Annotated in this window: 47 protein-coding genes (1 of these 47 running past the window's edge); 23 read left to right on the top strand and 24 right to left on the bottom strand. The window is 67.8% G+C overall.

The genetic code is table 11. The features are described from left to right. Positions 1-209 precede the first annotated feature (209 nt). The 9 genes from ACYJSS_RS25310 to ACYJSS_RS25350 all read right to left on the bottom strand — a co-directional run bounded on the left by ACYJSS_RS25310 (position 210) and on the right by ACYJSS_RS25350 (position 13,801). Entirely contained in the window at positions 210-1,334 is a 1,125-nt protein-coding gene (locus tag ACYJSS_RS25310) for a sigma-54 interaction domain-containing protein (protein WP_236205842.1), read from the bottom strand. Next, positions 1,331-2,515 carry an acyl-CoA dehydrogenase family protein gene (locus ACYJSS_RS25315; RefSeq protein ID WP_236205843.1) on the bottom strand — a complete coding sequence of 395 codons (1,185 nt, stop codon included), beginning with the start codon at positions 2,513-2,515 and terminating at the stop codon, positions 1,331-1,333. Before ACYJSS_RS25315 ends, ACYJSS_RS25310 begins: the two co-directional genes overlap by 4 nt. Positions 2,516-2,580: 65 nt before the next feature. Next, entirely contained in the window at positions 2,581-3,729 is a 1,149-nt protein-coding gene (gene ssuD / locus ACYJSS_RS25320; RefSeq protein ID WP_236205844.1) for an FMNH2-dependent alkanesulfonate monooxygenase, read from the bottom strand. A gap of 11 nt (positions 3,730-3,740) precedes the next feature. Next, positions 3,741-4,304: an FMN reductase gene (gene msuE, locus ACYJSS_RS25325; RefSeq protein WP_236205845.1), complete on the bottom strand. Its 564-nt coding sequence runs from the start codon at positions 4,302-4,304 to the stop codon at positions 3,741-3,743. Positions 4,305-5,008: 704 nt separating this feature from the next. Continuing rightward, entirely contained in the window at positions 5,009-7,477 is a 2,469-nt protein-coding gene (locus tag ACYJSS_RS25330; protein ID WP_111264877.1) for a TonB-dependent receptor plug domain-containing protein, read from the bottom strand. 425 nt (positions 7,478-7,902) lie between these two features. Further along, positions 7,903-10,161, bottom strand: a complete 2,259-nt coding sequence (locus ACYJSS_RS25335) for a TonB-dependent receptor (protein WP_236205846.1) — start codon at positions 10,159-10,161, stop codon at positions 7,903-7,905. A gap of 327 nt (positions 10,162-10,488) precedes the next feature. Then, positions 10,489-11,547: an aliphatic sulfonate ABC transporter substrate-binding protein gene (locus ACYJSS_RS25340; RefSeq protein WP_236205847.1), complete on the bottom strand. Its 1,059-nt coding sequence runs from the start codon at positions 11,545-11,547 to the stop codon at positions 10,489-10,491. A gap of 35 nt (positions 11,548-11,582) precedes the next feature. After that, positions 11,583-12,629 (bottom strand): ABC transporter substrate-binding protein, encoded by a 1,047-nt coding sequence (locus ACYJSS_RS25345; protein ID WP_236205848.1) that lies wholly within the window; start codon positions 12,627-12,629, stop codon positions 11,583-11,585. Between the two features lie 11 nt (positions 12,630-12,640). Beyond that, a complete protein-coding gene (locus ACYJSS_RS25350; RefSeq protein ID WP_236205849.1) occupies positions 12,641-13,801 on the bottom strand; it encodes an LLM class flavin-dependent oxidoreductase in 1,161 nt (386 codons plus the stop codon). A 367-nt stretch (positions 13,802-14,168) separates the two neighbouring features. Between ACYJSS_RS25350 and ACYJSS_RS25355 the strand changes: the two genes are divergently transcribed. After that, a complete protein-coding gene (locus tag ACYJSS_RS25355; RefSeq protein ID WP_111264345.1) occupies positions 14,169-14,912 on the top strand; it encodes a class II aldolase/adducin family protein in 744 nt (247 codons plus the stop codon). 11 nt (positions 14,913-14,923) lie between these two features. On the opposite strand, the gene ACYJSS_RS25360 is transcribed toward ACYJSS_RS25355, so the two are convergent. The 5 genes from ACYJSS_RS25360 to ACYJSS_RS25380 all read right to left on the bottom strand — a co-directional run bounded on the left by ACYJSS_RS25360 (position 14,924) and on the right by ACYJSS_RS25380 (position 21,923). Continuing rightward, complete coding sequence (locus ACYJSS_RS25360; RefSeq protein ID WP_111264344.1) at positions 14,924-15,304, bottom strand: FxLYD domain-containing protein; 381 nt, start codon at positions 15,302-15,304, stop codon at positions 14,924-14,926. A gap of 281 nt (positions 15,305-15,585) precedes the next feature. After that, on the bottom strand, positions 15,586-17,460 hold the full coding sequence (locus tag ACYJSS_RS25365; protein ID WP_236205850.1) for an ABC transporter ATP-binding protein: 1,875 nt from the start codon (positions 17,458-17,460) through the stop codon (positions 15,586-15,588). Then, positions 17,453-19,219, bottom strand: coding sequence for an ABC transporter ATP-binding protein (locus tag ACYJSS_RS25370; RefSeq protein WP_236205851.1), 1,767 nt, complete (start codon positions 19,217-19,219; stop codon positions 17,453-17,455). The genes ACYJSS_RS25365 and ACYJSS_RS25370 overlap by 8 nt, the downstream gene beginning before the upstream one ends. 49 nt (positions 19,220-19,268) lie before the next feature. Beyond that, the gene (locus ACYJSS_RS25375) at positions 19,269-20,588 is read right to left on the bottom strand and encodes a metal-dependent hydrolase family protein (RefSeq protein ID WP_236205852.1); all 1,320 of its coding nucleotides are present in this window, start codon (positions 20,586-20,588) and stop codon (positions 19,269-19,271) included. Positions 20,589-20,663: 75 nt separating this feature from the next. Then, entirely contained in the window at positions 20,664-21,923 is a 1,260-nt protein-coding gene (locus ACYJSS_RS25380; RefSeq protein ID WP_236205853.1) for an acyl-CoA dehydrogenase family protein, read from the bottom strand. Between the two features lie 371 nt (positions 21,924-22,294). Here ACYJSS_RS25380 and ACYJSS_RS25385 point away from each other — a divergent pair, with 371 nt between their 5' ends. From ACYJSS_RS25385 to ACYJSS_RS25415, 7 genes are all read left to right on the top strand, one after another. Continuing rightward, positions 22,295-23,356 (top strand): ABC transporter substrate-binding protein, encoded by a 1,062-nt coding sequence (locus ACYJSS_RS25385; protein ID WP_236205854.1) that lies wholly within the window; start codon positions 22,295-22,297, stop codon positions 23,354-23,356. A 14-nt stretch (positions 23,357-23,370) separates the two neighbouring features. After that, complete coding sequence (locus ACYJSS_RS25390; RefSeq protein ID WP_236205855.1) at positions 23,371-24,099, top strand: class II aldolase/adducin family protein; 729 nt, start codon at positions 23,371-23,373, stop codon at positions 24,097-24,099. Between the two features lie 82 nt (positions 24,100-24,181). Further along, positions 24,182-25,369 (top strand): LLM class flavin-dependent oxidoreductase, encoded by a 1,188-nt coding sequence (locus tag ACYJSS_RS25395; RefSeq protein WP_173180009.1) that lies wholly within the window; start codon positions 24,182-24,184, stop codon positions 25,367-25,369. Between the two features lie 80 nt (positions 25,370-25,449). Continuing rightward, entirely contained in the window at positions 25,450-27,036 is a 1,587-nt protein-coding gene (locus ACYJSS_RS25400) for an ABC transporter substrate-binding protein (protein ID WP_236205856.1), read from the top strand. Beyond that, the gene (locus tag ACYJSS_RS25405; protein ID WP_236205857.1) at positions 27,029-28,108 is read left to right on the top strand and encodes an ABC transporter permease; all 1,080 of its coding nucleotides are present in this window, start codon (positions 27,029-27,031) and stop codon (positions 28,106-28,108) included. The genes ACYJSS_RS25400 and ACYJSS_RS25405 overlap by 8 nt, the downstream gene beginning before the upstream one ends. 10 nt (positions 28,109-28,118) lie before the next feature. Next, on the top strand, positions 28,119-28,961 hold the full coding sequence (locus ACYJSS_RS25410; RefSeq protein ID WP_236205858.1) for an ABC transporter permease: 843 nt from the start codon (positions 28,119-28,121) through the stop codon (positions 28,959-28,961). Then, on the top strand, positions 28,958-30,775 hold the full coding sequence (locus ACYJSS_RS25415; RefSeq protein ID WP_236205859.1) for a dipeptide ABC transporter ATP-binding protein: 1,818 nt from the start codon (positions 28,958-28,960) through the stop codon (positions 30,773-30,775). The genes ACYJSS_RS25410 and ACYJSS_RS25415 overlap by 4 nt, the downstream gene beginning before the upstream one ends. A gap of 294 nt (positions 30,776-31,069) precedes the next feature. Here ACYJSS_RS25415 and ACYJSS_RS25420 read toward each other — a convergent pair whose 3' ends face one another. The 5 genes from ACYJSS_RS25420 to ACYJSS_RS25440 form a co-directional block, all read right to left on the bottom strand. After that, positions 31,070-32,167 (bottom strand): LLM class flavin-dependent oxidoreductase, encoded by a 1,098-nt coding sequence (locus tag ACYJSS_RS25420; protein WP_236205860.1) that lies wholly within the window; start codon positions 32,165-32,167, stop codon positions 31,070-31,072. A 58-nt stretch (positions 32,168-32,225) separates the two neighbouring features. Beyond that, positions 32,226-34,877 carry a TonB-dependent receptor gene (locus ACYJSS_RS25425; RefSeq protein ID WP_236205861.1) on the bottom strand — a complete coding sequence of 884 codons (2,652 nt, stop codon included), beginning with the start codon at positions 34,875-34,877 and terminating at the stop codon, positions 32,226-32,228. A 407-nt stretch (positions 34,878-35,284) separates the two neighbouring features. Then, positions 35,285-36,856 carry an ABC transporter substrate-binding protein gene (locus tag ACYJSS_RS25430; RefSeq protein WP_236205862.1) on the bottom strand — a complete coding sequence of 524 codons (1,572 nt, stop codon included), beginning with the start codon at positions 36,854-36,856 and terminating at the stop codon, positions 35,285-35,287. Between the two features lie 116 nt (positions 36,857-36,972). Continuing rightward, entirely contained in the window at positions 36,973-38,184 is a 1,212-nt protein-coding gene (locus ACYJSS_RS25435) for an LLM class flavin-dependent oxidoreductase (RefSeq protein WP_236205863.1), read from the bottom strand. A gap of 309 nt (positions 38,185-38,493) precedes the next feature. Next, positions 38,494-39,564 (bottom strand): ABC transporter substrate-binding protein, encoded by a 1,071-nt coding sequence (locus ACYJSS_RS25440; protein ID WP_111260935.1) that lies wholly within the window; start codon positions 39,562-39,564, stop codon positions 38,494-38,496. A gap of 305 nt (positions 39,565-39,869) precedes the next feature. On the opposite strand from ACYJSS_RS25440, the gene ACYJSS_RS25445 reads away from it, so the two are divergent. The 4 genes from ACYJSS_RS25445 (at position 39,870) to ACYJSS_RS25460 (ending at position 44,647) form a co-directional block, all read left to right on the top strand. Further along, positions 39,870-40,949: a sigma-54 interaction domain-containing protein gene (locus tag ACYJSS_RS25445; protein WP_111260934.1), complete on the top strand. Its 1,080-nt coding sequence runs from the start codon at positions 39,870-39,872 to the stop codon at positions 40,947-40,949. Positions 40,950-41,312: 363 nt separating this feature from the next. After that, positions 41,313-42,554 (top strand): glutamine synthetase family protein, encoded by a 1,242-nt coding sequence (locus ACYJSS_RS25450; RefSeq protein WP_236205892.1) that lies wholly within the window; start codon positions 41,313-41,315, stop codon positions 42,552-42,554. A 61-nt stretch (positions 42,555-42,615) separates the two neighbouring features. Further along, positions 42,616-43,914: an MFS transporter gene (locus ACYJSS_RS25455; protein WP_111260932.1), complete on the top strand. Its 1,299-nt coding sequence runs from the start codon at positions 42,616-42,618 to the stop codon at positions 43,912-43,914. 112 nt (positions 43,915-44,026) lie between these two features. Continuing rightward, on the top strand, positions 44,027-44,647 hold the full coding sequence (locus ACYJSS_RS25460; protein WP_236205864.1) for a TIGR04282 family arsenosugar biosynthesis glycosyltransferase: 621 nt from the start codon (positions 44,027-44,029) through the stop codon (positions 44,645-44,647). A 37-nt stretch (positions 44,648-44,684) separates the two neighbouring features. Here the strand turns inward: ACYJSS_RS25460 and ACYJSS_RS25465 are convergent, their stop codons facing one another. The 4 genes from ACYJSS_RS25465 to flgA all read right to left on the bottom strand — a co-directional run bounded on the left by ACYJSS_RS25465 (position 44,685) and on the right by flgA (position 47,293). Beyond that, positions 44,685-45,434: a flagellar brake protein gene (locus tag ACYJSS_RS25465; RefSeq protein WP_111260930.1), complete on the bottom strand. Its 750-nt coding sequence runs from the start codon at positions 45,432-45,434 to the stop codon at positions 44,685-44,687. 84 nt (positions 45,435-45,518) lie between these two features. Next, the gene (locus ACYJSS_RS25470; RefSeq protein ID WP_111260929.1) at positions 45,519-45,986 is read right to left on the bottom strand and encodes a flagella synthesis protein FlgN; all 468 of its coding nucleotides are present in this window, start codon (positions 45,984-45,986) and stop codon (positions 45,519-45,521) included. Between the two features lie 49 nt (positions 45,987-46,035). Beyond that, on the bottom strand, positions 46,036-46,377 hold the full coding sequence (flgM, locus tag ACYJSS_RS25475; RefSeq protein ID WP_111260928.1) for a flagellar biosynthesis anti-sigma factor FlgM: 342 nt from the start codon (positions 46,375-46,377) through the stop codon (positions 46,036-46,038). Between the two features lie 154 nt (positions 46,378-46,531). After that, on the bottom strand, positions 46,532-47,293 hold the full coding sequence (gene flgA, locus ACYJSS_RS25480; protein WP_111260927.1) for a flagellar basal body P-ring formation chaperone FlgA: 762 nt from the start codon (positions 47,291-47,293) through the stop codon (positions 46,532-46,534). A gap of 80 nt (positions 47,294-47,373) precedes the next feature. On the opposite strand from flgA, the gene ACYJSS_RS25485 reads away from it, so the two are divergent. Further along, complete coding sequence (locus ACYJSS_RS25485) at positions 47,374-48,306, top strand: chemotaxis protein CheV (RefSeq protein WP_111260926.1); 933 nt, start codon at positions 47,374-47,376, stop codon at positions 48,304-48,306. A gap of 43 nt (positions 48,307-48,349) precedes the next feature. Then, positions 48,350-49,177, top strand: a complete 828-nt coding sequence (gene cheR, locus ACYJSS_RS25490) for a protein-glutamate O-methyltransferase CheR (RefSeq protein WP_111260939.1) — start codon at positions 48,350-48,352, stop codon at positions 49,175-49,177. Positions 49,178-49,248: 71 nt separating this feature from the next. Here the strand turns inward: cheR and ACYJSS_RS25495 are convergent, their stop codons facing one another. Further along, positions 49,249-49,674, bottom strand: coding sequence for an organic hydroperoxide resistance protein (locus ACYJSS_RS25495; protein ID WP_236205865.1), 426 nt, complete (start codon positions 49,672-49,674; stop codon positions 49,249-49,251). 327 nt (positions 49,675-50,001) lie between these two features. On the opposite strand from ACYJSS_RS25495, the gene flgB reads away from it, so the two are divergent. From flgB to flgJ, 9 genes are all read left to right on the top strand, one after another. Next, positions 50,002-50,406, top strand: coding sequence for a flagellar basal body rod protein FlgB (gene flgB, locus ACYJSS_RS25500; protein WP_111260924.1), 405 nt, complete (start codon positions 50,002-50,004; stop codon positions 50,404-50,406). A 15-nt stretch (positions 50,407-50,421) separates the two neighbouring features. Next, positions 50,422-50,874 carry a flagellar basal body rod protein FlgC gene (flgC, locus tag ACYJSS_RS25505; protein ID WP_111260923.1) on the top strand — a complete coding sequence of 151 codons (453 nt, stop codon included), beginning with the start codon at positions 50,422-50,424 and terminating at the stop codon, positions 50,872-50,874. 20 nt (positions 50,875-50,894) lie between these two features. Further along, on the top strand, positions 50,895-51,581 hold the full coding sequence (gene flgD, locus ACYJSS_RS25510) for a flagellar hook assembly protein FlgD (RefSeq protein WP_111260922.1): 687 nt from the start codon (positions 50,895-50,897) through the stop codon (positions 51,579-51,581). Positions 51,582-51,614: 33 nt separating this feature from the next. Then, complete coding sequence (gene flgE / locus ACYJSS_RS25515; RefSeq protein ID WP_111260921.1) at positions 51,615-52,928, top strand: flagellar hook protein FlgE; 1,314 nt, start codon at positions 51,615-51,617, stop codon at positions 52,926-52,928. A 218-nt stretch (positions 52,929-53,146) separates the two neighbouring features. Further along, positions 53,147-53,887, top strand: coding sequence for a flagellar basal body rod protein FlgF (locus ACYJSS_RS25520; RefSeq protein WP_111260920.1), 741 nt, complete (start codon positions 53,147-53,149; stop codon positions 53,885-53,887). A gap of 46 nt (positions 53,888-53,933) precedes the next feature. Further along, a complete protein-coding gene (flgG, locus tag ACYJSS_RS25525; RefSeq protein WP_111260919.1) occupies positions 53,934-54,719 on the top strand; it encodes a flagellar basal-body rod protein FlgG in 786 nt (261 codons plus the stop codon). Between the two features lie 20 nt (positions 54,720-54,739). After that, positions 54,740-55,453 (top strand): flagellar basal body L-ring protein FlgH, encoded by a 714-nt coding sequence (flgH, locus tag ACYJSS_RS25530; RefSeq protein WP_184488951.1) that lies wholly within the window; start codon positions 54,740-54,742, stop codon positions 55,451-55,453. A 7-nt stretch (positions 55,454-55,460) separates the two neighbouring features. Beyond that, complete coding sequence (locus tag ACYJSS_RS25535) at positions 55,461-56,570, top strand: flagellar basal body P-ring protein FlgI (RefSeq protein ID WP_371921686.1); 1,110 nt, start codon at positions 55,461-55,463, stop codon at positions 56,568-56,570. Positions 56,571-56,580: 10 nt separating this feature from the next. Beyond that, positions 56,581-56,717: the 5' end (the start) of a flagellar assembly peptidoglycan hydrolase FlgJ gene (gene flgJ, locus ACYJSS_RS25540; protein WP_236205866.1), read on the top strand. Its footprint extends 1,072 nt past the window's final position; the window shows 137 of its 1,209 coding nt (coding positions 1-137); its start codon is at positions 56,581-56,583; its stop codon lies off the right edge, out of view.

The raw sequence follows: 56,717 nt of genomic DNA on the forward strand, positions 1-56,717 counted from the left end.
CGTCCATACGCTGGCACATGTGATCTGAGGGCGGGTGGATGACGCTCTTTCCATCCATCAGACGGGCTCACCGGCGGGCATGGGATTTCCATCGCGGGTTTCACCCGCCCTACGTCGAGAGCAGGCTGGCGATCACTGTGTGGAAACGGGCTCCGTAATGGTGGATGGGTGAAGCGTCATCCACCCGCAGCGGTCATGCCCACTTGCCGTCAAACCGTCAACTGCACCACCCGCTCGCCATCGATGCGGGCGTCGGCGGCGCGGCGGTTGACCACCAGTTCGCCGATGGCGATCAGGCGGCTGCGGGTGACGTTGCGGCTGAGGCCGAGCAGGTTGGCGGTGTGCACCTGGTTGCAGTGGCAATGACGGTAGGCGGCGCGCAGCAGGGCGTCCTCGACCTTCTGGTGCAGGTCGCCGCCCTGTTCCTCGAACAGGCGCTGGAAGGCGTGGAGCATCTGCGCCTCGGCCGAGCCGTCGTGGCCGCGGGGTTCTTCCGGGCGGTCGATGCGCAGGTTGGAGAGGTGCAGGTCGTCGGCCTGGATCACGCCGTCGCGGCAGATCAGCAGGGTGTGGTGGATGACGTTCTCCAGCTCGCGGATGTTGCCGGGCCAGGAGTAGGTGCGCAGCTTCTGTGCGGCCTCGGGGCTGAGCTCGCTCTGGCCGTAGCCCAGGCGGCGGCTGTATTCGCCGATGAAGTGCCGGGTCAGCGGCAGGATGTCGCCGGGGCGCTCGCGCAGCGGCGAGAGCTCCAGGCTGACGACGTTGAGGCGGTAGTAGAGGTCTTCGCGGAAGTGCCCGGCGTTGATCGCCTTCTCCAGTTGCACGTTGGTGGCGGCGAGCACGCGCACATCGATGGGGATGCTGCTGCGCGAGCCCAGGCGCACCACCTCGCGCTCCTGCAGCACCCGCAGCAGTTTCACCTGGATGGGCATGGGCAGGTCGCCGATCTCGTCGAGGAACAATGTTCCGCCGTTGGCCGCTTCGAACCAGCCGGCCTTGGCCGCCAGGGCGCCGGTGAAGGCACCTTTCTCGTGGCCGAACAGCTCGGCCTCCACCAGCGACTCGGAAAAGGCGCCGCAGTTGACCGCCACGAAGGGGCCGTCGCGGCGCGCGCTGAGGTTGTGGATGTGGCGGGCCACCAGTTCCTTGCCGGTGCCGGTCTCGCCGATCACCAGCACGCTGGCCTCGCTCGGCGCCACCTGCAGCAGGTGTTCGAGCAGGGCCTGGGATTTCGGGTCCTCGAACACCTGGGCGGTGGCACGCACCGAGGTGGCCAGGGCCGGGGAAGGGGGCAGGGTGAGCAGGCCGGAGCCGCTGGGACGGGGTGCTTTCATGAGTAGAAGGTCGGCTGTGGCAGGTTCTGGTTCAGGGCCCAGTCGCCCAGCTCGCGGACCTTGTAGTCCACCGGGTCGTGCAGGGTCTGGGTGCGCAGGTTGCGCCAGTAGCGGTCCAGGCGCAGGGCGGCGTGGGTGGAACGGGCGCCGGTGACCTCGAACATGCGGTTGCACAGGTCCAGGCCGTTGCGCGTGGTGGCGACCTTGGCCGTGGCGATGGCCAGGGCCAGTTCGCCGCGCTGCGCCTCGCCCAGGGCGGTGCCCTGGTTCCAGGCGGCGTCCAGCAGCTGGTTGGCGCGCTGGATCAGCGCGCGGGCGCTTTCCAGGCCGACCCAGAAGTCGCCGTAGCGGGCCAGCACGTAGGGGTCCTCGCCTGCGCTCTCGACACCGGAACGGAACCAGGGGCGGGCTTCGCGCAGGGTGTAGGCGCGGGCTTCCTCGAAGGCGCCTTCGGCGATGCCGAGGAAGATGTTGCTGAAGATCAGCTGGGCGATCAGCGGGCGCAGGCAGGCGAAGGGCGTGCTCAGCGGGCCGGGTTCCAGCAGCAGTTCGTTCTCCTCCACCCGCACCCGTTCGAAGGTGGCGCTGCCGCTGTCGGTCTGGCGCTGGCCCATGTTGTCCCAGTCCTCGGCGAGGCTGATGCCGCTGCGGGCGGTGGGGATGGCGGCGATCAGCAGCTTGCCGCTCTCTTCGTCGAGGCCGGAGGCGATCAGCATCTGCGAATCCAGGGCACCGGAGCAGAAGCTCTTCTTGCCGGAGAATTCGCGGTAGCCGTTGAAGCGGCGCACCGTGGTGCGGGTGTCCAGCGGGTTGAGGGCGTTGCCCCAGAACCAGCGGTTGCGCGCGGTGAGCTCGAACCACGGTTGCCACTGCTCGGGGCGGGAGAACAGGCGCACGGTGGCCAGCATCAGGTGCTGGAAGGCGAACACGTGGGCGAGGGAGCTGTCGACGCGGGCGAACTCGCGGACCACGGCGAGGGTGGTCTGCCAGTCGGCGCCGAGGCCGCCGTACTCGCCGGGGATCACCAGCGACAGCAGGCCGCTCTGGCGGATGGCGTCGCGCTCGGCCTTGGGGGTGCCGCCCTGGGTGTCGCGTTCGGCGGCGCTGAGAGCGAAGCCTGTGGCCAGCTCGCGGGCGATCTGCAGCGGCGTGGGGGTGGCGAGATGCTGAGGGGCATTCACGCTCGGGTCCTCTTTGGGTGGGGGCTTGTCGGGTGCGCCCCTCCGTGCGGGGAGGGGCGGGCGGGTCAGTGGGCGGCGACCTGGGTGGGCAGCACGTCGTTGGCGATCATTTCGCCGAAGGGCCCGGTGAGGTTGGTGACGCCGCGACCGGCGAGGCTGGCATAGGGCTCGGGCAGCAGCGGGAACACCAGCTCGGCGAAGCGGTAGGCCTCTTCCAGGTGCGGGTAGCCGGAGAAGATGAAGCTCTCGATGCCGAGGTCCGCGTACTCCTTGATGCGCTCGGCCACCTGCTGCGGGTCGCCCACCAGCGCGGTGCCGGCACCGCCGCGCACCAGGCCGACGCCGGCCCAGAGGTTGGGGGCGATCTCCAGGTTGTCGCGGCGGCCGTTGTGCAGCGCGGCCATGCGCCGCTGGCCTTCGGAGTCGAAGCGCGAGAAGGACTTCTGCGCCGCCTCGATGGTTTCGTCGCTGATGTGCTCGATCAGCTTGCTGGCGGCCTGCCAGGCTTGCTCAGCGGTCTCGCGGACGATCACGTGCAGGCGGATGCCGAACTTCACGCTGCGGCCATGGCGGGCGGCGCGCTCGCGCACGTCGGCGATCTTCTCGGCCACGGCGGCCGGCGGTTCGCCCCAGGTCAGGTAGACGTCCACCTGCTCGCCGGCCAGGTCGTGGGCGGCGTCGGAGGAGCCACCGAAGTACAGCGGCGGGTAGGGTTTCTGGATCGGCGGGTAGAGCGCCTTGGCGTTCTGCACCTGCAGGTGCTTGCCCTCGAAGTCCACCGACTCGCCCTGCAGCACGCGGCGCCAGATGCGCAGGAATTCGTCGGTCACTTCATAGCGTTCGGCGTGGCTGAGGTGGATGCCGTCGCCACGGTTTTCGTCCGGGTCGCCGCCGGTCACCACGTTGATCAGCAGGCGGCCGCCGGAGAGGCGGTCGAGGGTGGCGGCCATGCGCGCGGAGACGGTGGGCGAGATGATCCCGGGGCGGATCGCCACCAGGTAGCGCAGGCGCTCGGTCAGCGGCGCCAGGGCCGAGGCGACCACCCAGGAGTCCTCGCAGGAACGGCCGGTGGGGATCAGCACGCCGTAGTAGCCGAGGCTGTCGGCGGCCTGGGCCACCTGCCTGAGGTAGGGCAGCGACACCGGGCGGGCGCCCTGGCTGGTGCCGAGGAAGTGGCCGTCGCCGTGGGTGGGGAGGAACCAGAACACGTTCATGGGGCTGTCCTTCAGGCGATCTTCTTGAGGGCGTCGGCGCGGTTGCCGAAGAGGCTGGCGGCGCGGTCGGCGGCCAGCGCGATGCGGGCTTTCAGCGGCTCGCTGGTGACCTGGTAATCGACGAAGTCGGCCTCGGAGGCGTAGACGCCGATGGGCAGGGTGAGGGCCTGGAAGAAGCTGAACAGCGGGCGCAGCTGGTGGTCGATGACCAGCGCGTGGCGCTCGCTGCCACCGGTGGCGGCGAGCAGCACCGGGGTGTCGATCAGGGCGTTCATGTCGATCAGGTCGAACAGGTGCTTGAACTGGCCCGGGTAGGAGCCGCGGTAGACCGGCGCCGCCACCACCAGCAGGTCGGCGGTCTCGATGGCGCGCAGCTCGTGCTCGACGGTTTCCGGCAGCTCCTTGCGCGACAGCGCACCGCCCACGGGGCGGGCGATATCGCCGAGTTCGATGATGCGCACGTTGACCGGCAGGTGCTTGCCCAGCTCGGCCACCAGGGCCTGGGTCAGCACCAGGGTGCGCGAGGGGCGGAAGGTGCCGCCGGAGACGGCGACCACATTGATGGCGTTGCTCATGGGGTTGTCCCTTGTGATGTTGCGCTAGGTACAGAGGGACAGAGCAAGGGCCGTACCAAGAGCCGAAGTGTGCGGAAACAGGGCAGTTGGGCGGGGTCGCGGCAGGAAAACCTGCCAGGTGGGCAACACTTCTGCTGATCGGGTGTTGCTGGGGAAACAGTTTGCTGGGTTGCGGCCATCGCCGATGAATGGGTGCGAACGGGGGCTGCGGGGTTTGTGGCGGCCTCGGCAGCATGGGTTTCGCTGCGCTCTACCCATCCTACGGGTGCGTCTTGTGGGGTTGGGTGTTTGGGTTTGGGCGAATGAATTGGCTCTGTCTGCGTTAAGGGGTTGAGATGGGCCTCGGCAGCATGGGTTTCGCTGCGCTCTACCCATCCTACGGGTGCGTCTTGTGGGGTTGGGTGTTTGGGGTTTGGGCGAATGAATTGGCTCTGTCTGCGTTAAGGGGTTGAGGTGGGCCTCGGCAGCATGGGTTTCGCTGCGCTCTACCCATCCGACGGGTGCTTCTTGTGGGGTTGGGTGTTTGGGGTTTGGGCGAATGAATTCGCCCCTACGGGGCTGCGGGGTTGGGGGCTGTGTAGGGTGGAGGTCGCTTTTCACCTCCACCGTGCGGGGTTGAGATGGGCGGCGGCAGCATGGGTTGCGCTGCGCTCTCCCATCCTCCGGGGGCAGGTGTGGGCCCCGCCTGGGGCCCTGGCGTTGGGTCAGAAGTCGTAGCTGACGCTGGTGTAATAGAACGCCCCCTGCGCGCCTTCCGGCGAGGTGATGCTGTACTTGGGCACGCCATACAACTGCGCGCCTTCGAGCTTGTCGGGGTGGCTGTCGAAAAGGTTGATCGCCCCCACCGAGACCTTGAGCCCCTGCTGGAAGCTGTAGCTGAGGTCCAGGTCGGTCACCCACTGGGCGCTGAAGGTCTGGTCCAGGGCCGGGTTGCTGGCGTTGAGCGACTTCCATTCGCCGTAGCGGCGCTGCGCCAGGGTCAGGCCCCAGCCCTCGTAGAGCCAGTTGGCGCTGAGGGTGAGCTTGTCGTCCGGGGTGCCTTCCTCGATCAGGCCCTGGGTGTTGCGCCCGACGATCTGCGAGCCACGGATGCTGCCGACATCGCGCAGCTTGGTGATCTCGGTGCGGTTGCGGCTGTAGCCGGCACTGAGGTTGAGGCGGCCGGCGCGTTCCAGGTTCCACTGGTAGTTGCCGGTGAACTCGATGCCCCGGGTGCGGGTGTCGGCGACGTTGGTGTAGAAGGCCGCGCTCTGGATGTTGGCGTAGGGCGTGCCGGCGAAGATCGGCCCGACCACGGTGGCGGGCAGCTGGTCGGACAGGGTGATGCGGTTCTCGATGTCGATGCGGTAGGCGTCGACGGTGAAGGAGGCGTTGTCCAGCGGGCGCCAGACCAGGCCCAGGGAGTAGTGGGTGGACTCCTCCGGCTTCAGTGCCTTGCCGCCCAGCAACGCGGCCTCGGGGCTGTCGGCGCGCAGGGTGCGTTGCTGCACTTCCACCCAGTTGCCGCTGCCCGTGGGCTGCTCGACCACCTGCACGCTGAAGGACGACAGACCGCTCTGCACCAGTGAGGGGGCACGGTAGCCGGTGCTGGCGGTGGCACGGGCGGCGATCTCGGGGGTGAAGTCATAGCGCAGCGAGAGCTTGCCGTTGGTGGTGTCGCCGAAGTCCGAGTAGTGCTCGGTGCGCGCGGCGACGCCGGCCTGGAATTTCTCCGTGACCTGGCCTTCGACATCGACATAGGCACCCCAGACCTTGCGGTCCAGCGACACGGCGTCGACGTTGGTGATGCCCGAGTAGTAGCCGGGGAGGCGCCGCCCGGTGACCGGGTCGAGGGTGTTGAACAGCGGCCCGTTCTGCCAGCCGGCCGCCTCGCCCGCGCTCAGTTCGTAGTTCTCCTTGCGCCAGGCGAGGCCGGCGGAGAGGGTCAGCGGCTTGTACAGCAGGTCGGTGGGGAAGTCGCGGGTCCAGTCCAGGGTCAGGTTGGTCTGGTCGGCCTCGCGTTCGCCGGTGTAGATCTTCTCCGGGCTGCTGGCGCCCCAGCTGGGGTTGATGGCGTTGCGGTCGGTGGACTTCACCGAGTTGTCGCCGTGGTTGAGGGCCAGGTCGAACCTGCCCAGGGCTTCGTCCTCGTAGCGCAGGCCGCCGGTCGCCGCATAGTCCTCCAGGGTGTAGCGGGTGATCGGGATGCGGCCGTCGGGGAAGCGCGCCAGGGCCACGCTGCCGTAGTTGTTGCGCAGGGCGGTGGGTGGGTCGAAGAAGCTTTCGGCGTCGCTGTTCTTGTGGGCGTAGGTGGCGAAGGCGTAGGCGGTCAGGCCGTCGGCCAGGCCGACCTCGCCGTTGGCGGTGAAGTTGTACTGGTCGGAGACATTGCCCGAGCCCCAGCGCCAGGTGCGGTTGGGGTTGTTCTGTTCCCGTGGCGTGTTGGTGCTGGTGGAGCCGGGGTAGAAAATGCGGTTGTCCGGGTTGGTGTCGCTGGCCGGGTCCTGGCTGCCGGCATCGAAGGCGAGGGTGACGAAGCCGTCGTTGGGCAGGGCGAAGCCCTTCCAGCCGCTGAGCTTGCGTTGCAGGCCGTCGCCCTTGTCGTAGCCGCCGAAGCGGTAGCCGAGGTTGCCGCCGTCGTCGCGCTCCTTGAGCACGATGTTGATCACCCCGGCGATGGCGTCCGAGCCGTACTGGGCGGCGGCGCCGTCGCGGAGGATTTCCACGCGCTGGATCGCCGCCAGGGGGATCAGGCTGAGGTCCACCGCCGCCGCGCCACGGCCGTTGACCAGCCCCTGGCGGGTGACGTTGGCGCTGGTGTGGCGGCGCTTGCCGTTGATCAGCACCAGCACCTGGTCGGAGGCCAGCCCGCGCAGCGAAGCGCCCTGGGCGATGGAGCCGGCGAAGGCACCCTGGGGCGCCTGCGGGAAGCTGAAGGACGGCGACAGCGCGGTGAGGGCGCCGGAGAGGTCCTGGGCGCCGGTCTCCTGCAATTGTTCGCCGCTGAGCACATCCACCGGTGCGGCGCTTTCCAGTGCGGTGAGGTCGCTGCGGCGGGTGCCGACCACCACCACCGTGTCCAGGCGTTCGCCGTTGGCGGTGGGTTTTGTGGCGGATTCTGCGGCGAGGCCGGGAAGTGCAAGGCTGCTGGTGGCCAGGGCGATGGCGCTGGCCAGAAGGGAAGGACGGTACATCTGGTTTACCCCTGTTCAGGAAGGACGTATTGGCGTTTCTCGTTTCCCGGGCGCTTATGGGTTTTCCCTTCCTGCGCCTCTTTCGCCTTCCACCAGAGCAACGGCTGTGCCAGGGGCTTTGCGGTTTTTCGATTATTTAAAATCGATGTAAATCAATGGGTTATTAGAGTTATGGGGGCGGGTTTACGGCCCTTGCACAGGGGTTGCTGGAGGGGCAGCAGCGGGCCCGCAACGGGGCAGCAATGGGCGAGGTATAGGCGGTGATCGACAGGGGCTCGGAGCGGAATCGGCAGCATGGGTTTCGCTGCGCTCTACACCATCCTGCGAGGCGCGCGCGGCCGGACACGGAAGGGGGCGGGGCGTGGCGGGAATGAAAACGCGGGAGGCCGATCGCTCGGGCTCCCGCGTGGGTGTGGCGGTGGGGATCAGAAGCGGGTGGTGAGGCTGACGCCGACGGTGCGCGGGTCGCCGTAGGTGATCACGTACTGGCCGCTGCCGACGGCGCCGTTGGGGCGGCCGTGGACCTGGTAGCGGCGGTCGGTGAGGTTGTTGACGAAGCCGGTGACGCTGATCTTCTCGTCATGGTTGAACCAGGTCAGGCGGGCGTTGGCCAGGGTGTAGTGGGGCTGGCTGAGGGTGCTGTCGACGCTGCTCTGGCGGTCGGCCAGGAAGTATTCCTTGCCGCGGTAGCTGACGTCGCCGCCGGCCACCAGCTTGCCGCCGATCTCCAGGGGGATGGTGTAGTCGGCGCCCAGGGAGATGACCTGCTCGGGCGAACGCACGAAGCGGTTGCCGCTGTAGTCGGCGGTGACGACGCCGGTGTTGGGGTTGACGTTCTTGAAGTCGGTGTACTCGGTGTCCAGGTGGGAGAGGGCGGCACGCAGGTGGAGGAACTCGGTGGCCTGGGCCTCGATCTCCAGTTCCGCGCCCTTGACCTCGCCGGCGGCGCCGTTGGTCAGGGCGGTGGTGAGGATGCCGTTGTTGACCGTGAGCAGGTTCACCTGGATGTCGCTGTAGTCGTAGTAGAAGACGTTGGCGTTGGCGGTGAGGCGGCCGTCCAGCCACTCCGACTTCAGCCCCAGTTCGTAGGCATCCAGTTCTTCCGGGTCCACCGTGGTGAGGCCCGAGAGGCCGCCGGACAAGCCGGTGTTGAAGCCGCCGGAACGGAAGCCGTGGGCGTAGCGGAAGAACACCCGCAGGTTGTCGTTGATGCGGTATTCCGGGGTCAGGTCGTAGGTCCAGGCGTCCCAGGTCTTGTCCTTCTCGCTGGTGCCGTTGTTGTCGGCGCCGGCGATGGGGGCACCGCTGGCCAGGCGCTGGGTGAGGGTCAGGTCGATGTCCTTCTTCTCCTGGGTCCAGCGCAGGCCGCCGGTCACGCTGAACTTCTCGGTGAAGTCGTAGGTGAGGTTGCCGAACAGCGCGACGCTGTCGGTCTTGTGGGTGTAGGCCAGGTCGCGGTACACGGTGCCGGTCTGGTTGCTGCCGGTGCCGTTCGGGGTGGTACCCGGGCGCACGTAGCGCAGGGCGTCGCTGTCGAGCTTCTCGTGGAAGTAGTGGGCACCGGCCAGCCAGCGCAGGGCATCTTCCTGGGGCGAGGCGAGGCGGAATTCCTGGCTGTACTGCGTGTACTCGTTGTCCACGTCGCTGACGCCGTTGACCTCGTAGGGGGTGTAGTCGGCGTCGGTGAGGGCCTGGTTGCGGATGCTGTCGTAGGCGCTGATGGAGGTGAGCTTGTAGCCGCCCAGGTCCCAGTTGAAGGTCAGCGAGGTGCCGTCGTGGTCGAGCTTGTAGTCCTCGTCGACGTTGAGCTGGATCTTGCTGCCATGGGGGCGCACGTAGCCGACGTTGTAGTAGCGGCCCACCGGCAGCGAGCCGTTGCTGCCGTCGCCCTTGTGCTCGCGGCTGTGGATCTTCCACAGGGCTTCCAGGTCCGGGGTCAGCTGGGCGAGGAACTGCAGGCGCACGGCCTTCTTGTTCACGTCGCCGTAGGTGTGGTCGTTGGTGAGGTTCTTGGTGAAGCCGTCGCGCTCCTCGGAGTAGACCGCCACCCGCGCCGCCAGGCGCTCGTCCACCAGGGCGCCGCCGATGGCGCCGTTGAGGATGCGCTCGTTCTTGCTGCCGAAGCCGATGGTGCCGTAGCCGTCGGTCTCGAAATCGGGCTTCTTGGAGATGATGTTCACGGCGCCCGCGGTGGTGTTCTTGCCGTACAGGGTGCCCTGCGGGCCGCGCAGGATCTCGATGCGCTCCAGGTCGTAGAGCGGGCCGCCACCGGCGATGGGGGCGTTGAGGTAGACGTCGTCGGCATAGATGCCCACCGGGTAGACCGTCGCGGCGCCGGTGTCGCCGGTGCCCAGGCCGCGGATGTACCAGCGCGGACGGCCGTCGCCGTCGGGGTTCTTGGCGGCGGCGTTGGGCACGAAGGTGGTGATGTCGCCGATGGCGCGCACGCCGTCGGCGGTGATGTTGGTGCCGTTCACCGCCGAGACGGTGGTGGGCGTTTCCTGCAGGGTTTCCTCGCGGTGCTGGGCGGTGACGGTGACCGTCTTCAGCGCGGTGGTGGGCTGCGCCTTGTTGGTGTCTTCGGCCTTCTTCGCATCGGTCCGTTCGGCAGCGACCAGCGCACCGCTGGCGGTCAGCAACAGGGCCAGCCATATGCCCCGGGTAATCGGATTGGGTGTGTGCATGTTCTCTCCCCTTTTATATGTAAGGCACGGGTCGCCAAGTGGGCGTTCGCAAGGCGTGCCATGAATAAGCAAATGGGGAGGAGCAGGAGTCGTGCCAGCCTTTGGGTGGGCATGTCTGTTATTTTCTTAAATTCGCAAATAGTTGTTTTAAAAGGAATTTATTATTAATGGCGGCGTGTTTTTGCAACAACTAAGGGCGTGTGGGAGTGGGCCGGATGTGAGGCCGGAAGAGGGGCATTGACGGGTGCGTAATTGGCAGCAGGACGTTGCTGGGAAGTTGCTGCTGGGGAAGCAGCCGCCCGGGCATTGCTGCCCGGGCAACAGGGCTCAGACGGCGACCCGGGAGGTGGAGCCGATGACCTTCTCCAGCACGCTGAAATCGATCCAGTCGCGCACGTCGAAACGCCGGGGGATGAAGTCCCAGCGATGGAGGAAGTCGGTGAAGTCCTGCAGGGCCGCGATCGAGCGTTCGTCGAGGGTGGTACGCAGGCGGCGGTGGGCATCCTCGCCGTAGGCGGTGGCGACCCAGTACTCGCTGGTGTTGAGTTCGCGGGCGAGGAAGCGCCGGGTCTCGTCCGGGTTGGCCCAGGCCCATTGCTCGGTGCGCAGCACGGTGTCGACGATGCGCACCGAGGCATCGAAATGCTCGTGCAGCAGGTGGGTGTCCACCGTCAGGGTCCGCGGCGTGCCGTTGTTGGAGCGGATCAGCGGGTCGGGGTGCGAGCCTGTGTCGATCACCACCTGCAGGCCGAACTCGTTGGCCAGGTGGGCGGCATGGGCGCCCTTGAGGAAGATGGCGTCGATGTCACCCCGCAACAGGCCGATCAGCTCGTTGTTGCGGCGCCGGATGCGGTCCACCCCGAGGCTCACTTCGGCGCCGTACAGGTGGTGCTTCTGCTCGTCGCTGTAGGTGCCGCCGTAGGGGTAGTCCACCAGCTCGACGTCGCGCACGGAGAGACCTTCCAGGTGCAGGGCGTTCTCCAGGCCGCGCAGGGCCTGGGCGCGGGTGAAGTCGATCTGCACGTTGGCCCACTTGGGCAGGCCGAAGCGGCGGTTCTTCAGGTCGCGCACGCTTCTCACGCCGGATTCCGGGGTGGTGAGGATCAGCTGCACCTCGTCGCTCCACGACAGCCCCAGCACGCGGGTCTCCACGCCGCTGGCGTAGGCCCAGATGGCCGGGATGTTGCCGCCGTGGCGTACCGAGTTGCGCAGGTGGTGGTCGTAGTGGGCTTCGCGCACCTCGCGTTCGCTGGATTCGCGCAGCGACTGGATGCTGGTGCCGTAGGGGCGGAAGGCTTCGGCCAGGCGGCCGGACTGCACCGCGATGCCGAGCCCGGTGGGAACCGGGCTGTGGGTGTACCAGAGGGTGTCGAGTGGCTTGCTCATAAGTGGCTCGGTTGAGGTCAGTAGAGCCCGGCCGATCAGCCTGCCAGCGCAGTGGCTGCGCGCAGGGAGTCCAGCGGTCGGGTATCGATCCAGTCACGCACCTCGAACAGCTGCGCTATGAAGCCCCAGCGGTGCAGGAAGGCGGTGAAGTCCTGCAGCGCGGCGATGGCCTGCTCGTCCAGCTCGGTGCGCAGGCGGCGGTGGGCGTCCTCGCCGTAGGCCACCGTCACCCAGTACTCGCTGCTGTTGGTCTCGCGGGCGAGGTAGCGGCGGGTGTCGTCGGGGTGGGCGTGGGCCCATTGCTCGGCGCGCAGCACCGCGTCGAGGATGCCGGCGGCGGCTTGCGGGTGCTGCTCCAGCAGGTGGGCGTCGACGGTCAGGGTACGCGGCGTGCCGTTGTTCGAGCGCACCAGCGGCTCGGGGTGCGAGCCGGTGTCGATCACCGTGCGCAGGCCGAAGTCATGGGCCAGTTGGGCGGCGCTGGCGCCCTTGAGGAAGATGGCATCCACCTCGCCACGCAGCAGGCCGACCAGCTCGGCGTTGCGCCCTTCGGCGCGGCGCGAACTCACCGGGGTGCCGGCCACGGCCTGTACCGGTTCGTCGCTGAAGGTGCCGCCGTAGCGGTAGTCCACGCGCTCCACGTCGGCCACTTCCAGGCCCTCCAGGCGCAGGGCGTTTTCCAGGCCGCGCAGGGCCTGTGCGCGGGTGAAGTCGATCTGCGCGCCGTGCCAGTCGGGCAGGCCGAAGCGGCGGCCCTTGAGGTCCTTGACGCTTCTGATGCCGCTGTCCGGGCGGGTGAGGATCAGTTGCACCTCGTCCGCCCAGGACAGGCCGATGACGCGGGTGTCGCGGCCCTGGGCGCGGGCCCAGATGGCCGGGATGTTGCCGCCGTGACGCACCGAGTTCTGCAGGCTGTGGTCGAAGTGCGATTCGCGCACCGCCTGCTCGGTGGATTCGCGCAGCGACTGGATGCGCGTGCCCTGGCTGGCCAGGGTCTGTTCCAGCCAGCCTTTCTGCACGGCGATGCCGAGCCCGGTGGGGACCGGACAGCGGGTGTACCAGAGGGTTTCGAGTTGGCTCATGGTCGGTCTCCTCAGGCGCTTTGCTTGAGGTCGGCGGCCGGGCTTGCCGCCGAGCGCTGGTGCACCAGCGGCAGCACTTCCTGGCCGATGCGCAGGGCTTCTTCCAGGTGCGGGTTGCCGGCGAGGATGAAGGTGGAGAAGCCGGCGTCGCGGTACTCCACCAGGCGCTCGGCGATGTTCTCGTGGCTGCCCACCAGGCCCACGGTCGGGCCGGGCTTGGCCTTGGCGAAGCCGGCCCAGAGGTTGGGGCCGAGGATCAGGTCGTCGAAGCGGTCGATGTTCTGGTGGTAGGCGGTCTGGCGCGCGCCACCCACGGAGTCCGAGCCGCTGGTGAAGGTCTTCACCAGGGAGCTGGGCTTGCCTTCGAGGCGGTCGAACTGGGCGCGCAGGTCGCGCCAGGCGGCTTCCTCGGTCTCGCGGGCGAAGAGGTCGACGCGCAGGCCGAAGCGCACGCTGCGGCCCTGCTTGTCGGCCAGCTCGCGCACGCGCTCGATGTGCGGCTTGAGCTTGTCCACCGGCTCGGCCCAGTTGAGGTAGACGTCGGCGTGGCGCGCGGCCACCTCCAGCGCGGCGTCGGAGAAGCCGGAGAAGTACACCCCGGGCTTGCGCTCGTCGTGCAGGCCGGGCGGCAGCGCGCCGTTCTCCAGCTGGTAGATGTCGCCGTCGTAGGAGAAGCGCTCGTTCTCCCAGAGGCCCTGGATGATGTCGAGGAACTCGCCGGTGCGCTTGTAGCGCAGGTCGTGTTCGAGGAAGTCGCCATTGGCGCGCTGGCTGGCCGGGTTGCCGCCGGTGATGATGTTCCACTCCAGGCGGCCACGGCTGAGGTTCTGCAGGATGGCGGCCTGCTGGGCGGCGTAGGCGGGCAGGGTCCAGGTGGCCTGGAAGGCGATGAGGAACTTGATGCGGCGGGTCTCCCGCGCCAGGGCCGAGGCCACCACCCAGGGTTCGGGGCCGGTGGGCAGCAGCGCGCCCTCGAAGCCGGCCAGTTCGGCGGCCTTGGCCACCTGGGCGATGTAGTCGATGTAGCCGAAACCATCGGGCTCGCCGTTGGGCAGGCGGCCGGGGGCGATGTTGCCCGGGCGGTGCGCGTGGCTGCCACGGTTGTGCTTGTCGGTGGACAGCTGCGGTCCGTCGGTGCCCAGCGGCAGGCGCCAGAAGAATTCAGTGCTCATATTCGCTCCTGATGAGGTGGCCGTGGTTCCCGCCGGGGCCGGCGAGCCACGCTGCCAGGTGCGAGTGCAACGGCCATGCCACGGCCCGTCGGCAAGGCTGCGGGCCAGGTGGGGCAAGGCCTGCGGGGAGAGGGCACGAGAGGCCTGGCGGGCGGGGTGCGTCTCCAGCAACACCCTGCCAGCAGCCGGCTGCTGGGGGCGCAACAGAAACGCCGATGGCGGGCCTGCGGGCGGCGAGCCGACCGCCGCCAGGCCTTGCGCATCAAGGGCCTGGTGGAGTCGGCACAAGTCCTGCTCTGCACCGCTACGACCGCGTATCGCGGCGGCAACGGAGCTTCGTTGCGTGACCCCCTTGAAGGACGATCCCATGACCCAGACCAGCAGCACCCTCGGCAGCGCCATCCTTGACCAGGTCGAGCAGGCCAAGCGCGATTTCGCCAAGGCCTTCCGCGTACTCCAGGACACCCGCACCCTGACCGCTACAAACACCCTGCAGGCCTACCTGCGCGTACCCGGGACGGACCTGGTGATCGCCCTGCGCGCACCGTCGCCCTGGGACGACGAGCCGGCCATCCGCGCCTCGGTGGTGAGCTACGACGGCGTCGTCCACCTCGACGAGACCCTGGGCGGCGCCCAGACCCTGAGCGAGAGCCGCGAGGCCGGCAGCGGCAAGCGCTACGCCCAGGTGCTGCGCGAACGCGCCGAGGTGAACGTGGTGATCCACGTGCACACGCCCTACCTGGGTGGCTGGGCCGGTACGCACCGCGTGCTGCCGCTGCGCTACGCCGCCTCGCAACGGGTGACCCTGGCCCGCGAGCTGCCGGTGTACATCGACCGTCGCCAGCCGGAGCCGGCGTTCATCGTCGAGACCATCGAGGCCAACCCGCACACGCCGGGGCTGCTGGAGGCCAACGGCGGGGCGACCTTCTGGGGCACCGGCATCCTCCAGGTGGCCAAGCTGGTCCTGCTGGTGGAAGAGGGCGCCTACTTCCAGGCGCTGGCGGAAAACCTCGGCGGCTCCAGGGAGTTCGGCCCCGGCGTGCTGGAGCAGCAATGGAAGATGACCGGCCTCTGGGCCGAAGGGCAGAAGCTGCTGGGCGAGGTGGCTTGAAGCGGCGCCCGCTAAGGGGCGGGTGACGCCGGCGCGGCGGACGGCAGGGTCGCCGCGCCGATGGTTTCGCTGAACTCGGTGTCGATGAGCACCGTGCGCACCTTGTAGCTGTCGAACGTGCGCGCCTTCACCGGCACCGATAGGCGCCACGCCTGGCCACCCTCGATGCCCTTGGCGCGGAAGGTCTCGGTGTCCACCAGCTTGTCGCCCTGATAGATGTCGAACACCACCGTGACGGTGGAGAAGGACTTCTCGGTGGTGTTGACGGCGGTGCCGTTGATGTAGCTGTCGTGCCCGGAACGGGTGAGGGCGAGGTTGCGCACCTTCACGTCATCGGCGAGGGCGCACAGCGGCACGAGGGCCAGCAGGGCGAGGCAGGTTTTACGCAACATGGCGAACGACTCGAGGCCTTAACCCGCCGTTGATACATCGGCGCGAAAACCTTGTCGACTACCGCTCGGCGCCACGTAGTCCGAGGCTTACGGCCGCGACTCACGGAGGTGCCCGCGGCGTGGCGTGGACCCCGCTTTATCGGTCCACCGATCAAGGTCATTCCGGGCATCGCTGGTGGACGAAAAGAGCGTCATCCACCCTACGGGCCTGGTATTGAGCCGTAGGATGGGTAGAGCCCCGCGAAACCCATCATTGCGGAGCTCAAGCAGGCTGGCGTGAGTCACCCCTGCGCGCCGGCCTTTTCCAGGATGGTGTCGATGGAGGCGCCGGTCTCGGCGCTGCGCAGGTAGGTCTGGTAGAGGGCGGCGTAGGCGCCGTTGCGCTCGATCAGCTGCGCATGGGGGCCGAGTTCGACGAGCTGGCCGTTGCGGATCACGGCGATGCGGTCGGCGTCGCGGATGGTGGCTAGGCGGTGGGCGATGATGATCGCCGTGCGGCCTTCGCAGAGGCGGCGCAGGGCGCGCTGGATGCGCCGCTCGGTGTGCACGTCCACCGCCGAGGTGGCTTCGTCGAGGACCAGCACCGCCGGGTCGGCGAGGTAGGCGCGGACCAGGCACACCAGCTGGCGCTGGCCGTGGCTGAGGTGGGCACCGAGGGGGCCGACTTCGCTGTGGTACTGGTGTGGCAGGCGCTCGAGCACCTCGTCGGCGCCCAGCTCGCGGGCGGCGGCGATCAGTTCGGCGTCGCTGGCGGCGGGGGCGGCCAGGCGCAGGTTGTCGAGGATGCTGCCGCTGAACAGCACGTTATCCTGCAGCACCACGGCGACGCGGCGGCGCAGCTGGTGCTGGGTGACGTCGCGCACGTCCACGCCGTCGATGCGCACGGCACCGCCCTGCACGTCGTAGAAGCGCGTGAGCAGTTGCACCAGGGTGCTTTTGCCGTGGCCCGAGGGGCCGACGATGGCCAGCACCTCGCCGGCCTGGATGTGCAGATCCAGGTCGCGGATCACCGGGTGCGCGGCCCTGGGGTCGTAGGCGAAGCGCACGGCCTCGAAGCGCACCTCGCCACGGGCGTCGGGCAGGGTCTGCGGCGCGTGGCGGTCGGTGATCTCCGGCGCCGTATCGAGCAGCAGGAAGATGCGCTGCGCCGAGGCGGAGCCGGTGGCGTAGCGCTCGAAGAGGTCCGACAGCTCCTGCAGCGGGCCGAGGAACATCATCACGTAGAACAGGCTTTCCGCCACCTGGCCGACGCTCACCGTGCCGTTGGCCAGGCCGTGGCCGCCCACCAGCAGCAGGGCGGCCATGCCGCCGGCTGCGAGCAGTGCGGTGAAGGGGGCGAACCAGCCGGAGCGCAGGCTGCCGCGGATCAGCGCCTGGTTGAAGTCCAGCAGCAGGCGCCGGTAGCGCGCGCTGTTGGGTGCCTCCTGCACGCATTGCTGGATCATCCGCGCGCCGCTGACGCTCTCCACCAGGTGCGCGGTGAAGCGGCTGCGGTTCTCCGCCACCCGCGCCCAGTTGCGCTGGGAGATGCGCTTGAACGCCCAGGTGGCGCTGAACAGCAGAGGCACGGTGCCCACCAGGGCAAGGAAGAACAGCGGCGAGATCAGCCACAGCAGCACGCCGGCCACGCCACAGCGCAGCAGGGCGCCGAGCAGTTCCGGCGGGCCCTGGATCAGCAGCGGTTCGAGGCTGTCCACGTCGCGGTCGGCGCGGGAAATGATGCGCCCGGCCTTGGTCCGGTCGAAGTAGCCGACGCTCAGTGCCTGGACGTGGGCGAACACGCGCACGCGCAGGTCGTTGAGCACGCGGATGGCGGCGCTGCCGGCGATGAACTGGGAAATCCCCGCGAGCAGGAAGCGCCCCAGCCAGCTGGCCGCCAGGCCCAGGCCGAGCAGCGCCACCAGGCGCTCGTCGAGCAGCCAGTGGTCGCCCTGCGGCACCAGACCGTGGTCCAGCAGTTCGCGCACGAACAGCGGCCGCAGGAACACGGTGAACACCAGCACCACTTCCAGCGCGATGACCGTGAAGATGGCGCCGCGTATCGGCCGCAGCAGTGGCAGCAGGCGGTGCAGCATGCCGCGATCCAGTGCCTGGCGGGCGAGCATTTCCTCGATCTCGATGTCCGAGAGCGCCTTGCCCGGTAATGGGTTAGCCATGGTCGATCCCCAGCAGGTCGCGGTAGACAGGGTTGCGTTGCAGCAGCTCGGCGTGGGTGCCAGCGTCGGCGATGGCGCCCTGGTCGAGGAGCAGCACGCGGTCGGCCAGAAGGATGGTGGAGAGCCTGCTGGAGATGACCAGCAGCGTGGTGCCGCGCAGGTCGCGGATGTTGCCCAGCACGCGGCGCTCGCTGATGGCGTCGAGGGCGCTGGTGGCGTCGTCGAGGCAGAGGATGTCCGGCTGGCCGAGCAGCGCGCGGGCCAGGTTGAGGCGCTGGCGCTGGCCGCCGGAGAGGGTCACCCCGCGATCGCCCAGGGCGGTGTCCAGGCCCCGGGGCAGGCGCTCCAGCACATCGTCGGCGGCGGCCAGGTGCAGGGCCTGGAGCAGTTCGGCGTCACTGGCTTCGGTGGCGGCCAGGCGCAGGTTGGCCGCCAGGGTGTCGGAGAACAGGAAGCTTTCCTGGGGCACCACGTGCACGCGGCGGCGCAGCTGGGCCAGGTCGAGCTGGCGCACGTCCTGCCAGCCGCTGGCGTCGGAACCCAGCAGCAGGCGCCCGGCGCTGACGTCCACCAGGCGCGGCAGCAGGCTGGCCAGCAGGCTCTTGCCGGTGCCGGTGGCGCCGACCAGGGCGACGACCTCGCCCGGTTCGATACGCAGCGTGCAGCCCTGGAGGATCTCGCGGCCCCCGTCGGGGGCGCTGACGCCGACCGCCTCCAGCCTGAGCCCCAGCGGGCCTGCGGGCAGGGGCGCGATGCCGCTGCGGATGGCCGGCTGCTCGTCGAGCAACTGCCAGATGCGCTCGGCGGAGGAACGGGCGTCGGCGAAGGTCTGCATGACCCGGCCGATGCCTTCGATGCGGAACACCAGGGTGGTGGCGATCAGCAGCGAGGTGACCAGCTCACCGATGCCGATGCGTCCGTCGGCCACCAGGTGCGCGCCGTAGACCAGGATCCACACGTGGCCGAGGGCGACCACCGCCTGGGGCAGTGGGATGCGCGAGGCGGCGTAGGCGAGGGCGGTACGGGCATGCTCGGCGAACAGGCCGACCTGGCTGGCGAAGCCCTGGATGCGGCTGGCCTCCAGGGCGAAGGACTTGATCACACGGACGCCGCCGATGCCCTCGGCGAGGTCCTGGGCAACGCGGTCGTAGGCCGCGCCCACGGCGCGGTCGAGGCTCACCAGGCGTTCGGTCTGCACCACGAAGATGGCCAGCCCCAGCCCAGTGAGCAGCAGCGGCACCAGGCCCAGCAGCGGGTGGTACCAGCCCAGCAGGCCGACGGCGGCGAGCACCACCAGCGGGGTTTCCACCAGCTGGCGCCAGAAGCTGATGAGCGCGTCGCGCACCTTGTCGGCGTCGCGGGTGGTGCGGGTGACCATCTCGCCCATGCCGTGCTGCCAGTGGTAGCCCAGGTGCAGGCCCTGGACCTGCCCGAGGATGCGCTCGCGCAGGCGCGTCAGCAGTTCCTGGCTGAGGATCAGCGAGAGCACGCCGGCGGCGTACTGCAGCACGCCCCGGCCCAGGGCGACGCCGACGATCAGGGCGACCCAGTACCAGCCGAGCGAGGCGTCGAGGCTGCCGTCGGCCTGGCGTACCACGGCGCGGCCGGCGCTGACGTCATTGACCGCGTGCCCCACCAGCCATTGCTGCCAGGCCAGGCCCAGGTTGACGGCAATGAACAGGGACGCAGTGAGGGCGAAGCGCCAGGGCATCTCGCGGTAGATGGCCAGGCAGCGGAGCAGGGGGTGTCGCGTGGTCATGGGGAAACCGCCATGGGGCGCCATCCTTGGCGCAAAGGGAGGAGGTGGATCAGAGGGCGTTCTTGTAGACGACCCCGCCTTTCATCACCCACTGCACATGCTCGAGCACGCGGATGTCGGCGAGGGGGTCGTTCTTGACGGCGATGATGTCGGCGAAGCGGCCGGCCTCGATGCTGCCGATATCGTCGGCCGCGTCGAGCCAGCGCGCAGGCGTGAGGGTGGCGGCCTGGATCGCCTGCAGCGGCGTGAGCCCGGCTTCCACCAGGTAGTGGAACTCCACCGCGTTGGTGCCATGGGGCGTGATGGGCGCATCGGTGCCGTAGATGATCGGGATGCCTGCCTTGATGGCCTTGGCGATGTTCTGTTTGTGGAGCGCTGCGGTCTGCTTGAGGATCGCCAGGGTGTAGGCGCTGGCCCCGGCCTCCACGGCGTGCTCCTGGGCCAGGCTGTCGATGGCCAGGGTGGGCACCACCGGGATCTGCTTCTGCTTGAGCAGCTTCAGGCCTTCCTCATCCACCAGGGACGCGTGCTCGATGCTGTCGGCGCCCAGTTGTGCCGCCAGGCGGATGCCATCGGCGCCGTGGGCGTGGACGGCGACCTTCTTGCGGTAGCGGTGGGCGGTGTCGATCACCGACTTCAGCTCCTCTTCGCTGAACTGGGTGACGCGCGGGTCGGTGCCGCTCATGAAGCCGCCGGTGATGCACACCTTGACGAAGTCGGCGCCGTACTTGAACTGCTGGCGTACCTTGCGCTCGAAGGCGTCCGCGCCGTTGGCGACGCCGGGACCGTCCTGGTCCTCCTCGGGGGTGGTGACCTGGCCGGAGCAGTGGCCACCCGTGGTGGTGAGCAGGGTGCCGGCGTCGTAGATGCGCGGGCCGGGGATGTCGCCTTCCTTGATGGCGTCACGCAGGGCGATACCGGTGAAGGCCTTGCCGCCCATGTTGCGCAGGCTGGTGAAGCCGGCTTCCAGGGTGTCGCGGGCCTGCTTGGCCCCTGCCAGTGCGCCCCGCGCCGTGCCGATGCGCGGACCGAAGCCGCCCAGGTGCACATGGAAGTCCACCAGCCCGGGCAGCAGGGTGCTGTCACCCAGGTCCAGGACCCGGGCCCCCTCGGGGATCGCGAGGTTCTTGCCAACGGCCTTGATGCGCTCGCCTTCGATCAACACCACGGGGGCCTCGATCACCTTCGCGTCACGCACGTCGATCAAGCGGGCAGCCTTGACCGCCAGCACCGGGACCGGTGCCGGGACGGCGGCCTTGGCCGGTTCGGCGGCATGAGCGGGGAGGAGGGCGCTGGCCAGCAGGGTGGCGCCGATGGCCAGTGCCAGGCGTGGACGGCTGGTGCGCGGATGGGGCAGGGGTCGGTTCATGTTCGATGTCCGTAAAAAGCCCGTACGCCCTGGCATGAACAGGGCGCCGGGTGAGAAACCGGGAAAGGGAGCGGCTCAGGAACGGGTGGTGGCGCCTTCGACCTGCTTGGCATTGAGGATGGCGGTGTATTCGCCCGGGTCGATGCCGTTGAGGTAGTAGTTGCCGACGTGGTGCAGGCGCCAGCGGATCGGGTCGTGGGTGGTGTGCACCCGCGCGTTGCGCCAGAAGCGGTCGAGGTTCCACTTGGTCAGCGAGGCACTGGCACCGAGCAGCGAGAAGATGTCGCTGGAGATCTTCAGCGAGGCGCCATCGGAGTGGGCGCGGGCGGTGGCCACCGAGAGGATCAGCTCGTCCTGCAGTTCCTTGTTGTCCGGGTCCTGCTCGTGCTGGTCGAACACCCGCGCGGCGTCGCGCAGCAGGGATTCGGCGGCGCGCAGGGCCACGGCGTACTCGCCGATCTGGCGGATGATGTGCGGCTCCTCGTTGGCGCGCTCGACGCCGCTTTCCACCCAGGGCCGCGCGTTGTGGTTGAGGTAGTGCACGCCGGCCTGCAGCGCACCGGCGGCGATGCCGGTGTCGATGGCGGCGTGGAGGATCTGCGGGTAGGTGAGGCCGGTGCGCTTCATCGGGCCCTGGCGACGGGAGACGAAGCGTTCATCCAGCTCGATGTTGTCGAAGATCACCGTGCCGCTGACCGAGTTGTTCTGGCCGAAGGCATCCCAGTCGTCCACCAGGGTCAGGCCGGGGGTGTCGCGGTGCAGCAGCACGCCGACGCCGCCATCGTCGGAGCCGGCGGTGAGGGAGATCCACTCGGCCAGGTAGGAGCCGGTGGAGTAGAACTTGCTGCCGTTGAGGATCAGCTTGCCGTCGGCGCGACGCTCGACGCGGGTCTTGAGGGCGAACTTGTTCTTGCCGCCGACCTCGGCCAGGGCGTTGCCGAAGCGCTTGCCGGCCAGCACGTCGGCCACCAGGCGGTCGCGGACCTCGTCCGGGTAGCCGGTGAAGATGCCGCGCAGCATCACGTTGTGGATCTGCAGCAACTGGCCGACGCCGCCATCGGCCACGGAGATGATGCGCACCGTCTCGACGATGGTCTCCACCGAGGCGCCCAGGCCACCGAAGGCCTTGGGCACGCCGATGGCGGTGAGTCCGCTGTCGGACAACAGTTGCGCCTGGCGGCGCGGCAGCTCGCGGTTGCGCGAACTGTCGGCGGCGATCTCGGCGATCTCCCTGGCCACTTCCTTCGCCACCGCGATGGCGTCCGCCTCGCTGCGCAGGATGTTCGCCGCCACGTGGGGCTGCTCCGTGGCGAAATTGCGTTCGGCCGTACTCATGCTTGCACCTCTGTCGATTCGATCGGTTCCGTCCCGGGCCTGTGCCGGGTGCTTGGCGGGGCTTGAGCAGGTTCTATGCCAGGGCCTTGGCGGAGGACGCCCAGGCCTTGCGCCGCGCGGGCTGCAGCAGCCTTTCCAGACGCCAGTCCACAGCACCGCTGCTGCTGGGGCAGCACCCCGGGACGGCTGCTGCTGGCGAGGCAGCACTGGCGACGCAGCCCTGCTGGCCTGCCAGCAATCCACGCCGCTGGGGGATTGGCGAAATCCCTGGAAGGCCCGGATTACGCGGTTCTCAGGTTTTGGCATGGGCATTGCGAAGGCAGCACAAACGGCCCCTGAGGCCACCCTGCACCTCTTTCCTGGAGCCCTTCATGACCCTTGTTGCCACGGCCCCCGCGCAGCCGACCTTCGCCGAGAAGGCCCCGCTGGATCAGATCTGGTTCACCCGCTGCCCGGTGCCCACCGCCTCCGGCATCGCCTACAAGCTCGGCTGGCTGGCCGAGGAGTTCGCCGCTGACGGCCTGCCGGTTTCCACCCTGCAGGAGGCTCGCCAGCTCGGCCGCCATCACTATGACCACGAGCTGCCGGGGCTCTTTCGCGAGGGCGGCAACGTGCCGGCCCTGGCCGCCCGCGCTGCCGGGGCGCCGAGCCGGCTGATCGGCCTGACCTGGATCGAGGAATGGCAGACCATCCTCGTGCGCCCGGACTCCGGTATCCGCAGCCCGGCCGACCTCAAGGGCAAGCGCCTGGCTCTGCCGGCCTGGGGTGACAGCCGCCCCGGCAGCATCGCCCGGGCCATGAGCCTGCATGGCTACAAAGGCGCCCTGGCGCTGGCCGGGCTGGGCTTCGACGACGTGCAACTGGTGGAAGTGCCGCTGCTGGACCAGGCCGCCGCGCGCACCCCGGAGGAGGGCCTGCAGCGCCTCTGGTCGGGGCTCGAGCCCCTGGCCCGTGGCGAGCTGGACGCCGTCTACGTGAAGGGCGCCGCCGCTGCGGACGCCGCCCGCCGCCTGGGCCTGGTGGTGGGGGTGGACCTGGACCTGGTGGACCCGCGCCATCGCGTCAACAACGGCACGCCCCGTCCCATCACCGTTCACCAGAACCTGCTCGACGATCACTTCGACCTGGTGGGGCGCTTCCTCGCCCAGACCCTGCGCGCCGCCGAGTGGGCCGCGGAGAACCGCGACAGCCTGCACGCCATCCTCGAGGTGGAGACCCGCGCCGGCCGCGAGGGCGTGGCCGAGGCCTATCGCGGTGATTTCCACACCACCCTGGCGCCGGACCTGTCCGCCCAGCGCCTGGCATTCCTCGGCATCCAGAAGGACTTCCTCAACCTCCACGGCTTCCTCGAGCGGGACTTCGACATCGCCGATTGGGTCGATGCCCGCCCGCTGCAAGCCGCCCATGACCTGCTGGCCCAGCGCCGCACCTGAACAGGAGTTCCACCATGACCATCCTCGTCAACGAACAGCACATCAACGCCGAACTCCGTGAGTTCATCGACAACGTCGTCCGCGAAGCCGGCGAAGCCTTCACCGTGTACCGCGAGACCGGCACCATCACCGCCAACGGCACCGTCGGCTTCATCGAGCGGGTGCCGGGGCAGGAGCTGCTGGTCTCGGTCAACTACCCGGGCCCCTGGAACCACGGCAAGCCCCTGCAGGCGCAGGTCATCGACTTCGCCGGGAATGTCGTCTACGGCCATGGCCGGAGCGGGGCAGGGCGCTACACCAAGCTGTTCCAGCAGCACGCCGACATCACCACCGTGTCCCACGTGCATTCGCCCTACCTCGGCGCCTGGGCGCAGACCCAGCGCAGCCTGCCGTTCCACTACGTGCCGGTGCAGCGCTACCAGCTGGCCCGCGAGCTGCCGGTGTACATCGACCGCCGCCAGCAGGAAGTGGACTTCATCCTCGAGCGTATCGCCGAGAACCCCTACACCCCGGCGATCCTGGAAGCCAACGGCGGCTCCACCGTGTGGGGCAAGCAGGGCCTGCGTGCCACCGCCGAATTCATCCTGCTGCTGGAGGAGGGCGCACAGCTGCAGCTGCTCGCCGAAGCCATCGGCGGCTCCCGCGCCTACGGGCCGGGCGTGCTGACCCAGCAATGGAAGATGAGCGGCCTGTACGAGAAGGCCACCGAACTGGGCCTGGTGCCCGCCATCGACCGCCGCTGAGCCGTTCCAGGGCTCCGCCAGAGAGCCCGTTCAAGCGCCTGCCGACGCGTGCGACACCCTCATCCGATCAAGGACACCGAACATGGCTGTGAAGATTCTCTGGTACCTCACCACTCCCGATGGCCCCTATCCCTGGGAGGCGGAAGGCCGCTGGAAGACCGACTTCCAACACCTCAAGCAGATCGCCGTGACCGCCGACCGCCTGGGCTACTACGGCTCCCTGCTGGGCTCCAGCCCCAACGAGAGCCTGGCGGTTTCCGCCGCGCTGATCGACGCCACCGAGCGCCTGCGCTTCCTCGTTGCCCAGCACCCGGGCGAGCTGTCGCCGGCGGTGCTGGCGAAGTGGGCGCTGACCTTCGACCAGTTCTCCAACGGCCGCCTGCTGTTCAACGTGGTCAACGGCAACGACGCCAGCCTGGCCACCTACGGCATCCACTACGGGCATGACGAGCGCTACGACTTCAGCCTGGAGTACTGGCGCGCCTTCCAGAGCATCTACGCCGGCGAGACCGGCGGCTACGACGGCCGCTACGTCAAGCTCGCACCGCGCCAGGCGGCGGCCGCGAGCCACCCGCTGGGCGGCTGGCACCCGCCGAAGCAGAAACCGGGCATCCCGCTGTGGGGCGCCGGCACCTCGGGCCCGGGCGTGGCCCATTCGGTGCAGTTGCTGGATGTCTACCTGAGCTTCGCCAACACCCCGCCCAAGCTGGGCGAGAAGTTCGCCAGGGTGGCGGCCGAGGCGGCGAAGATCGGCCGCGAGCTGACCTTCGGCACGCGCCTGCAGGTGATCGTCCGCGAGACCGAGGAAGAAGCCTGGGCCCACGCCGAGAAGCTCTTGCAGCGCACCTCCATCGAGACGGCGCGCAACGCCATCCAGCGCCAGTTGCCGCCCGGCGAGACCCTGGAGAGCTTCGTCAGCGACGACCCGCAGATCCAGCGCAACCTGGAGGCCATCCGCGCCGGGCGCCTGCCCAAGGCCCGCGACCTGGAGATCTACCCCAACGTGTGGGTGGGCCCGAGCCTGTTCGGCTTCAACATCCTCGGCCCGGCTGCCGGCACCTACCTGGTGGGCAGTGCCGAGCAGGTGGCCGAGCGCATCCGCGAGTACGAGCGCCACGGCACCTCGGCCTTCATCCTCTCGGGCTTCCCGCTGATCGACGAGGCCCAGCGCGTCGCCGACCTGCTGTTCCCGCTGCTGGACCTGGACCACGGCTTCGAGGTGCCGCAGCTGGGGGTGACCGCACGGGCGCCGAAGGCGGCATTGGCCTGATGGAACCTGGCGGCCCCGCACAACGCGTGGGCCGCTGAACCGGCAACGGGTAGCAAGCGACAAGCGGAGTGCAACGAGCAATGGAATCCTGGATCAAGCGTGAACTGTCCCGCCGACATTTCCTGGGCGGCAGTGCGGCCCTGGGCGGCGGCCTGTTGCTGGGGGGCGGGCTGCTCGCCGGCTGCGATGGCGGGGCGCCGGCCACCTCGGCGGCTCGGGTGGTGCCCGGCAAGCCGGCGCACGGCGGGCGCCTGCGGGTCGGCATCATCGATGGCGACCAGGCCGGCAACCTCGATGCGCACAAGCCGGTGGGCGGCGGGATCATCCGGGGCTGGGCGCTGTACGCCAAGTTCTGGGAATGGAACCCCGACGTCAGCACGCGCCTGGCCCTGGCCGAGTTCGCCGAGCCCAATGCCGATGCCAGCGCCTGGACCATCCGCATCCAGCCGGGCCTGGAGTTCCACCACGGCAAGACCATTGGCGCGGATGACATGGTCTTCTCCATCCTGCGCCTCACCGACCCGGCGCTGGCCTCGCCCTTCGCCGGGCTGGTCGGCGCCATCGACCGCAACGCGGTGCGCAAGCTGGACGCCCGCACCATCGAGATTCGCTTCAAGGAAGGCCAGAGTTTCTTCCCCCTGGACGAGACGCTGATCAGCTTCGGCGGCATCGTCCCCACCGACTACGACCCGGTGACCAACCCGGTGGGCGCCGGCCCCTACAGGCTGAAGTCGTTCGTGCCCGGGCAGCGCTCGCTCTACACGCGCTTCGAGAATTACTACAAGCCCGGCCAGCCCTATGCCGACGAGCTGGAGATCATCGAGTTCAAGGACCAGGTGTCCCGCGCGGCGGCCCTGCGTGCCGGCCAGATCGACCTCGCCAGCGGGGTGCAGGCCGAGCACAGCGCGCTGCTCAAGGCCGACCCGCGCCTGCAGCTGGTCGCCTCGCCGAGCACGGCCTTCACCGGCTTCAACATCAATGTCGCCAAGGCGCCGTTCGACGATGTGCGGGTACGCCAGGCCCTGCGCCTGCTGGCCGACCGCGAGGAACTGGTGGCGCGCGCGCTGAACGGTTTCGGCCGGGTGGCCAACGACCTCTATTCGCCCCACGACCCGACCTACAACCACGGCATCCCCCAGCGCCCCCACGACCCCGACCTGGCGCGCTCGCTGCTGCGCCAGGCCGGCCACGAGAACCTCCAGGTGGAGCTGACTACCACCCCGGGCGCCGGGGCCAGCGCCGCGCTGGTGTTCGCCCAGCAGGCACGTAGGGCAGGGGTGGAGGTCAAGGTGACCCAGGTGGACGGCTCGGTGTTCAACGGCCCGCAGCGGGAGAACTGGCAGCTGTCGCCGGGCTCGACGCCGGCCCGTGGCTTCCTCGCCTCGGCGTTGCACAACGACGCGCCGACGGCCATCTACAACCGCAGCAACTTCCGCGACTCGCGCTTCAGCGAGCTGTTCCTGCAGGCCCTGGCGCAGCCGGACCTGGAACAGCGCAAGGCGCTGGTGCACGAGGCCCAGGCCATCCAGCACGAGCGCGGCGGCCTGTTGATCTGGGGTTTCAGCGATGTGCTCGACGCCGCTTCGGTGCGCGTCGGCGGCCTGGTGCCGGAGCAGACCACCTTCGCCTCCTGGCGCTTCGACAACCTGTGGCTCGCCGATGTCTGAGCCCCGCATCCCTTGCCTTCCGCGCCAGCAGCGCCGCCGCGCGCCGGCCTGGCTGTCGTGGTTCGTCGGCCGCCTCGGCGCCGGCCTGCTCACCGCCTGGGTGATCACCCTGGTGGTGTTCATCGCCACCCAGGCGCTGCCGTCGGACCCGGCACGGGTGATCCTCGGCCCCGACGCGCCGCTGGAGAGCATCCTCACCCTGCAGCGCCAGCTGGGGCTGGACCGGCCGATCCTGGAGCAGTACCTGCGCTGGCTGGGCCATGCCCTGCAGGGCGACCTGGGCCGCTCGCTGGACTCCAGCGCGCCGGTGAGCGAAATCCTCGGGGCGCGCTTCGGCAATACCCTGGCACTGATCGCCGGGGTGTTCGCCTGGGTGGTGCCGCTGGCGCTGTTGCTGGGCGTGACCCTGGCGCTGCGCCGCGACAGCCGCCTGGACCGCTGGGGCCTGTCGGCGCTGATCCTGCTCAAGGCGACGCCGGGTTTCCTCCTCGCCATCGGCCTGGTGCTGCTGTTCTCCATGCCCCAGGTGGACCTGCTGCCGGCGGTGTCGATCCTCGACCCGGAGCGGCCGCTGCTGGCGCAGCTGGAGTACCTGGTGCTGCCGGTGTTCGCCCTGGGCCTGTCGGCCCTGCCGTACCTGGCGCGCATGGTGCGTGCCTCGATGATCGAGGCGCTGGAGTCCGACTACGTGATCGCCGCGCGCCTGCGGGGCATCCCCGAGCGGCGCATCGTCTGGCGCCACACGCTGCCCAATGCGCTGGTGCCGGCGATCCAGGGCGTGGCCCTGACCCTGCGCGTGCTGGTGGGCGGCGCGCTGCTGGCGGAGGTGATCTTCAGCTACCCCGGCATCGGCACCACGCTCAACTCGGCGATCCAGATGCGCGACCTGCCGCTGATCCAGGCCATCGTCCTGGTCACCACCCTGGGCGTGGTGCTGATCAACCTGCTGGCCGACCTGCTCACCGTCCTGCTCACTCCGAAGCTCCGTACCGCACGGCGTGTGCGGATGATCCAGCGCAACCGCCGCGGCATCCTGCCCTGGTGGCGGCGGCAACCGGCCAAGGCGCCCTGAGGACCCTTCCATGACCGCGACTTCTTCCTCCTGGCGCCGGCTGCTGCGCGAACCCCAGACCCGCAAGGGCGCGGTGGTGACGGCGCTGGTGTTCGCCCTGGCGCTGCTCGGCCCGCTGCTGGCGCCCCATGCGCCCACCGACATGGTCGGCCCGGTGTACGGCGCGCCCAGTGCCGCCGCGCCGCTGGGCCATGACTTCCTCGGCCACGACGTGCTCTCGCGCCTGCTGGCCGGCGGTCTCTCGGTGCTGTGGATGTCCCTCGCGGCGGCCTTCCTGGCCCTGGCGGTGGGCAGCACGCTGGGGCTGCTGGCGGGCTTTTCCCGGCGCCGGCTGGACCAGGCGATCATGTGGGCCACCGATGTGGCGCTGGCCTTCCCGGACCTGATCCTGGTGCTGCTGATCGTCTCCATGCTCGGCCGCCAGAGCTGGCTGATCGTGATCACCGTGGCCATCGCCTTCATCCCCAGCGTGGTACGCCTGGCCCGGGGCAGCACGGTGGCGGTGGCGGGGCAGGAGTTCGTCGAGGCGGCGGAGATGATGGGCTACCCGCGCTCGCGCATCCTCTTCCGCGAGATCCTGCCGAACATCCTCACGCCGCTGCTGGTGCACTTCGGCAACATGCTGACCTGGGGCGTGGGCATCCTTTCCGGCCTCAGCTTCCTCGGTTACGGCGTGGCGCCACCGGCCGCCGACTGGGGGCTGATGATCAACGAGAACCAGGCGGGCCTGCTGATCCAGCCCTGGGCGGTGCTGGTGCCGGCGCTGCTGATCGCGGTGTTCGCCTATGGCACCAACATCCTCGCCGAGGGCATCGGCCGCAGCAGTGCGCAGATCGGCGAGAAGCAGCCATGAGCGCCCTGGCCGAACTGCAGGTAGACGCGCTGCTGCCCCAGGGGGCGCCGCTGGCACCGGCGCTGCGGGTCAGCGAGCTGCGGGTGGAGCTGGCCGGCGGTGCCGATGTGGTGGACGGCATTTCCTTCAGCCTGGCGCCGGGGGAGATCCTCGGCCTGGTGGGCGAGTCCGGCTCCGGCAAGACCACCCTGGCCACCGCGCTGCTGGGCCATGCCCGGCGCGGGGCGCGCATCGCATCCGGGCGGGTGGAGGTGGCTGGGCGCTCGCTGCTGGAGCTGCGTGGCGAGGAGCTGCGTCGCGCCCGTGGCGGGCTGATCGGCTACGTGCCCCAGGACCCGGCCACGGCGCTGAACCCGGCACTGCGCCTCGGCGCGCTGCTGGGCGAGACCCTGGCCGCCCACGAGCGCTTGCCAGCGGATGCGCAGCGCCAGCGGCTGGTCGAGACGTTGCGCGACGTGGGCCTGCCGGATGATGCGGAGTTCCTCCGGCGCTTCCCCCATCAACTCTCCGGTGGCCAGCAGCAGCGGGTATTGCTGGCGCTGGCCTTCGTGCTGCGGCCGAAGCTGGTGGTGCTCGACGAGCCGACCACGGCGCTGGACGTGGCCACCCAGGCGCACATCCTCGACACCTTGCGAGGGCTGTGCAAACGCCAGGGCGTGGCGGCGGTGTACGTCTCCCACGACCTGGCGGTGATCAAGGACCTGGTGGACAGCGTGGTGGTGATGTATGCCGGGCGCATCGTCGAGGCGGCGCCCCGCGAGCGGCTGTTCGAGCGGCCGGCGCATCCCTACAGCCGTGGCCTGCTGGCGGCGATCCCGGATGTGGCCCGACGTGTGACGATACGGGCCATGCCCGGCCATGCCCCAGCGCCGGGACAGCGCCCGAGCGGGTGCACATTCGCTGCGCGTTGCCCACGCCGGCAGGGCGCCTGCGAGCAGGCCGAGCCGCCATTGCGCAGCCTCGATGCCCAGCATCGGGTCGCCTGCCTGGAGCCCCACCGCGAGCCTCTGGAGCAGGTCGCCGAGGCGCCGCTGGCGGCGGATGCCCTGGCGGCGCGACCGTCATTGCTGGCGGTGCGCGAGCTGAACCTGGCCTATGACCGCCAGGTGCTGTTCGATGTGTCATTGCAACTGGCCCAGGGTGAGTGCCTGGCGCTGGTGGGCGAATCCGGCTCCGGCAAGACCAGCCTGGCCCGCGCCCTGGCGGGCCTCGGCGAGAACGCCCAGGGCGATGCGGTGTACGCGGGCAGTCCGCTGGCCCTGCCCGCACGCCAGCGGACGCGGGCGCTCCGCCAGGAGATCCAGTACATCTTCCAGAACCCCTATCGGGCATTGAACCCTCGGCACACCGTGGCCCAGAGCCTGGCCGCCCCCCTGGAGCACTTCTTCGGCCTGCGCGGCGAGGCCTGCCGCGCGCGCATCGAGGCGGTGCTGGCGCGGGTGGCGCTGCCGGCTTCGGTGGCCGACCTGTATCCCCACAGCCTGTCCGGTGGCGAGCGCCAGCGCGTGGCCATCGCCCGTGCGCTGGTGTGCCAGCCGAAGCTGCTGATCTGCGACGAGATCACCTCGGCGCTGGACGTGTCGGTGCAGGCCTCGATCCTCGCCTTGTTGCGCGAGCTGCAGGCCGAGGGGCTGACACTGCTGTTCGTCACCCACGACCTGGGCGTGGTCCGCGCCATCGCCGACCGCGTGGTGGTGTTGCACCGGGGTCGGGTGATCGAGGAAGGCGCCGTGGACGCGGTGCTCGACCAGCCGCGCACCGAGTACACCCGCACCCTCGTGGCGCATTCGCCGAGTCTGTTCGTCCCGGGTTGAAGCCCGGGGTGCGGGTGGTTGATGGGGTAAAGCGGGCGAATGAATTCGCCCCTACACCCATTTCATCTCCAGTGTTTTGCGGTGGCACGTCTGTAGGGTGGATGACGCTTTTTTCATCCACCAGCGGAGTGGTCGGCGAGCACTGAAAGGACCGATGGAGCGGGGTCCACCCTACGTGGTGAGGGCATCCGGGGGTGGCCGGTGGAGAAGCATCGCGAATGAATTCGCTCCCACGGGGTGCAGCGGGCGAGTGAGCTCGCCCCTACAGCCATTTCCATCCTTCGTGTCCTGGCCTCAGGCGCTGGCCGCCTGGCGTTGCAGTTCGCGGCGGCGGGCTTCTTCGCGGACGGCGGGGATGATCCAACGGCCGTAGTCGACGGTGTCGAAGTAGGGGTCGTAGCCGCGGTTGAGGAAGGTGGTGATGCCGAGGTCGACATAGTCGAGCAGGGCCTGGGCGACGGTTTCCGGGGTGCCGACCAGGGCGGTGGTGTCGCCGTAGGCGCCGACGGCGGTGGCGGTTGGCATCCACAGGGCGCGGTCGTGGCGGTCGCCGGCGGCTGCGGCGGCGAGCAGGCGTTCGGAGCCGGTGCCCTTGATGCGCTTCTGCCAGGGGCTGCCTTCGGCGAACTGCGGGTTGGCCTTGATCTGCGCGAGGATCTGTTCGGCACGCTGCCAGGCCAGTTCTTCGGTGGCACCGAGGATCAGCCGCACCGAGAGGCTGACCCGGGGCGCGGTGACGCCAGCGACCTTGGCGGCGGCCTTGAGCTTGGCGATCTGCTCGGCGACGCCGCTCAGGGGTTCGCCCCAGAGGGCGTAGAGGTCGGCGTGCTTGACCGCGATCTGGTAGGCGATGTCGGAGGAGCCGCCGAAGGAGATGGGGATGTGCGGCTGCTGCAGCGGCTTGACCGGGCTGAAGGCGCCCTTGATCTGGAAGTATTTGCCGTCGAAGTCGAAGGGCTCTTCGGCCGTCCAGGTGCGGCGGACGATCTCCAGGTATTCGTCGGTGCGTTGGTAGCGCTCGGTCTTGTCCAGCAGGGTGTCGCCTTCCTGGGGCTCGGCGGTGATGCCGGTGATGGCGTGCAGGCGGATGCGCCCACCGCCGGTGGTGTGGTCGAGGGTGGCGAAGGCGCGGGCGGCGACGGTGGGCGCGGTGAGGGCCGGGCGGTGGGCGATCATGAAGCCCAGGCGCTCGGTCTGCGCGGCGGCGTAGGCGGCGATCTGCAGGCTGTCGGCGCCGCCGGGGCCGCTGGCGATGAGCACCCGGTCGAAGCCGGCGTGCTCGTGGGCGCGGGCGTGGTTGCGGAGAAACTCCAGGTCGAAATCCCCGGTGCGCGGGCCGCGTGTCTCGGACCACTGGCGGGGGAAGATCATGCCGACGAATTCGATGGACATCGTCCACTCCTTGATTGCGTTGCGGGTTGAGGGTTGCGCGGGCCAGGCCCGCGCGGGTTCAGAACTGGTAGTCCACCTGGGCCATGAGGCTGCGGCCGGGCATCGGCTGCAGGAAGGTGTTGGTGGAGCCGGCGAGGCCGCTGACGAAGTTCAGCTCGTCGGTGAGGTTGAGCACGCGCACCGTGGCGCTCCACTGCGGCTGGCGGTAGTAGAGGGCGAGGTCGAGGTTGTATTCGTCGGGCACCTTCACCGTCTTGCTGAGGTTCAGGTACCAGCTGCTGGTCCACCAGCCTGAGAGCTCGGCGCCGAAGCCGGAGTCGAAGCTGTAGTCGAGGAAGCCGCTGACGCTGTACTCGGGAATCTGCACGGCGTCGTAGCGCCCGGAGGGCCGCTGGTTGAGGGCGTTGTTGTCGCCGAAGACGGTGCCGTTGTCGGCGATGAAGCCGGCGGAGGCGAAGCCGGTCTGGGTGGTGAATTCGTTGTAGGCCGTGAGGCGGGTGAGGTTGAGCCCGCTGCGCAGGTGTTCGTCCGGCTGGTAGCGCGCGGTGGCCTCGACGCCCTTGATGATCAGGCGGGCGATGTTGTTGTTGCTGTCCGGCGACTGGTCACGCGCCTGCTTGAAGGCGGCGAGGGAGAGGAACAGGCGGTCGGGGATGGCGTCGGCCTTGAGGCCCACTTCGTGGAGCACGCTGAGGCTTTCGAACGACAGCGGGTTGAGCAGGTTGGCGCCGGCACCGCTGCCCCAGCCGATGCCGTTGGAGAAGAAGCCGGTGTTGACCGCCAGGGAGCGGTCGAAGGTGTAGTAGAGGGTGCTGTTCTCGGTGGGCTTGATGTAGGGGCTGACCTGCACGGAGAACAGGCGGTAGCTGTCGCTGTCCTGGCGCTCGGTGCCGGCGCGCAGGACGAAGGGGTTTTCGATGCGCGCGTCGATCCAGCTGCGGCTGGCGCCGATGTTGAGGCCGTAGCGCTCGGCGAAGCGCAGGTTGTGCTGGGTGAAGAGGGTCTTGGTGGTCCACACGCTTTCGGCGGTGTAGGGCGCCAGGGATTCGGCGTACAGGCCGTGCCCGGCGGGGTACATGGCGGCGAGGTTGAGCCAGCCGTAGTAGCTGGAGAATTGCGGCACGCCGGGCTGGCCGATCCAGGCGCCGTTGCCGCCGGCCGGGTTGGCGCCGGTCAAGCCGAGCAGATCGCCGGGGTTCTTGGTGGACGGGTCCTGGGTCAGGTCGTAGGCGTTGATGGTGGAGCCGAAGCTGTTGTTGGCGGCGATCGACTGGTTGCTCTCGCGGCGGTAGATCAGCCCGCTGTTGCTCTCGTCGCGCAGCACCTGGCCGAACAGGCTGGTTTCGTTGCGCGAGCGGAATTCGAAGCGGTTGTCGAAGATGTTGTCTTTCGATTGCACCTGGAAGGCGCCGACCGCGTCGACCGTGTCTTCGGAGCGCTGGTAGAAGGCGCTGTTGGCCAGGGTGATGCTGGGGCTGAGGTCGAGTTCGGCGCGCAGTTGGGTGGTGAAGCGGGTGGAAGTGCTCTTGTCTTCGGCGCGGTGGCCTTTCTGCGGGTCGAGGGAGACCAGGCCGTTGCCGACCAGGCTGGGGTCGTAGACCCAGCCGCGCAGGGTGCCGGGGCTGGCCTGGGTGTTGGGGGAGGCGGCCTGGAAGCTGCCGTTGACCACGCCGTACTGGCCCTGGGCATTGCGCTGGCGGCGCACCCAGCCGAGCACGGCGGAGTCGGCGGCGCCGGATTCGAACACCGGCGACCAGAGGGTGCCGCCGTTCTGGATGATCGGTGTGGCGCGGCCGGCAAGGTACTTGCCGCTGTCGGCCAGTTGCTGGGTCGCGCGGTTCCAGCCGTGGGTGATGTTCCAGTCGTAGTAGTCGTCGTAGGCGGCGTTCCAGTCCACGCGGATGCCGTCGCCGCGCCAGGCAAAGGCGCCATAGAAGGCGTCGAAGTTGTTCTCGACGTTGTCGTAGTAATCCTCCTGGCGCTGGCGGGTGATGCTGACGCGGTAGGCAAGGTCGTCGCTGATGGGGCCGGTGTTGTCGACGGTGAAGCGGGTGGAATCGCGCGATTCGCCGTCGGGCACCCAGGTGCCGAGCTGGCCGCTGAGGCGGGTGCGGAACTGGTCGAAGTCGGGCTTCTTGCTGAGGTAGTTGACGTAGCCGCCGCTGCCGCTGACCGAGCCGTACACCACCGAGGAGGGGCCAGCGACGATGTCGGCGCCTTCGATGGCGTTGAAGTTGGCCGGGTGGCGCACGGCGTAGGCACGCTGGCCGTCCTGGAACACTTCGGAGTTCTGCGCGCGGAACTGCGGGGCGATGCCGGCGTTCTGGCCGCCACCACGGGTGATGCCGGGGGCGTACTTGACCAGGTCGTCGGAGCTGCGGATGGGGTCGTTGGCGAGCTGTTCGGCGTTGACCTGGGTGACCGAGCGCGGGGTGTCGAGCACGCTGGCGGCGGTGCCGCCGTACACCGAACTGGGCGGGCGCACCGGCACCACCGAGGTGGCGGCATCGACACGCTTGCCCTGCACCTGGACCACGCCGAGCAGTGGCGTATCGGCCTTGTCCTGCTGCTTCTGTTCCTGGCTGGCTTCCGCCTCGGGCTCCACGGTTTTTTCCTCGGCCCAGGCGGCGCTGGAGACCAGGGCCAGGATGGCCAGTGACAGGGTGTTGCGACGCAGGGCGGCGGCGGGTGGTGGGGCGAGGCTGAACATGCTGGGCGGCTCTCCGGGCTGTGACTTTTCCAGCGCGCGGGGCTGCCGCGCACCTGTGCCAGTGGCTGATGGGGTTCCAGGCAGGGGTGGAAAAGCCCGGGCGTTTGGGCTCGGGAGTGGCAGTTGCCGATGCGCGCCAGGCGGCTTCGGCTGGTTCTCGTTATGGATGTATCGAGGTGCATACAGCACGGGGCATGCCAGCCATGAACGGGTGGCGAGAACTAATGATTGGATGATTTATCTGTTTGATAAATAAGGGATTTATTTTTGACTTTGGCCGGCTTTCGACGGGCGATCGGCGGCCCGCGAACGCAGGCGGCGCGTGGGGGCGGAAGGGGGCGGGAAGGCTGCTGGAGGCTACGCAGCCGGGTGTTGCCGGGGTGCTGATCTCGCAGCACTCCGGGGGCTCAGGCGGTGCCGTTCAACCAGAGGCTTTCGAAGCGCCAGGTGCTGAACAGGGTCTGTTCCTCGTGGGCGCCGCCGACCCGGGTGGAAAAGCCGTCGAGCAGGTCGGCATAACCCCAGATGAGCAGGCCGCCGCGCTCGTACTGGACCTGCTGGGCGCGGTGCACCAGGGTCTTGCGCTTCTCCAGGTCGGGCTGGGCCATGGCCTGGAGGAACAGCTCGGAGAACTCGGCGTCGTTGAAGTTGGTCTTGTTGGCCACGGCGAAGGGGGCGTCGCTGTGCATGCCGCTGGCGAGGAAGGGCGCGCCGATGTTGCCGCCGGTGCTCAATGCCCATTCGGTGCGCTGCGGCCCCTGGAAGGTGGCGAGGTCGACCTGGCGCACCTTGAGGGTGACGCCGACACGCTTGGCCTGTTCGGCCAGCACCAGGGCCGAGGCGAGGCCGGGACCGACGGTGGTGACCAGTTCCACTTCGAGGTTCTCGTGCCCCGCTTCGCGCAGCAGCTCGCGGGCGCGTTGCGGGTCGTGGGGGCGCGGCGCGAGGGCGTGGTTGAAGGTGGGGTCGAAGGGCGCGTAGAGGTCGTTGGCGACGCGGCCCTGGCCGTTGAGGGCGCGCCGCACCAGCTCGTCACGGTCGGCCAGCAGGCGGAAGGCCTGGCGCACGCGCGGGTCGTCGAAGGGCGCCTTGGCGGTGTTCATGTCGAAGGACAGCCAGTTGCCGGTGATGGAGGTCACCAGCTTGATGCGCGGGTCGTTGCGCAGCAGGTCGAGCTGTTCGCTGGGCATGCCGTTGGCCATGTCGATCTGCCCGGCGCGCAGGGCGGCGAGGCGCGAGACCTGGTCCTTGAAGTCGATGATTTCCAGCTCGTCGGCGTAGGGCTTGCCGCTCTTGTAGTAGTTGTCGAAGCGGGTGAACAGCGAGCGTCGGCCGGGGGTGAAGCTCTTCAGCTTGTAGGGCCCGGCGCCCACGGGGTTGGTGACGGGGTGGTAGTCCACCGGGACGATGCCGCCGAAGTTGACCCAGGTTTCCGCCAGGGGGAAGAAGCCGCGGCCTTCCTTGAAGCTGAGGCGGATGGTGCGCTCGTCGAGCTTGACCAGGTTGTCGCGGTCCACCCAGTGCAGCAGCGCGGCGTAGGGTGAGGCGAGTTCCGGGTCGGTGAGGCGGCGCACGGAGAAGATCAGGTCGTCGGCGTCGATGGTCTTGCCGTGGTGGAACTCCAGGCCCTGGCGCAGGCGCAGGGTCCAGGTGCGGGCATCGGGGCTGACCTCGGCCTCTTCGGCCAGGGCCAGGCGCGGCTGCATCTGCTCGTCCCATTCCCACAGCTTGGCGTAGAGGGCGAAGCCCCGGACGATGCCGCTGCCGATGGGCTTGTGGGCGTCGAGGTTGCCGCTCTGGTTGCCGTCGATGATGCCCAGGCGAAGGCGCCCGCCAGGGCTCGGGACGAGCGGGTTGGCGGCTTGGGTGCCGGGGGCCTGCTGGTCGCAGCCGGCGAGCAGGCCGCCCCCCAGCAGCAGCCCGCCACCGAGGGCCAGGCTGCCACCGAGGAAGCGGCGGCGGGTCAGTTCATCGTGCATCGACTCTTTCCTTAGATCCGGTTCGGTTTCAGGCGGCGCCCAGCAGCGGCAGCCAGGAGAACAGCAGCACCAGGGCGAGGGTGGCGTCGATCAGGAAGCGCTGCTCGGCCATGGCGTCAGGCTCCGGCGGGGCCGCCGTTGACGGCGCGCAGTTCGATGGGGGCGTCGGTGCTCTTCACCAGGCCGTCGCGCTCGCCACGGAAGTGCGGGAGCACGTGCTCGCCCAGGCGATAAGCCTCTTCCAGGTGCGGGTAGCCGGCCAGGAAGAACAGGTCGATGCCCAGTTCGTTGTACTCGCGGATGCGTGCCACGACGTTGGCGTAGCTGCCGACCAGGGCGCAGCCCGGGGGGATGCCGATGTAGCCGAAGCCGGCCCAGACGTTGGGGTGGATGAAGAAGTCTTCGTAGCCCGGGTTCTCGGCCTTCTCCTGGTAGCCATGCTCGTAGCTGAGCTTGCGCGCAGTGCGCAGGCCGGCGTGGGCGGCCACCGCCTTGACCGCGCCGCGGGCGACGCCTTCGTCGAAGAAGCGCTTGGCCTCGGCGCGGGCCTCGTCCTCGGTCTCGCGGGTGATGACGTCGATGGACAGGCCGAAGCGGATGTCGTGGCGGCCGTACTTCAGGGCGCGCTCGCGCACGTCGGCGATCAGCGCGCGGACTTCGTCCGGGTGCTCGGCGCGCATCAGGTAGTAGTCGGCGTGCTTGGCGGCGAATTCGCGGGCCGGGATGGACGAGCCGGCGGTGCAGATCAGCGGCAGCTCGGCCTTTTTCAGCGGGCCGCGCAGGCCGCCGCCGTCGGCCTTGTAGTAGGTGCCGTCGTAGTGGAAGTTCTCGTTGTGCCAGTAGCCGCGCACCACGTCCATGAACTCGGTGGCGCGGGCATAGCGGTCGTCGTGGCCGCTGTAGTCGCCGACCTGGCGCTGGATGGCGTCGGAGCCGCCGTTGATGATGTTCCACACCAGGCGGTTGCCGGTGGCGCGCTGGTAGGTGGCGGCCTGCTGCACGGCGACCCAGGGCGTGTAGTGGTAGGGCTGGAAGGCGGTGACGAACTTCAGCGTGCGGGTCTCGCGGGCCAGCAGCGAGCAGACGGTCCAGGGCTCTTCGCCGGTGGGGGCGTTGACCATCAGCGCGCCGCCGAAGCCATTGATCTCGGCGGCGCGGGCGATCTGGCCGAGGTAGTCGATGTAGGTGAAGTGGTCGCCGACGGCGAAGCCGGACACCGCCCCGGTGCTGGGGCCGCCCCGGTGCCAGTCGCCGCGGTTGCGCGGGTCGCCGGGCAGGTACTGGGTTTCGCCGTGCAGGGGCAGGCGGGTGAAGAATTCGATGCTCATGGAGATCCTCCTTGGATGGGGCGGGGCGATGGACGTGCCGACGCCATGCAGGGGGCGGAGCAGGTTTCGCGCCAGAACGGCGAAGGCCACGTGGGGCTTGGGTTTGCGTGGTTTCCAAGGGCGGCGGTGCTGGCGGGGAAGCAGGGGGTTGTTGCGTGGGAAGCAGCGGGGAAGCAGGCGGGCGAGTGTCGCTGGGGGGCGGCGGGGTGATGGGGTTCGCTTCGCTCTACCCATCCTGCGTGGGGCATCGGATTCGCAGGATGGGTGGCGTTGCGCGAGCGAAGCGAAACCCTGGCGGTGTTGGCTCGCTCAGCGGGCGCTGAGCTGGCCCTTGAGGCTGGGCCAGTAGTCTTCCAGGTGCAGGTCGATCAGCGCCTGGTTGGTGAAGCGGGTGGCGAGGGATTGGCCGATGTCGACGTCCTCGCGGATCAGGCGGTTGTCCAGGGCATAGCGGGTGAGGGCCTGGTAGTGGGCCTTGAGCTGCTGGTCGCTCTTGGGCGCCCAGCGCTCCTTCCAGGCGACCGGATCGCCCTGGTCGTCGCGGCGCAGGACGCTCTCCGGGGTGCCGGCACGGGAAGAGAGCTGGTAGTAGGCGTCCTGGTTCTGCTCCTGGGAGATCCACCAGGCGGCCTTGACCCAGGCGGTGGCGAGCAGTTGGGTGACGTCCGGGTAGCGCTGGATGAAGTCGTCGGTGCCCCAGAGGTCGGAGACCAGGCGCCAGTCGTTGGAGCCCTGCTTGGTGGACCAGATGATGCGCCCCACGCCCTTGTCTTCGAGCAGGTAGGACTCGTTGAGCAGCACGGCGGCGTCGACCTTGCCGGCGGAGACGGCGGCGGCGCCGACCTGGGGGTTGAGGTTGGCGATCTTGAAGTCGGTCAGGGCCAGGCTCCGGCTGGCGAGGAAGTTGCTGAAGGCGAACTCCCAGGGGCGGCCGCGGTGCAGGGCGATGCGCTTGCCCTTGAGGTCGTCGATGCTTTTGGCCGGGGAGTTGGCCGGCACCACCAGGTACACGTTGTTGCCGTTGCCGCCGGGCACGACCAGCTTGCCGGGCACGCCGCCGGCGGCGCCGATCACCGAGGGCAGGTCGCCGCGCACGGCGAAGTCGATGCTGTTGTTGGAGAAGCCTTCGTTGATCTGCGGGCCGGCGCCGGCATGGGGCAGGGCGATCCAGTCGAGTTTGATGCCGCGCTTGTCCAGCTCCGAGGCCAGCCAGCCTTCTTCGATCACCCGGCCGGGGATGCCGCCGAATACCGGCTTGCCGCCCTGGGTGTAGGCGACGATGGCGATCTTCACCGAGGCGGGGGCTTCGGCGGCATGGGCACCGAAAGCCAAGGCCAGGGCGGCGAGGGCCACCAGGCTGCTGCGCCAGATTCTGTTCATGGTTCCACTCCTTGCAAGGCGTGCCGGTGAGCCCGGCTGATGCTGCAGCGGGAGCAGGATGCATGCCATGGCGCGGGCGCTGGGCACCGGGGCCAGTGCTGGCGCGGGTTTGGCCGTGTGGGGCGTGCCGCGGGCAGCCGTTGCAGTGCTGGTGCCGGCACAAGGGATTGCTGGCGCGTTGCTGCTGGGGCAGCAGTCGGGCTGCTTATATCTTTTATGGAATATATAAATGCTAATTAATAATTTTTTAGTCTATTTGGATTGATGCACTATGGCGGCGCGCCCATCTCTGCCAGGAATGCATCATGTCGCTGCTCACCCACCCCAATGCCCGCGAGTTGACCAAGTCCGTGCGTGCCACGGTCCTGGTCTTCAAGGACCCGCGTTCGCAGGAGCTGCTCAACCGTATCGAGCGTCTGGCGCCGAGCGAGGCCAATGCCCTGATCATCGGCGAGACCGGGACCGGCAAGGAGCTGGTGGCGCGGCACATCCATCACCTCAGCCGTCGCGGCAAGGAGCCTTTCGTGGCGGTCAACTGCGGAGCCTTCCCCGAGTCCCTGGTGGAGAGCGAGCTGTTCGGCCACGAGAAGGGTGCCTTCACCGGGGCGACCAACAGCAAGGCCGGCTGGTTCGAGGCGGCCAACGGCGGGACGCTGTTCCTCGACGAGATCGGCGACCTGCCGCTGAACATGCAGGTGAAGCTGTTGCGCGTGCTGCAGGAGCGCGAGGTGGTGCGCCTGGGGTCGCGCACGCCGATCCCGATCAATGTGCGCCTGGTGGCGGCGACCAACGTCAACCTGGCCGATGCGGTGGTGGCGGGGCATTTCCGCGAGGACCTGTTCTACCGCCTGCACGTGGCGACCATCCGCCTGCCCCCGCTGCGCGAGCGGCCGGGGGATATCCTGCCGCTGGCCGAGTTCTTCCTGGAGGAGCATTGCCAGCGCCTGGGCTACAACCGCGCATCCCTGAGCGTGGAGGCCGAGCGCAAGCTGCTGACCCACAGCTGGCCGGGCAACATCCGCGAGCTGGAGAACGCCATCCACCATGCGCTGCTGGTGTGCCGCAACCAGCAGGTGCAGCCGGGTGACCTGCACCTGGTGGACATGCGCCCGTCGGGTGTGCGCCACGACACGCCGCAGGGCGTGCTGGCCGGCCCGGCCGCGCCGGTGGACCTGGAGGCGGCGCTGACGGCGCTGTTCGAACAGAACCGCCCGGACCTGTACGAGCACATCGAGGAGACGGTGTTTCGCACCGCCTACCGTTTCTGCCATGGCAACCAGCTGCAGACCGGGCGCCTGCTGGGCATCAGCCGCAATATCGTGCGGGCACGGCTGGAGAAGATCGGCGAGCTGGAGGTGAGCCCGAGGGGGGCGCGTATCGCCTGAGCGTCGGGCGGGTTACCGGGCTGAGGCCCGGGCTACGGGTGCAGAGACGAGAGGGGCCCAACCGGCGGTTGGGCCCCTTTTTCATGGGGGCGGAGGCGTGTCGTGGCGGGTCATGATGGGGTTCGCGTGGCTCTACCCATCCTGCGACTGCCGGCATTCGTTCGTGTTGGAACACAGGTGCTTGAAATATCGAACAGTCGGTGCGTATTTTGTGCACGCCGCCAATTCGGCGTGATCGCAGTACCCACAAGGACAACAAGCATGACTACCGACGTCCCAGGTTCCCTCGCAGAACGACTGGCAGGCATCGACGAGATCGAGTGCGTCACCCCTGACCTCAACGGGGTGATGCGGGGCAAGGTGATGACCGGCGAGGGCTTCCTCTCCGGCCGCCGTTTGCAGCTGGCACGGGGCGTGTTGCTGCAATGCATCATGGGTGGCTACCCGCCGGCGAAGTATTACGGCAGCGACGACGGTGACCTGGCGCTGGTGGCCGAGCCGAGCCAGGTGCACCGCCTGCCCTGGAGCGCCACCCCGCGCGCCCTGGCCATCTGCGACGCCCAGGAGCTGGATGGGCGGCCGTCCGGCCTGTCGACCCGCGGCCTGCTGCGCCGGGTGCTGGAGCGCTACGCCGCCCACGGCTGGGCCCCGGTGGTGGCCACCGAGCTGGAGTTCTTCGTCTTCGCGCCGAACCCCGATCCGCACCAGCCGTTCCTGCCGCCGCTGGGCCTGGACGGGCGCCGCGAGGATGGCTGCTCGGCCTTCAGCGTGACTTCCAACAACGGGCTGCGCCCGTTCTTCGAGGAGGTCTATGCGTGCATGGAGCGGCTGGGCATGCCCCGCGACACCTTCCTGCACGAGATGGGCGTGAGCCAGTTCGAGATCAACCTGCTGCATGGCGATGCGATGCTGCTGGCGGACCAGACGTTCCTGTTCAAGCACATGCTCAAGGAGGTGGCGCTCAAGCACGGGGTGACGGTGGTGTGCATGGCCAAGCCGCTGGCGCATACGCCGGGCAGCTCGATGCACATCCACCAGAGCGTGGTGGCGATCGGGGACGGGCGGAATATTTTCAGCGACGGGGCGGGCGAGGCGACCGATGCCTTCTACCATTTCATTGGCGGGCAGCAGGCGGCGATGGCGGATTTCACCGGGCTGTTCGCGCCGAACGTGAATTCCTACCAGCGCCTCTGCCATCCCTATGCGTCGCCGAACAATGCCTGCTGGTCCCACGACAATCGCGCCGCGGGGCTGCGCATTCCGGCCAGCGCGCCGGTGGCGAGGCGGGTGGAGAACCGTTTGCCGGGCGCCGACGCCAACCCGTACCTGGCCATCGCGGCCAGCCTGGCGGCAGGGCTGCACGGCATGGAACAGCGGATCGCGCCGAGCGCGCCCATGCAGGGCGAGTTCGATATTCCCGAATCCCTGGTCCTGCCCTGTACCCTGCATGCCGCTCTGGAGCGTCTGAAGCGCAGTGATCTGGCCCGGGAACTGTTCGGGGAGGAGTTCATCGAAGGCTACATCGCCACCAAGACGATGGAGCTGACCAGCTTCTTCGACCAGATCACCCCCTGGGAACGCCGCGTACTGGCCGCCCAGGCGTAGCATCCCCCCTGCGGGTCGCATATGGCGGCCCGCTCTTGTTCAAGGAGCGCATGGAAAGCCAATGGGTCGTGTCTTGAAGTCCTTTCGTGCCCTTTACTTCGCCACGCTGCTGATGCTCATCGGTTCCGGCCTGCTCAGTACCTACCTGGGCCTGCGCCTGGCCGCCGACAAGGTGGACGGTCTGTGGGTCGGTGCGCTGATGGCGGCCAACTACCTGGGCCTGATCCTCGGCGGCAAGCTGGGGCATCGGTTGATCGCGCGGGTGGGGCATATCCGTGCCTACGTGGCCTGTGCCGGTGCGGTGACGGCGGCGGTGCTGGGGCACGGCCTGGTCGACTGGCTGCCGGCGTGGCTGTTCATGCGCATGCTGGTGGGCCTGGGGATGATGTGCCAGTACATGGTCATCGAGAGCTGGCTCACCGAGCAGGCGGACGCCGGCCAGCGTGGCCAGGTGTTCGCCGGCTACATGGTGGCGTCCTACCTCGGCCTGGTGCTGGGCCAGCTGGTGCTGGTGCTGCATCCGAGCCTGGGCCCGGAGCTGCTGATGCTGGTGGCGATGTGCTTCGCGCTGTGCCTGGTGCCGGTGGCGGTGACCCGCAAGATCCACCCGGCGCCGTTGCACCCGGCGCCCCTGGAGCCGCGCTTCTTCATCAAGCGCGTGCCGCAGTCGATGACCACGGTGCTGATCTCCGGGCTGATGCTCGGCTCCTTCTATGGCCTGGCGCCGCTCTATGCCACGCGGCAGGGGTTGTCCACGGAGCAGATCGGTCTGTTCATGGGCTGCTGCATCCTCGCCGGCCTGCTGGTGCAGTGGCCGCTGGGCTGGCTGTCGGACCGACATGACCGGGCGATGCTGATCCGCACCGTCGCCGCGCTGCTGGTGCTGGCGGCCCTGCCGCTGGCGTTGATGCCGCAGGTGCCGATGGCGCTGCTGTTCCCCATGGGCTTCCTGGTCTGCATGCTGCAGTTCACCCTCTATCCGCTGGCGGTGGCGTTCTCCAACGACCATATCGAAGCGGAGCGGCGGGTCTCGCTGACCGCCATGCTGCTGATCACCTTCGGCGTCGGCGCGAGCATCGGTCCGCTGGTCACCGGTGCGCTGATGAAGCAACTGGGGCCGAACATGTTCTATGCCTTCGCCAGCCTCTGCGCGCTGGTGCTGGTGCTGCGCGTGCGGCCCGACAAGGTGACCGGGCTGCACCGCGTCGACGAGGCGCCGTTGCATCACGTGGCGACCCCGGAGGTCAGTTCGCCCCTGGTGGCCGCCCTCGACCCGCGCGTGGACGAGCAGGTGGTGCACGAGCAGATGGGCGGCGACAGTTTCACGCCGCCGCCCCCTGAGGAGCCCCGTCCCAGCTGATGGCGACGGGCGCCCTTGATTGGCGCCGAATCAATGCCGCTCGCCGCTGTCGGAACTACTCGCCCGGGCGCTCGCTGCTGCGCGCCCGCTACCGGACCGAGGAGGGCTGACCATGAGCTTGAGCATTTCCCTGCACCTGCTGGCCCGGGCGCCGCAGCCCGGCAGCGTCAAGAACCGGCTGGTGCCGGTGCTGGGCGAGGAGGGCGCCAGCCTTCTGCAGCGACAGCTGGTCGAGCGGGCGCTGGGCCTGCCGGTGGCGGGGTTCGGCGAACGCTTCCTGTGGCTGGACGACGGGCCCGACGAGGCGCTTTCGGCTCTCGCCGGCGAGTTGGGCTGGACGGTGGTCGGCCAGCCGGCGGGCGACCTGGGCGAGCGCCTGCGCCGCATCGCCGCGCTGGGCCTGGCGGAGAGCGATGCGGTGGTGCTGTTCGGTCATGACAGCCCGGCACTGGATGCGGATTACCTGGCAGCGGCGTGCGAGGCCTTGCAGCAACATCAGGCGGTGCTCGGGCCGACGGAGGAGGGTGGCTACGTGCTGCTGGGCCTGCGCCGGGTCGATCCACGGCTGTTCGAGTCGATGCCCTGGGGCACCGATCAGCTGCTGGCGCTCACCTGCGAACGCCTGCGGGAACTGGGGTGGAGCCATGGCCAGTTGCCGGTGATGTGGGCGCTGGACCGGCCGGAGCACCTGCCGCGCCTGGCGGGGCTCGGGATAGAGATGCAAGTGCCGTGAGGACGTGCACCGCTCGCGAGGTGAGCGGTGCGGGTGGCTAGAACAGGTCGTCCTTGTCGAAACGTCGGGCTTCGCGCTGCAGCTGGTAGACGAAGCGTTCGATCAGGCGTTGCTCCTGGCCGCCGGAGCGGTAGAAGCGCATGCCGACGAAGGTCATGTCGAGCTTTTCGTCATAGCTGGCGTGGCGCAGTTCGACGGCGGCGACCAGGGTGCCGACCGGCAGCTGGGCGCTGAAGCGCTCATAGACCTGGCCAGGCTGCAGGCGGCTGGTGAGATCGCCGGTGAAGCGCAGCTTGCAGCCGGTAGCGGAGATATCCAGCATGTGCCCGGGCAGGCCCTTGGGCAGTTTGTCGCCGGCCAGTTCCACCACCGCCAGCTGGCTGAGCATCAGCGGAGCGCGGAAGGCATTGCGACGCTGGTGGTAGATCACCTCGTCGGGCAGCGGGCACCAGTAGCAGGCGTCGCCTTCGAACTCCCCGACGCGCACGGGCTGCGGGCATTCCCAGGCGATGCGCACGCCATCGCGGAAACCTTCCAGGCGGAAGCTCTCGCCATTGCGCAGGTAGCGCTCACCATCGTTGGGGATCATCTCGTCGAGGGCCAGCATCTTCTTGTCCTTGTCGATCTCGACGAGGTAGGTCTGGAAGCGCTGGCTGCGCTCGTTGAAGGTGATGATCAGCGGGTCGTGGTTTTGCTGCAGCAGACGAAGATTGGCAAGGATCTCCACCGGCGCCTTGAGCACCTTGGGTGGTTGGGGGCCATCTTCTTCGATAAACGCATTGGACACGTTCCAGGACTCTCCAAGCACGAATGACTTCCGGCACTAGCATACTGGCATCGTGCCGGTAATGTCGTCGTACCTTTATTGTTATCAGGCCTGGCTGAGCGGGCGCTGTCGCGGGATTTTAGCGGCACCGCCACGGCTGTCATAGAGGCTGGGAGCATCCTGACCACGCAGAATCGCCAGGGTGCTGCCGACCGAGGCCTGATTCGCACGAATCAATCGGCCATTGCGCTGGTTGGCGGTCTGGCACTGCTCGAGCACGGCGCTCAGTTCCTCGCTGCGGGCGATCAGGTCGGCCCCCAGTGGCGAGGTTTCGGCGAGCTTGTGCAGGCCGGCACGGTCGGCGGTCAGGTCCAGCGCAAGGAGGGCTTCGGTGCGCTCTTTGCCGTGGGCATCGAGCAGGGCGAGCAGGGGCTGCTTGTCGGCGAGGATCTTTTCGAGATGGCCCAGGTCACGCTCGGTGAGGGCCTTGAATTCGGTATCGATCAGCTCAAGCAGGCGCTGGGCGTGGCCGATATCGTGGGTGAACAGGTCGAGCAGGATAGTGTCTTGCATCGCGGGCTCTGGGGATTGGGCGTCCAATATCCCCAGCGCTGCCGTGGGACTAGCGCTGGGATTCGAAGTCGAGCAGTTTGCTGGCCACGCGCTGACTGTCTACCTGATAGGAGCCGTCGGCAATGGCCTGTTTGATTTTTTCGACGCGTTCCTTGTCCACGGTGGGCAGGTCACGCAGTTTGTCGGTGGCTTTCTGCAGGTTCTGCGCCTCGCTGCTGAGCTGCACGTTCTCACCGGTCTTGGCGGTCTTGGCCGCGTCGGTGGTGGCAGCCTGCGACGGAGTCGTCGAGCTGGAGACGGCTTCGTTCTTGCCGCCGGCCTGGGCGTTGCTCGTACGGCCCGTACCGGGCGGCGTAGCGGCGTTATTCAGCCGGTTGAAGTCGATGACCATGATGCAGAACCTCTGGGTGTTTGGACGCTTACCGACGCTATCGGCAATGCCTAACGAAACTTTAGGCAAATTTCCGGACTTTTTTTCCGGACCTGCAAGTGACGTCGGAACGGCACTTTACACGAGATGGCGTATTTGCATACAAGACCCGTGCCTACATTGCCACTTCGACCTGGCCCGGGCCTACTACCCGGGCTTTGACAACGCGCTTGGACTGCAGGTTGCGCACTCTTATCTGCTGCCCCGGCGAGCCATCGGACAAGGCCTCGCCTGGCATGCGCACGCTGATGCTGCTGCTCCTGGCGGTGATCACCACCTGGTCGCCCTTGCGGATCACCTCGGCGGTCTCCAGGTGCACCGGCGCCAGCACCTGGTCGGCGACCACGGCGCGGGTCAGCTTGAAGCCTTCGGCCTGTGCGGGGTCGGTGAGGTAGCCCTGGTTGAGCAGGCCTACTTCGCGTTCCACCAGGTTGTAGTCATCCGAGGTGACGACCGCCCCCCTGCGTAGCGGACGGGCTACTACTATTACTTCCCGGAACAGCCGCACCTGCGCGGGGACATAGATGCTCCACGGCGTGCTGCCTTCGCAGCGCACGCTGACGGTCACCCGGCCTATGGGTTGTGCCGGGCTTTCCAGTGCGACCGTCAATTCCCTGTCGCAGGCGGCGAGACGCAGGCGTGGGTCGAGACGGTTGATCTGAATGTCGTAACGACCCTGGATATTGTTGGTCTGCAGATAATCCTCCACCGTGAACTCAAGAAAGCCTTGGGTGGAGCCGATAAGGACTTCGGGCGACGTGAGTTCCTCAGCCGAGGCGCCGTTGTGGCCGAGGCCGAGCAAAACAAGTAAAAGAGCCTTAAAAAGATGGCGGCGTTGTGCCATCGTGTGTCGGAAAATCGTCGTCATAGCGTTCATATCAAGATCAAAAGCAAGGCTCGTGCCGCCTGCTACTCTAAGGCGAAGCGTGCTGAAGCTAACAACGGGAGAGTCCTGGCATGGCCGGTGTATTGGATTCGGTTAACCAGCGTACGCAACTGGTCGGTCAGAACCGGCTGGAGTTGCTGCTGTTCCGGCTGGATGGGACCCAGCTCTACGGGATCAACGTGTTCAAGGTGAAGGAGGTGCTGCAATGCCCCAAGCTCACCATCATGCCCAAGTCGAGCCCGGTGGTTCGCGGTGTGGCCAATATCCGCGGGGGCACCATTCCCATCCTCGACCTGGCCATGGCCACCGGTCGACGCGGGCTGGATGACCTGAAGAACAGCTTCGTCATCATCACGGAATACAACACCAAGGTTCAGGGTTTCCTGGTGCGCTCGGTGGAGCGCATCGTCAACATGAACTGGGAGGAGATCCATCCGCCACCCAAGGGGACCGGTCGTGAGCACTACCTGACCGCGGTTACCCGGGTCGACAAGAACCTGGTGGAGATCATCGACGTGGAGAAGATCCTCGCCGAGGTCGCACCGACTTCCGAAGTCATTTCCGAGGGCGTGATCGACCAGAACACCCAGGCCAGTGCCGTCACCAAGCGGGTGCTGATCGTCGACGACTCCTCGGTAGCCCGCAAGCAGCTGATCCGCTGCCTGGAGACGGTGGGCGTCGAGGTCACGGCGCTCAACGACGGTCGCCAGGCTTACAACTACCTGCACGACATGGTCGAGCAGGGCAAGGCGCCGGAAAAGGAATTGCTGATGATCATTTCCGACATCGAGATGCCGGAAATGGACGGCTACACGCTGACGGCGGAGATCCGAGGCGATGCGAGAATGCAGAAACTGCATATCCTCCTGCATACTTCGCTCTCCGGCGTGTTCAACCAGGCGATGGTGAAGAAGGTCGGCGCGGATGACTTCCTCGCCAAGTTCCGACCCGACGACCTGGCGGCGCGGGTGATCGAGCGGATCAGAATCGCTGATGGCGGCTGAGGGATGACTCCCCCAGGAAACAGATATGAATGAGGCGGGCCTAGTGTCTTCAGGTAACTTGGATTTCGAGCAGTTCCGGACCTTCCTGGAAAAAACCTGCGGCATCCTGCTGGGAAGCAACAAGCAGTACCTGGTATCCAGCCGCCTTAACAAGCTGATGGAGCAAAACGGCATCAAGACCCTGGGGGAGCTGATCCAGAAGATCCAGGGTTCCCCCCGTGGCGGCCTGCGCGAGCAGGTCGTCGATGCCATGACCACCAACGAGACCCTGTGGTTTCGCGACACCTATCCCTTCGAGGTACTGAAGAGCCGGGTGTTGCCGGAGATGATCAAGGCCTCGCCCAACCAGCCGCTGCGCATCTGGTCGGCGGCCAGCTCGTCCGGGCAGGAGCCGTTCTCCCTGTCCATGACGATCGACGAGTTCGAGAAGACCAACCTCGGCCAGCTCAAGGCCGGCGTGCGCATCGTCGCCACCGACCTGTCCAGCGCCATGCTCGCCGCCTGCAAGGCCGGCGAGTACGACAGCCTGGCGATGGGGCGCGGGCTCTCCCAGGAGCGCCTGACCCGTTACTTCGACCCCAAGGGGCCGGGGCGCTGGGTGGTCAAGCCGGCGATCCGCAACCGTGTCGAGTTCCGCCCGCTGAACCTGCTGGACAGCTACGCGGCACTGGGCAAGTTCGACATCGTCTTCTGCCGCAACGTGCTGATCTACTTCTCCGCCGAGGTGAAGAAGGACATCCTCACGCGCATCCACGCCACGCTGAAACCCGGCGGCTACCTGTTCCTCGGCGCGTCCGAGGCGCTCAACGGCCTGCCGGACCTGTACCAGATGGTGCAGTGCAGCCCGGGGATCATCTACAAGGTCAAATGACCCGTGGGTGAAATGAAGAAGGGAGGCGAAAGCCTCCCTTTTCATTTGCGCCGCAACGGTGGCGTGTGTCCTCACACCAGCGTGCGGGTCACGTTGATGTTGCCCTGGGTCGCGTTGGAATAGGGGCACACCACGTGCGCCTTGTCGATCAGGTCCTTGGCCACCGCTTTGTCGATGCCCGGCAGGGAGATGCGCAACTCCACCTCGATGCCGAAACCGGTTGGCAGCGTGCCGATCCCGACGATGCCTTCGATGGATGCATCGTCCGGCAGGGTGACCTTCTCCTTGCCGGCCACGAATTTGATGGCACCGAGGAAGCACGCCGAATAGCCGGCCGCGAACAACTGCTCGGGGTTGGTTCCTTCACCTCCCGGCCCGCCCAGTTCCTTGGGCGTGGTCAGCTTCACATCCAGCACGCCATCGGACGATACGGCACGGCCTTCACGGCCGCCGTAGGCTTCGGCGTAGGCGCGGTACAGGGCTTTTTCGATGGGCATTTCGATCTCCTCGGGTTCATCGATCAAGGGGCGATGGCGGCGTTGCGCAGCGGCTGCCGCCAAGCGGAAACCAAAGCCTAGACCACGCAGATGAAAGGAGAGGGCGGAGCGGCAAGCCCCGCATCGGCCGTTGCCGCCCAGCGGCAATGACCACCCGTGCACGTTGCCGCCAGTGCCGGCAAAAGCGGTAATGCCTTGCCGTTGCCGCTGCGATTGCCGTTCGGATTTATCGCAAACTATTGAAAATAAAGGAATTTAAAAGTTGGCACAGCCTTTGCTGAATGTCAGGCAGGTAAACCGAACTGCCACTCGGCAAAGGTTAGAGACATGAGCATCAGCTTCGAAAGCGCCCTCGGCATCCATGAAAAGGCCCTCAGCTTCCGCACCCAGCGTGCCGAAGTGCTGGCCAACAACATCGCCAACGCCGACACGCCCAACTACAAGGCGCGTGACCTGGACTTCAAGGCCGTGCTCCAGCAGCAGGTGGAGAACAGCAAGGGCACCTTCCATGCCAACCTGACCAACGCGCGCCACATCGCCGCCGAAGGCGCCAGCCTGTTCGACGAAAGCCTCAAGTACCGCATTCCGTTCCAGCCCTCGATCGATCAGAACACCGTCGACCTGCAGCAGGAACAGTCGACCTACACCGAGAACTCCATGCAGTTCCAGGCCAGCTTCACCCTGCTCAACAGCAAGTTCAAAGGGCTGGTCAACGCCCTGCGCGGCGAATAAGGGGAGATCACCACCATGTCACTGTCCAGCGTCTTCAACATTGCCGGCACCGGCATGAGTGCCCAGAGCACTCGCCTGAACACCATCTCCAGCAACATCGCCAACGCCGAGACGGTGTCCTCCAGCCTCAACCAGACCTACCGTGCCCGCCACCCGGTCTTCGCCACCATGTTCCAGAGCCAGCTCAACAGCGAGAACGGCGGCAGCGCCTCGCTGTTCGCCGGCGAGGACGAATCCGGTCGTGGCGTGCAGGTGCTCGGTGTGATCGAAGACCAGAGCGCCCTGACCCCGCGCTACGAGCCGAACCACCCGGCTGCCAACGCCGATGGCTACGTGTACTACCCCAACGTCAACGTGGTGGAGGAGATGGCCGACATGATTTCCGCCAGCCGTGCCTTCCAGACCAACGTCGAAATGATGAACACCGCCAAGCAGATGATGCAGCGCGTACTGACCCTGGGTCAGTAAGGCGCGAGTGAGGGAACAAGATGAGCGTTGACAGCGTAAGCGGAACTTCGAGCAGCTCGGTCCTCGACCAGTACAAGCTCAAGGACAACGACAAGACCAAGGACAGCTCGCTGGGCAAGGACCAGTTCCTGCAGCTGCTGGTGGCTCAGATGAACAACCAGAACCCGCTGGACCCGCAGACCAACAGCGAGTTCGTCGCGCAGCTGGCCCAGTTCAGTACCGTGGAAGGTCTCGACAACCTGAACACCAGTGTCGAGAGCATCCTCTCCAGCACCCAGTCCTCGCAGGCGCTGCAGGCGTCCTCCCTGGTCGGCCGCAAGGTCATCGTCACCACCAACAAGGCGGTGGTGGACACCAGCGAGACAATGAAGGGCAGCATCAACCTCACCGGCGCCAGCACCAACGTCTATGTCAACGTGCTGGACAGCAAGGGCAACACCGTCAACCGCATCAACCTGGGCGCCCAGAGTGCCGGCCAGGTCAGCTTCATGTGGGACGGCAAGGATTCGAGCGGCAACGTCGCGCCGAACGGTACCTACACCTTCCAGGCCGAGGCGGCCATCGACGGCAAGACGGTGGCGATGTCCACCAACCTGCCGGCGAACGTGGACAGCGTCACCCTCGGCCTGAATGGTGCCGAGATGACGCTCAACCTCGCCGGGCTGGGCAGCGTCGCACTCTCCAAGGTCAAGGTCATCGGTCAATAATCGTCGGCGGCGCCGGCGTTACAGGAGCATCCCATGTCGTTCAATATCGGACTCAGCGGCATCCGCGCCGCCTCCAGTGACCTCAATATCACTGGCAACAACATCGCCAACGCCGGCACCGTCGGCTTCAAGCAATCCCGTGGCGAGTTCCAGGACCTGTACTCGGCCTCCGTTCTCGGTTCCGGCAGCAAGACCATCGGCAGCGGCGTGCTGCTGGGCAACGTCGCCCAGCTCTACAACCAGGGCACCATCGACTACACCGAGAACGCCCTCGACCTGGCGGTGAACGGCAACGGCTTCTTCATCACCAGCAACAACGGCGCCATCAGCTACACCCGCGCCGGCTACTTCGGCACCGACAAGAACGGCTACATCGTCGACAACAACGGCTATCGCCTGCAGGGCTACTCGGTGGATGCCAACGGTGCGCTGCAGAGCGGCGTGGTCGGCGACCTGGTGATCCAGACCAACAACCAGCAGCCCAAGGCCACCACCACCATCACCCAGCCGTTCAACCTCAACTCCACCAACACGGTGCCGACCAAGACGCCGTTCGACCCGGCCGACCCGACCACCTACAACTCGTCGACCTCGGTGAACATCTATGACGCCCAGGGCAACGCCCACGTCATGACCCAGTACTTCGTCAAGGCGGCCACCCCGGCCAACACCTGGACCATGAACGTGCTGATCGACGGTCGCAACCCGACCAACCCGGCCAGCACTGCGCCGATCAACACCACGGTGGGCTTCACCAGCTCCGGCCAGCTCGACACCACCACCTTCACCGGCACGGGCGGCTTCACCGTCAACGCCGACGGCACCCTGGGCATCACCGGCTGGGTGCCGGCGCAGTCCAACGGCGCCACTCCGCCGGTGTGGAGTGCCAACGGCGCCGCCGCCGCGCCGACCATCAGCTTCGATATCCGCGGCTCGACCCAGTTCTCCAGCGCCTTCGCGGTGACCAAGGTCGCCCAGGACGGCTACACCACCGGCCAGCTGTCGGGCCTGGAGATCGACGACGAAGGCAACATCTTCGCCCGCTACACCAACGGCCAGTCGAAGATCCAGGGCCAGGTGGTGCTGGCGAACTTCGCCAACGTCCAGGGCCTGACCCCGGTGGGCAAGACCTCCTGGGTGCAGTCCTCCGAATCCGGCGAGCCGGTCATCGGCACCCCGCGCTCCGGCACCCTGGGCGCCCTGCAGTCCGGCGCCCTGGAAGCCTCCAACGTCGATATCTCCACCGAGCTGGTCGACCTGATCGTGGCGCAGCGCAACTACCAGGCCAACGCCAAGACCATCGAGACCGAGAACGCAGTCACCCAGACCATCATCAACCTGCGTTGAGTAGTGCTTGCCGCCCGGGTCATCGGGCGGCAAGGACCTTGCCGCTGGCGGCAGCCCCTCGCCGCCACGGCATTCGAAGGCCCCTTGCTTGGGCCTTTTTCTTTTTGTTTTTCCCTTCTGTATCAGTGGCTTGCACTTATTTCTCCGTTTCTGGCACAGCAATTGCTGAATAGCCTGCAAAGAGTCAGCGGGCGTCAAAAGCCCACTCGGAGAACCCCATGGACAAGATGCTGTACGTCTCCATGTCAGGCGCCAGCCAGAACACCCTGGCCCAGCGCGCCCACGCCAACAACCTGGCGAACATTTCCACTACGGGCTTTCGTCGCGACTACGAGCAGGCCCGTTCCATGCCCGTGTTCGGCGACACCTTTCCGGCGCGCGTCTACGCCATGAGCGAGCGCCCCGGCACCGACTTCACACCGGGCTCCATGCAGGAAACCGGACGCGACCTGGACATCGCCATCGGTGGCCAGGGCTGGATCGCCGTGCAGTCGGGCAATGGCAGCGAAGCCTATGTACGCACCGCCAGCCTGCAGGTCGACGCCCTCGGCCAGCTGCGTACCGGCGACGGTTTGCCGGTGATCGGCAATGCCGGTCCCATCGCCATCCCGCCGGAGCAGAAGGTGGAGATCGGCGCCGACGGCACCATCAGCATCCGCTCCCTGGGCGAGGCCCCGAACGTGATGGCCGAGGTCGACCGCATCAAGCTGGTCAACCCCGATCTCAAGCAGCTGGAAAAGGGCACCGACGGCCTGATGCGCCTCAAGAGCGGCCAGCCCGCGCCGGTGGATGGCGCCGTCCAGGTGACCTCGGGCTTCCTCGAGGGCAGCAACGTCAACGCGGTGGAAGAGATGACCGCGATCCTCTCGCTGTCCCGCCAGTTCGAACTGCACGTGAAGATGATGCGCACCGCCGAAGACGATGCTTCGGCGATGGCACGGGTCATGCAACTCAGCTAATTACCAGTACGCGGCGCCATGAAACCGGCGCCCGAGGAGAACGAAGATGCTTCCGGCACTCTGGGTCAGCAAGACGGGCCTCGCGGCTCAGGACATGAACCTGACCACCATTTCCAACAACCTGGCGAACGTATCGACCACGGGTTTCAAACGTGATCGCGCCGAGTTCGAGGACCTGCTGTACCAGATCCGCCGCCAGCCCGGCGCGCAGAGCACCCAGGACAGCGAGCTGCCCAGCGGCCTGCAACTGGGTACCGGCGTGCGCATCGCCGGCACCCAGAAGATCTTCACCCAGGGCAGCCTGCAGACCACCGAGCAGCCGCTCGACCTGGCGGTGAACGGCCGTGGCTTCTTCCAGATCCTGATGCCGGACGGCACCGTCGCCTACACCCGCGATGGCAGCTTCCACCTGAACTCCGACGGCCAGGTCGTCACCTCCCAGGGCTATCCCCTGGAGCCGGCGATCGTGCTGCCGGCCGAGGTGCAGACCTTCACCGTGGGCGAGGACGGCACCGCATCCGTCACCACCTTCGGCAACCCCACCCCGCAGGTGATCGGCAACATCCAGACCGCCGACTTCGTCAACTACGGCGGCCTGCAGGCCATCGGCAACAACCTGTTCCTGGAGACCGCCTCCAGCGGTGCGCCGCAGGTCGGCACCCCCGGCCTGACCGGCCTGGGCAACGTGCTGCAGAACACCCTGGAAAACTCCAACGTCAGCGTGGTCGAGGAGCTGGTGAACATGATCACCACCCAGCGCGCCTACGAGATGAACTCCAAGGTCATCTCCACGGCCGACTCGATGCTCGGATTCCTCTCGCAGAACCTGTAATACCCCCGAGGTAAGTTGTCATGAACCGGCTGATCCTTCCTGTCTCGCTGCTCGCCGCCCACCTGCTCACCGGGTGCGTCGCGCCGGCCGCCAAACCGAACGATCCCTATTACGCCCCCGTCCTGCCGCGCACGCCCATGCCCGCCGCGCAGAACAACGGCTCCATTTATCAGGCCGGCTTCGAAACCAATCTCTACGACGACCGCAAGGCGTATCGTGTCGGTGACATCATCACCATCACCCTCAACGAGCGTACCCAGGCCAGCAAGAACGCCACCTCGCAGATCCAGAAGGACAGCACGGCCAACCTCGGGCTGACCTCGTTGTTCGGCGGCGGCGTGCGGGTCGACAACCCCAGCACCGGCCTCAACCCGCTCAAGGCGGAGAACCTGTCCATGGACGTCGGCTACAGCGGCTCCCGCGACACCAGCGGCAACTCCCAGGCGGGGCAGAGCAACAGCCTCAGCGGCTCGATCACCGTCACCGTCTCCGAAGTGCTGCCCAACGGTATCCTCGCCGTGCGCGGCGAGAAGTGGATGACCCTCAATACCGGCGACGAGCTGGTGCGCATCGCCGGCCTGGTCCGCGCCGACGACATCGGCACCGACAACAGCGTCTCCTCCAACCGCATCGCCGATGCGCGCATCACCTATTCCGGCACCGGCGCCTTCGCCGATGCCAGCCAGCCAGGATGGTTCGACCGCTTCTTCATGAGCCCGCTGTGGCCGTTCTGAGCAGGTGATTGCGAAGATGAAACGACTGACCGCTGCCCTCTGCCTGTTGCTCGCCGCCACGACCGTCCATGCCGAACGGCTGAAGGACCTGGCGAGCATTCAGGGCGTGCGTAACAACCAGCTGATCGGCTACGGCCTGGTGGTGGGCCTCAACGGTACCGGCGACCAGACCACCCAGACGCCCTTCACCCTGCAGACCTTCAACAACATGCTGGCGCAGTTCGGCATCAAGGTGCCGGCCGGCTCCGGCAACGTGCAGCTGAAGAACGTCGCGGCCGTGTCCATCCACGCCGACCTGCCGCCCTTCGCCAAGCCGGGCCAGGCCATCGACGTCACCATCTCGTCCATCGGCAACGCCAAGAGCCTGCGCGGCGGCAGCCTGCTGATGGCGCCGCTGAAGGGCATCGACGGCAACGTCTACGCCATCGCCCAGGGCAACCTGGTGGTCGGCGGCTTCGACGCCGAAGGCAGCGACGGCTCGAAAATCACCGTCAACGTTCCGTCGTCCGGCCGCATTCCCGCCGGTGCCACGGTCGAGCGCCCGGTACCCAGCGGCTTCGACCAGGGCAACACCCTGACCCTGAACCTCAATCGCCCGGACTTCACCACCGCCAAGAACATCGTCGACAAGCTCAACGAACTGCTCGGCCCGGGCGTCGCCCAGGCGCTGGACGGCGGCTCGGTGCGCGTCACCGCGCCGATGGACCCGAGCCAGCGCGTCGACTACATGTCGGTGCTGGAGAACCTCGAAGTGGAAGCCGGCCAGGCGGTGGCCAAGGTCATCATCAACTCGCGCACCGGCACCATCGTCATCGGCCAGAACGTCAAGGTGCAGCCGGCCGCCGTCACCCACGGCAGCCTGACCGTGACCATCACCGAAGACCCCATCGTCAGCCAGCCCGGTGCCCTGTCCGGTGGGCAGACCGCCGTGGTGCCGCGCTCCAAGGTCAACGCCGACCAGGAAGCCAAGCCGATGTTCAAGTTCGGCCCCGGCACCACCCTGGACGAGATCGTCCGTGCGGTGAACCAGGTGGGCGCCGCGCCTTCCGACCTGATGGCCATCCTCGAGGCGCTCAAGCAAGCCGGCGCCCTCCAGGCCGACCTGATCGTGATCTGAGGAGGCGGCCATGGACTCCAGACTCTCGGCAGGAATAGGCGCAGGCAGCCCCGTCGATACCGGCGCGTACACCGACCTCAACCGCATGGCCCAGTTCAAGGTGGGCAAGGATCGGGACAGCGACGCGAACATCAAGAAGGTCGCCCA

The organism is Pseudomonas sp. No.21 (assembly GCF_054558415.1).

What these genes read in the sequence shown, in the direction of transcription:
- ACYJSS_RS25310 (WP_236205842.1), bottom strand. Translation starts at nt 1,334, where the DNA reads ATGAAAGCACCCCGTCCCAGCGGCTCCGGCCTGCTCACCCTGCCCCCT.
- ssuD (WP_236205844.1), bottom strand. Translation starts at nt 3,729, where the DNA reads ATGAACGTGTTCTGGTTCCTCCCCACCCACGGCGACGGCCACTTCCTC.
- msuE (WP_236205845.1), bottom strand. Translation starts at nt 4,304, where the DNA reads ATGAGCAACGCCATCAATGTGGTCGCCGTCTCCGGCGGCACCTTCCGC.
- ACYJSS_RS25330 (WP_111264877.1), bottom strand. Translation starts at nt 7,477, where the DNA reads ATGTACCGTCCTTCCCTTCTGGCCAGCGCCATCGCCCTGGCCACCAGC.
- ACYJSS_RS25335 (WP_236205846.1), bottom strand. Translation starts at nt 10,161, where the DNA reads ATGCACACACCCAATCCGATTACCCGGGGCATATGGCTGGCCCTGTTG.
- ACYJSS_RS25340 (WP_236205847.1), bottom strand. Translation starts at nt 11,547, where the DNA reads ATGAGCAAGCCACTCGACACCCTCTGGTACACCCACAGCCCGGTTCCC.
- ACYJSS_RS25345 (WP_236205848.1), bottom strand. Translation starts at nt 12,629, where the DNA reads ATGAGCCAACTCGAAACCCTCTGGTACACCCGCTGTCCGGTCCCCACC.
- ACYJSS_RS25350 (WP_236205849.1), bottom strand. Translation starts at nt 13,801, where the DNA reads ATGAGCACTGAATTCTTCTGGCGCCTGCCGCTGGGCACCGACGGACCG.
- ACYJSS_RS25355 (WP_111264345.1), top strand. Translation starts at nt 14,169, where the DNA reads ATGACCCAGACCAGCAGCACCCTCGGCAGCGCCATCCTTGACCAGGTC.
- ACYJSS_RS25360 (WP_111264344.1), bottom strand. Translation starts at nt 15,304, where the DNA reads ATGTTGCGTAAAACCTGCCTCGCCCTGCTGGCCCTCGTGCCGCTGTGC.
- ACYJSS_RS25365 (WP_236205850.1), bottom strand. Translation starts at nt 17,460, where the DNA reads ATGGCTAACCCATTACCGGGCAAGGCGCTCTCGGACATCGAGATCGAG.
- ACYJSS_RS25370 (WP_236205851.1), bottom strand. Translation starts at nt 19,219, where the DNA reads ATGACCACGCGACACCCCCTGCTCCGCTGCCTGGCCATCTACCGCGAG.
- ACYJSS_RS25375 (WP_236205852.1), bottom strand. Translation starts at nt 20,588, where the DNA reads ATGAACCGACCCCTGCCCCATCCGCGCACCAGCCGTCCACGCCTGGCA.
- ACYJSS_RS25380 (WP_236205853.1), bottom strand. Translation starts at nt 21,923, where the DNA reads ATGAGTACGGCCGAACGCAATTTCGCCACGGAGCAGCCCCACGTGGCG.
- ACYJSS_RS25385 (WP_236205854.1), top strand. Translation starts at nt 22,295, where the DNA reads ATGACCCTTGTTGCCACGGCCCCCGCGCAGCCGACCTTCGCCGAGAAG.
- ACYJSS_RS25390 (WP_236205855.1), top strand. Translation starts at nt 23,371, where the DNA reads ATGACCATCCTCGTCAACGAACAGCACATCAACGCCGAACTCCGTGAG.
- ACYJSS_RS25395 (WP_173180009.1), top strand. Translation starts at nt 24,182, where the DNA reads ATGGCTGTGAAGATTCTCTGGTACCTCACCACTCCCGATGGCCCCTAT.
- ACYJSS_RS25400 (WP_236205856.1), top strand. Translation starts at nt 25,450, where the DNA reads ATGGAATCCTGGATCAAGCGTGAACTGTCCCGCCGACATTTCCTGGGC.
- ACYJSS_RS25405 (WP_236205857.1), top strand. Translation starts at nt 27,029, where the DNA reads ATGTCTGAGCCCCGCATCCCTTGCCTTCCGCGCCAGCAGCGCCGCCGC.
- ACYJSS_RS25410 (WP_236205858.1), top strand. Translation starts at nt 28,119, where the DNA reads ATGACCGCGACTTCTTCCTCCTGGCGCCGGCTGCTGCGCGAACCCCAG.
- ACYJSS_RS25415 (WP_236205859.1), top strand. Translation starts at nt 28,958, where the DNA reads ATGAGCGCCCTGGCCGAACTGCAGGTAGACGCGCTGCTGCCCCAGGGG.
- ACYJSS_RS25420 (WP_236205860.1), bottom strand. Translation starts at nt 32,167, where the DNA reads ATGTCCATCGAATTCGTCGGCATGATCTTCCCCCGCCAGTGGTCCGAG.
- ACYJSS_RS25425 (WP_236205861.1), bottom strand. Translation starts at nt 34,877, where the DNA reads ATGTTCAGCCTCGCCCCACCACCCGCCGCCGCCCTGCGTCGCAACACC.
- ACYJSS_RS25430 (WP_236205862.1), bottom strand. Translation starts at nt 36,856, where the DNA reads ATGCACGATGAACTGACCCGCCGCCGCTTCCTCGGTGGCAGCCTGGCC.
- ACYJSS_RS25435 (WP_236205863.1), bottom strand. Translation starts at nt 38,184, where the DNA reads ATGAGCATCGAATTCTTCACCCGCCTGCCCCTGCACGGCGAAACCCAG.
- ACYJSS_RS25440 (WP_111260935.1), bottom strand. Translation starts at nt 39,564, where the DNA reads ATGAACAGAATCTGGCGCAGCAGCCTGGTGGCCCTCGCCGCCCTGGCC.
- ACYJSS_RS25445 (WP_111260934.1), top strand. Translation starts at nt 39,870, where the DNA reads ATGTCGCTGCTCACCCACCCCAATGCCCGCGAGTTGACCAAGTCCGTG.
- ACYJSS_RS25450 (WP_236205892.1), top strand. Translation starts at nt 41,313, where the DNA reads ATGACCGGCGAGGGCTTCCTCTCCGGCCGCCGTTTGCAGCTGGCACGG.
- ACYJSS_RS25455 (WP_111260932.1), top strand. Translation starts at nt 42,616, where the DNA reads ATGGGTCGTGTCTTGAAGTCCTTTCGTGCCCTTTACTTCGCCACGCTG.
- ACYJSS_RS25460 (WP_236205864.1), top strand. Translation starts at nt 44,027, where the DNA reads ATGAGCTTGAGCATTTCCCTGCACCTGCTGGCCCGGGCGCCGCAGCCC.
- ACYJSS_RS25470 (WP_111260929.1), bottom strand. Translation starts at nt 45,986, where the DNA reads ATGCAAGACACTATCCTGCTCGACCTGTTCACCCACGATATCGGCCAC.
- flgM (WP_111260928.1), bottom strand. Translation starts at nt 46,377, where the DNA reads ATGGTCATCGACTTCAACCGGCTGAATAACGCCGCTACGCCGCCCGGT.
- flgA (WP_111260927.1), bottom strand. Translation starts at nt 47,293, where the DNA reads ATGAACGCTATGACGACGATTTTCCGACACACGATGGCACAACGCCGC.
- ACYJSS_RS25485 (WP_111260926.1), top strand. Translation starts at nt 47,374, where the DNA reads ATGGCCGGTGTATTGGATTCGGTTAACCAGCGTACGCAACTGGTCGGT.
- ACYJSS_RS25495 (WP_236205865.1), bottom strand. Translation starts at nt 49,674, where the DNA reads ATGCCCATCGAAAAAGCCCTGTACCGCGCCTACGCCGAAGCCTACGGC.
- flgB (WP_111260924.1), top strand. Translation starts at nt 50,002, where the DNA reads ATGAGCATCAGCTTCGAAAGCGCCCTCGGCATCCATGAAAAGGCCCTC.
- flgC (WP_111260923.1), top strand. Translation starts at nt 50,422, where the DNA reads ATGTCACTGTCCAGCGTCTTCAACATTGCCGGCACCGGCATGAGTGCC.
- flgD (WP_111260922.1), top strand. Translation starts at nt 50,895, where the DNA reads ATGAGCGTTGACAGCGTAAGCGGAACTTCGAGCAGCTCGGTCCTCGAC.
- flgE (WP_111260921.1), top strand. Translation starts at nt 51,615, where the DNA reads ATGTCGTTCAATATCGGACTCAGCGGCATCCGCGCCGCCTCCAGTGAC.
- ACYJSS_RS25520 (WP_111260920.1), top strand. Translation starts at nt 53,147, where the DNA reads ATGGACAAGATGCTGTACGTCTCCATGTCAGGCGCCAGCCAGAACACC.
- flgG (WP_111260919.1), top strand. Translation starts at nt 53,934, where the DNA reads ATGCTTCCGGCACTCTGGGTCAGCAAGACGGGCCTCGCGGCTCAGGAC.
- flgH (WP_184488951.1), top strand. Translation starts at nt 54,740, where the DNA reads ATGAACCGGCTGATCCTTCCTGTCTCGCTGCTCGCCGCCCACCTGCTC.